Genomic DNA, 56768 nt, shown 5'->3' on the forward strand with positions numbered 1-56768 from the left:
ATAATGTTTTTCGTGATGAATTTTTTGGGGAAAGTCGAGTGTTTAATATTCCGGAAGTTAGTTATGATTTTGATTCACATGAACTGTCGGAGCTGATGAATAAGTTGGAAATCCGGCTGTTGCCGCATTTACAAAAAATGCGGACTCGTATAGATGCGAAATAATAAAACAGGGCCGATGCATATTATGCATCGGCCCTGTCAGGCTAAAGACGAAAGCACCTGCATTTATCCACAGCAGGTGCTTTCATCATATTTATCCACAAAATTTAATCTTAAAATGAATTTTTTCATTAAAAATGTCAAAGAAGAGGAAACTGCTGGTGGTAGTTTCCTCTTCTTTTTCTTCCACATTGCCAGCTTCTTTAAATTCATGCATGCGAAAGTGAGCGTTACCTGTAGTTTAATTTTTTCTAGGCCGCTCATTCTTGTATAACGCATTGCATGTTTTTCTTTTGCATCAGCAAAAACGCGCTCTATTGTTTGGCTTCTTAATTTATAAATATCCCTGTATTTAGGAACATACCGGTATTCTTCTGCAAGCTCCATATATTTTGACCATACATGCGAGGTTATGACTTTTACACAATTTTTACTATTAGTACACTGACTTAAAAGTGAACAGTTTTTACATGTTTTAGCATCACTTTTGTATTCACGGTAGCCTTCTTTATTGGTGGTTGAGTACTTTAAAACTTGGTTTGCTGGACAAATCATACAGTCATAATATTCATCATATACATACTCGTACTTACGAAAAAATCCCTGCTTAGTCATTGGTCGTTTATAAGGAACTGATGGTATTTTTCCATTTTTTATAATCTCTCTCATAATAGCAGGGGTTTTATAGCCGGCATCTAGCGCAACTACTTCATTTGTGTCATTGTATTTATCTAGTTTTTTATATACGCCATGAAACATTTGACTGTCATGGATATTGCCGGCTCCAACAACAAAATCCAATATGAAATTATTTTTATCACAAGCTGTATTAGCTACATAGGCAAAGCAACGTTCATGTTCTCCTTTTACAAATAATCCACTTTCTGGATCTGTCTTACTTTTGCAGATGCTTTTCCCTGATGGTGGCTTAGGCCCTTTTTTTGTAGGTTTTTTACCATGCTTTTTTCGATCAGCATCTATTTCTTTTTCCAATTCTTGCTGGTAATTTTTTATTGTTTGATCAACTTTTACACGTTCTTTTTTATTACGGTTAGCATTGGCCTTTATGTGAGTTCCATCTATAAAAATTGCACTGGTATCTACGAAACCTGCTTTTTGTGCTTCATCTAAAATCCTATAAAACACTCGTTCAAATATATCTGTACCTTCAAATCTTCGTTTGTAATTTTTACCAAACGTTGTAAAATGGGGGACTGACTCCATTAATCCGTAGCCTATAAACCAGCGGTATGCAACATTAACATCTATTTCTCTTATTGTTTGACGCATGCTTCTTATTCCAAACAAATATTGAATAAATACTATTTTAAATAAGGATACAGGATCTACTCCTAAATTGCCTTTTTGTGAAGTTGAGTACATTCCTTCCACTTCATCATAAATAAAACTAAAATCTATTGCTTCATCTATAGCACGAAGTATGTGATCTTTGGGAACTAAATCGTCCAGTGCTACAAATTGTATTTGTTTTTGTGATTGTCTATTTTTCTTTTCATACATAAAAAATTCCTCCCCAATATAATTTTACCATATTGGGGAGGAATTTGGGGTTATTGTCTACACTCTGACAGGGCCGATGCATATTATGCATCGGCCCTGTTTTACATTAGACAGACTATTCAACAGCTTTTAATGCTTTTAGAAGTTTTTGGGCCATTCCCGTAATTTTTTTTAGTGGTACGGAGCATACAGCGATACGTACACCGGCTTTAAGTGGTACGGCAAATATAAGATCTTCATGCAGCTTATTGCACACCGCGGCAGAATCCTTGGCAGGGATAGATAAAAAGAAACCAGCCTTATAAGGAAGAGCATTGAGCTGACAGTCGCGCGCTTCCTGCATAAATTTGCTGCCACGGCGGCGAATCATTTGATAAAGTGCATCCCGTTCAAATTCAAACTGCTGCTGTAAGGTTTTATCCTTATTAATGGCAACAAGCAGAGCCATGGCACCGTGATTGACATTTGACCAGGTGGCACGGCTGGTGTATTTATTTATAGCAGCAAATTCTGTTATTACCTCTTGGGAAGAAGAAAGACCAATCATCGCACCGCAGCGTTGGCCGTATACGGTGTAACCTTTTGACATGCTGAAAGTGAAAATTGTCAGGATGTTGTCAGGCAGATTAGTGAATTGCTCCATAAATTTGCGAGTTTCATCTTTTTCTCCGGCATAATCAATATAGGCAATATCAACCATAATGGTAAGTTTTTTCCCCGGTGTTTTGGCATGTTTCCTGCATATATCAAGTACGTTAGACCAATCGGAGTCGCTGAGACTGTAGCCGGTAGGATTATGTGCAGGAGTATTTATGATAATTAAAAGTGAATCCTGCTTAGCCATGAGTTCATCGACTTTAACGGCGAATGCAGCAGTATTGAAATTCTGTTTGTCGTCAAATAGAGGATAGGTTACAAGTTTTCGGCCTGATTCACGGCATAGCATGTTATATGTACCCCAAAACCAATCGGAAGTCAGAACACTGTCACCCATTTCGGTATAATTCCAGATGGTATGATGAATACCGCCTGTACCACCGGCAGTTGCTACGGCAGCAGTATATCCGTCGGGACGGTGATTACCAAACGTGAGTTCAGTTGCCATGTCGAGATATTCCGGTATACCAGAAATCGGTGCATAAGAAATCAAGTCATTTGTTGGCAAAGTCCTCAGCACTTTTTCTACAATAGGAATGCAGGCTAATTTCCCGGTATCATCCATAATGGCACCAATTGTCGCATTGGTAACTTTTTCACTGCCATGTTTGTTTACAGCTTCTTTGCAGGCAGCGCTTGCACCAAAAATAACGTCTTTTGCTATCTTTCCCACTGAATGGGAAGCAGCCATACTTACCAAAATAAATACCCCCTAATGGTCAATGTAAATTAATATGACTTTATAAACTTCTCTATATAGTAATAATTTCCTGCTGCTGTATGGACTGTATTCATGTATACTTGGAATAATATTGCCATATAAAATTATTTTAGTGGTTGATTTATATGCAGATAAAAAAGGGAATATCGATGTGGAATTTATACTTAATAATGATGTAATATCCTATAATAAAAGGATAAAAGTATAACGTGACACAAGCGGATGATTTTCACTTTATAACTAGAATATGATATAATTAGTAAATTAAACCGGATTGAATTGTTAAGTAAAATTTATAAATAACAGGTGTCTTATTATGGATGAAAAAGAGTTTACTATATATACGGATACTCCCGCTCAAACGAAGCAGCTGGGAGCTTTTTTAGGTAAAACCGGTCGAACAGGGGTTGTGATTTGCCTACAAGGCGGCCTCGGTGCCGGAAAGACTACACTGACACAAGGGCTGGTTGAGTTTTTGCATGCCGGCGGGGCACTAAGTCCGACATTTAATCTGATGAATGTTTATAAAGGCGATGTGACAATATATCATTTTGACTTGTATCGATTGGAATCAGAAGAAGAACTTTATGAAATGGGTTTTTATGAATATGCACAGGAAGATGGCGATGTGATTGTCATTGAATGGCCGGATAAATTTTGGCGGGCAGTTCCAGAAGATAATTTACAGCTGTATTTGCAGCCTGCTGAAAATGGCAGACGGATGATACAGATAAAATTAAATGGTGAGAAGTACAGCAGAATTTATGAGGAGTTGAAAAAAATATGCCAATCCTGGCAATAGATACAGCTACTATGGTTTCAAGCGCAGCGGTAGCAACACATGACAGACTGTTGTCGGAGGTTACTATGCAGTTAAAAAAGCCTCAATCAGAAGTACTTATGGATCATATAATAGATGCTTTGACTATAGCTCAGACGGGGAAAAATGATTTAACAGCAATCGCTGTTAATATTGGGCCTGGTTCATTTACAGGTCTTAGGATCGGGATGGCAGCAGCAAAGATGATGGCGTATGCGTTGAAGATTCCTATAGTTGGAATTGATGCAGGGACGATACTAGCTTATCATTTTCCTGTGGAAAACGTTTATTCGGCAGTATTTATTGATGCTCAGAAAGAAAATGTGTATTTTGCTGTCTATAATTGGCAGAATAGGCAGCTTGTCACAGTGAAGCCGATGACGGTGATGAAATTGGAAGCGGCGCTGGAGATATGCAGAAAAATGGATTATCCTGTTATTGCCTTGGGAGATATAGCACAGAAAAAACAATCGTTATTTGCTGAACGCGCCAATATTCATCTGGCACCGCCTTATCTTATAATGCCGCGGGCAGCTAACGTTGCTTTTGCTGGTTTGGCGAAACTGGACAGAAATTTACCCGATAATATAATGACTATGGAACCACTCTATATCAGACGTTCGGAGGCGGAAGTACTCTGGGAAAAGCGACAGAAGGATTGTAATAAATGAAAGTGGAATATAGAAAGATGCTTCCGTCAGATGCAGCCGCTGTGGAAGTGGTAGAGAAAAGTTGTTTTTCTATGCCATGGTCCAGACAATCATTTTGGGAAGAGGCAGTTAAAAAAGATGCATATTATCTTTTGGCAGTTGACTGCTCGACTGATATAGAAGTGGTCATCGGTTACGTTGGAGTATGGCTTATCTTTGGTGAGGGACATATAACCAATGTTGCCTTGATGCCACATTATCAAGGTCGGGGAATAGCATCGGCGATGATAAAAAAAATAATTATGATTATACGTTCTATGGGAATAAATTCCATGACATTGGAAGTTCGTCCTTCTAATAACAAAGCTTTGAGACTGTATCAGAAATTTGGATTTAAAAGTGTGGGACGGCGGCCGCATTACTATCTCGATAATAATGAGGATGCAGAGATAATGTGGTTGATATTTAAATAAGCAGCTAATATATTTGATAATGGGTGGAGATGAGACAATAAATGCATCAGTATTTGTTTTATATAGGAAGTTTTCCGGTACGTTCCTATGGATTGGTTTTATCATTGAGTATTATTCTGGCAGTTGGGGTTGGTTATTTTCTGGCGAAGCAGGATGGCAGATGGCATAAATATGTTGTTGACATGGGCATTTATTGTGGTATGGCAGGAATCATTGGGGCACGGTTATGGGATGTTTTTTTCTTTGATTGGGATTATTATGGCAATCATATCACAGAAATATTTAATGTTTGGCAAGGTGGAATGGCAATACAAGGTGGTATTTTTTTAGGAACTATTGTCGGTATAATATATGCCAAAAAGCATAATATAGATGTATTAGCAATGGCTGATATTCTCGCTCCGGCAATGATTTTGGGGCAGGCACTGGGAAGGTGTGCCAATTTACTTAATGGTGATGCTTTCGGAGCTCCTACTGGTACCAGCTACGGAATTATTTATCCGGTTACCACTCTGGCTCATCGTGTATATGGCAGTCAGCCTTTGTGGCCGGCAGAAGTTTGGGAAGGACAATTGGATATTGTCATTTTTGCGTTATTATTAATTTTTCGTTCTTTTAAACATGGGCGTGGACAGGCCTTTACACTGTATATAATGCTTTATTCAGCAGCGCGATTTTTCTTGGAATATTTGCGTGGTGACTATAGTCAATTGGTTTTTGGCTTGTGTACATCGGCTCAAATGACCAGCGTGATAGCATTTTTACTGGCCTTTATCGGTTTTATTTATTTCGGCTGGCGTGATAAGACCGTGAACATGAAAAATAGAATATCATCCAGTAAACATGGTAAAAAGACAAAATAAAGATTATTTTGCATAATAATGCAGGTATGATAAAGCAAGGGAGGCGAAAGTATGGGTTGGAAAAAGCATTTGATTATGGGGCTGATACTGATTTTGCTGATGGGAATACAGTCAAGGACATTTGCAGCTCAACCGAATATCCGCGTTGGTTTATGGACTCAGCAAACCAATGTGACAGTCTCAGCAAATGAAGTCTTTGAAATAAGAGACCCGGGAACAAATGATCGATTTGGTAAATTCACAACAGGAACGAGGGTATTAATAACACAGAAAAATAACCGTTTGTATGTGAATGATCTTCCGGTAAAAAGTATTGTATTATCTGTGCAGGCAATTGACGAAAATGGACGTGTCGAAGTGAATAATAAAGCTTATCGCGGCAAGATACTGATAAAAAAAATGGACAATGGGATGACTGTGATAAATGATCTGCCATTAGAGCAATATTTATACAGTGTAGTGCCTGAAGAAATGCCTTCTTCGTGGCCGATAGAGGCATTGAAAGCACAAGCGGTTGCAGCGAGAAGTTATGCCATTTATAGTATGAACCGTCATGAAGCGGAGGGGTACGATGTTTGTGCGTTGACACATTGCCAGGTTTATGGCGGGAGTAATGTGGAAAATGAGATAGCTGCAAAAGCAGTCGATGCGACGAGAGGACAGGTACTGCTTTATGATCATAAACCAATATTTGCAGCATTTCATGCCAGCTCAGGCGGCAGTACGGAAAATAGTGAGGACGTATGGGGAACATTTATACCATATCTGCGGTCAGTTACTGATTATGATCAAAATTCGCCTGATTATCACTGGATGGTACAGTTCACACCAGCTGATTTAAGCCAATTGCTCAGTCAGTATGGTTATAATATCGGAACACTGCAGTCGATTACATTATCGGATTTTAACAGTGGACAGTCAGATCGCAGTGTTGGTGGTGCAGTAAAAGAAGTGGTTTTCAGCGGTTCCCAAAACACAGTGGAATTGACCGGCAGTAAGGTGCGCAGTATTTTAGGATTAAAGAGTACGAAATTTGCTATTGGCGTGTTTGTACCGTTGCCTAAAAAGATCGATGTTGCCATTGCCCGCAATTCAGGATACAATAAGTCTATTGATGTGAATTTGCCGGATTATCAAGTACCGAAAATGATGACTGGTTCAAAAAATATTCATCTTATTACCGATAGTAATGAAGAGATAATTAAAGTAGAGGGATATGGTTCAGGACATCGTGTCGGCATGTCTCAGTGGGGGGCTAAAGCTCTTGCTGAACAAGGCTATGATTATCAAAGCATCTTATATACGTACTATACAGAAGTATCAATAGGAAATTGGTACTGATAAAGGAGACAGATACTGGCTTATGTTATTGACAGATTTTGATTATGATTTACCGGAAGAACTTATAGCGCAGACACCATGTGAAAAGCGCGATCATTCCCGTTTAATGGTACTTGATAGACATGATGGAGCTGTTCAGCATGAGTATTTTTTTGATGTGAAGAAATATCTCAGACCAGGGGATACTCTGGTGTTTAATAATACTCGGGTAATACCGGCACGACTTATTGGGCATCGCGATGAAACTGGTGGTAAGGTAGAAGTTTTCCTATTAAGACGCACTGAAGGCAATAAATGGGAAGTGTTGGTGAAACCCGGTAAAAAGGCTAAAATAGGTGATGTTATTAAATTTGGTGCAGAACTTACCTGCAGAATATTGGAACATACGGATTTTGGCGGACGTGTAGTAGAATTTTTTTATGATGGCATATGGGAGGAAATACTTGACAGATTGGGACAAACACCATTGCCTCCGTATATACATGAAAAACTTGCTGATAAAGAACGTTATCAAACAGTTTATGCTAAGGAAAACGGCTCGGCGGCGGCTCCCACTGCAGGGTTGCATTTTACGAAGAAACTGATGGGGGAAATTAAAGATATGGGTGTTAATCTTGAGTTTATAACACTGCATGTTGGATTAGGAACTTTTCGTCCGGTTAATGAGGAAAATATTGAAGATCATGTGATGCATACGGAATATTTTCATATTGACAAGGATACTGCTGAACGGATAAATGCAGCCAGAAAACTTGGCGGCAGAATAATTGCAGTAGGAACTACTTCTATTAGGACATTGGAGTCAGCGGCTTCGGCGGACGGTATATTACCAGCTAAAAGTGGAGAAACGGGGATATTTATTTATCCAGGTTATAAGTTTAAAATAGTGGATGGAATTATAACGAATTTTCATTTGCCTAAATCCACACTTATAATGCTTATCAGTGCTTTTGCCGGCAGAGAATTTACTTTGAGGGCATATAATGTTGCTGTGCAGAAACGGTATCGTTTTTTTAGCTTTGGTGATGCAATGTTGATTCTATGAAAATTTGAAAAATAAAAATACTAATGGCCGGTAATTTATTGATTACCGGCCATTAGTATATATCAGGTTATGTGTTTAAAATTCTTCATAAACTGTCGGATCTTGGTTGAAATTGCGGCCGTTGGGTTTGGTAAGGCTGGATATACGCGTCATTTCATCATCAGTCAGTTGAAAATCAAATATGGTGAGATTTTCAATTTGGTGAATCTGACTTGTGGCTTTGGGAATAGGCAGGGCCTTTAGCTGAATATGCCAGCGCAAGATAATTTGTGAGGCTGACTTGTTATGGTTTTGTGCAATGTCTGCGATGATATCATTCTTCACTAATGCTATGCCCCGACCAAGCGGACTCCAGGATTGTGTCACAATATTGTGGGTTTCATCCCAGGCACGTTGGGGAGCCTGATTAAAATAAGGGTGTAGTTCGATTTGATTGATGCTGGGGCATACATCTGTTTCGGCTATTAATTGATTAATATGTTCCGGTAAAAAATTGCAGACACCGATGGAGCGGATATAACCTCTTTTTTTTGCTTCAATTAGTGCACGCCAAGAATCAACATATTTATTGACACGGGGATTTGGCCAGTGGATTAAATATAAATCATAGTAATCAACACCGGTGCGGTATAGTGATTCTTCGATGGTTGACAAGGCTTCATGATATTCATGGTGGCGCCCGGGGAGTTTGGAACAAAGAAATAATTGGTCGCGGGGAATAGAACTTTCCCTGACAGCGCGGCCAAGAGTTCCTTCATTTTCATAATTAAAGGCAGAATCAAGCAGACGATAACCAACGTCAATGGCATCTTTTATGGCTGTGACACCTGAGGCTCCTTCTAATTTATAGGTACCAAAACCTATTGCCGGTATCTGCAGGCCATCATTTAAAAGAATGGTGGGAACAGTGTTGGACATAATGCACACCTCTTTCATTTTTTAGTGTTTTTCTGATGTCTAAATAAACCCGCTGTATTTCAAGTTAATAGCCTGAAAGCAGCGGGTATCAAGTGTTGAGTAAGGACGTATGAGATAAAATATTACGCGGTTTTGGGTAATTGATTCCAAAGACGGCGGAAGGCACCTTTTTGTGCTTCCGGCGTGCGTATGATTTTCTTTTCTAATTCTTCAGCAGTTTTTATTGGACGAACGGCAGTATATAAATCATCAAGTGTTTTAAAATCTTCCATTCGCAATGAATTTAGATAAGCGTACTCAGGGATGGCATCCATTTTTTTGTGCAAACGATCACGATAGGCATCAGCGTTAGGATTGTGAACGCCGTTTACTATTGCTGCCGTTTCCTTTAAATCGAGCATTTCACGCATAGAATCACTCATCATAGCTATATCAAACTCCTCTTTATTACTTAATACATTAATTATACTGCGCTATTTTTGCAGGTGCAATAGTTATTAGATTTTGCATCAGATGATAATTATTGCATGACAAAAGTTTAATACAATAAAATAGCAGCTTTGCTGTTAGCAGCAAAACTGCTTTTTTTATTAATTTTTGTTCATTTTATTATAAGCAGTAACTATTTTATTGAACAACGTATCATTAGGTGTAATTTCAGAGTATTTTTGTATGGCTTGTTTAATATCATTGTTTTTAATAAAAGATTGTATTTCGACAGCTTGTTCATCTTCAGCATAATCGAATAAATAAGCGGCAGCAACAGCCTTTACCAAATGGTCGTTTTTCAGGCCGTAGTTTTCAGTCAGCATTGCCGGACCTATTAGACGGTCATTCCTACTGAGTTTTCTTATCGGTGAACGGCCAACACGCGTCACTTCATCGTGTAAGTCTTTAAGAGAAATACGTTTCAGGATTTTTTGGATAAATAATTCTAGTTCATCCATCTTGAAAGGAAACTTTTTAGTCATCATCAAAGCTGATTCACGCATTACTGCTAAGACATCGGTGTGAATTTCTTTATTATTTAACGCATCATATATAGTAGGCAGCTTATGATAATAGCCAAGATATGCTGCAGTGGCATGTCCGCAATTGAACACATAAAGTTTTCTTTCTAAATACATGCCTAGATTATCAGCGTATTCAGCACCCTTTATTGGCTGGCTGGACGGATCCTTGAGTTTGTTTTTTTCGATGACCAGTTCAAAGGATGTTTCTATCTGGGGAATGCGAATGCCATCCTGTTCAGTGCTGAGAGCGATGCGGTCAACAGCTACATTGGGAAAACAACCAATGGAATCCAATGCTTGTTCCGATAAGGGCGTTTTACATTCCATTAGAGCTTTTTTGAGTATATCAGTAGCATAAAAAGCATTTTCACATGATAAAATGTTTACTTTTTCCTTGTGCTGGATAATGCGCTGCTTTAGACCTTTAGCTAAAGTACCGGCGATTTTTGGTAAATTATCTACACAGACAGAAGTAGTGATGATATCTGCATCAACGATGGAGGCGATAGCTTTATCTTCATCGGTTATAGGTGAGATGGCACATACTTTGTCAATAACTTCTTTACGATAATTATCATTTATTATATAAACGTCATAAGTATGGGTCTTATTTATATAATCAACTGTATGCTTGTCCACTTCGATAAAAGTGATGTCAAAGCCGGAATTGTGGAGTAGTTCTCCTATAAATCCGCGGCCAATATTACCAGCACCAAAATGTACTGCTTTCATTGTGAACTCCTCCTGATGGTTATGATTAAATTCAGGCGGTGGTCATACCACCTGAATTTAAGTTTAAACCGGTTTAATTATTTTGTAAATAAATCAAAGATTTCTTGAGCGGTTTTTGCATTTTTTAGCATGTCGGCCGCGTGTTCATTTTCATCAAGCATCGTGGCGATATTGGCAAGGATTGTCAGATGTTCATTACCTATACCGGCAATACCAATGACAATATAGGCTGTTTCGTCATCAAATTTGACACCTTGCGGAAACTGTAGGACAGAAAGGCCGGAAGCTTTTATATCACTTTTAGCGGAGTTTTCACCATGTGGAATGGCAACACCCTTGCCAATGTATGTGCTCACTTGTTCTTCACGGTGCAGCATAGCTTTGATGTATGCTTTATCTACATATCCTCCATCGACAAGAATTTGACCGGCCATTTTTATAGCTTCATCGCGTGACACGCTAGTCAATCCAATTTTGATATTGCTGAGTTTAAGCAAATTTTTATTAAAATTAGAGGGTTTAGGAGTGTCGGCAGATATATTACTTTGGGTTATTCCGGCACTTTTTATTCTGTCGATTAAAATATCAAAAACATTATTCTGTAGAAAATCAGTTACAAAAATATGTTCAGCTTGCGGTGAGGCTTTTTTTGCGCGTTCAGCAAGTTTTTCGTGTGATACTACTATTTGGGCATCAGCCGGTATGTTTTCAATAGCACAGTTAGTAATTGAGATTTGAGGATAGCCGGCCTTTTTAAATTTATTTCTCAAAGCGCTGGCACCCATTGCGGAAGAACCCATTCCGGCGTCACAGGCATAAATAATTTTTTTAATTTGGGCTCCATTGATAACAGTTTCATTTTCGGATATTTTGCCGCGATTTTTCATGGCCTTCATACTGGTTTGGGCAGTTTCCAGTGACCCCTCGCTGTCGGTATCTTTGGATGATTTTAAGATTATTGATGAAATTATAAAAGAAACGACTGTAGCAGCTGTAACAGCCGCTATATTAGCAAAGTAGGCACCTTTAGGTGTCATTGCCAATACGGCAAAGATGCTTCCAGGAGATGCAGGAGCAATAAGGCCGCCATTTAAAAGATGAAGAGTAAATACTCCTGTCATACCAGCAGGAATCAAAGCGATAAGGAGAAGCGGTTTCATTAATACATATGGAAAATATATTTCGTGAATACCACCAAGAAAGTGAATAATTATGGCACCGGGTGCGGAACCTTTAGCTGCACCCTTACCAAATAAACAAAAAGCAAGCAGCATGCCAAAACCTGGACCGGGATTGGCTTCAATCAGGAAGAATAATGATTTGCCAAAAGTCTGCGATTCCTGAACTCCGATAGGAGTGAAAATACCGTGATTGATAGCATTATTTAGAAATAGTATCTTGCCCGGTTCCACAAGGATGGAAACCAGAGGAATGAGATTGACATTGACAAGAAATTCTACTGCAGTCCGCAGAACATTGTTAAGGGCAAGTACTACGGGTCCGATGACCATGTAAGCAATTACTGCTAATATAGCTCCCAGAATACCGGCAGAGAAGTTATTGACAAGCATTTCAAAACCGGCAGGAATACTTTCTTCAAAGGCGTCATCAAATTTTTTGATGCACCAGCCACCAAAGGGACCCATTATCATGGCTCCTAAAAACATTGGGATATCGGCACCGGCTATTACACCGGCTGTGGCTATTGCACCGACAACACCACCACGGTGACCATAAATGGCGCGACCACCGCTATAACCGATCAATAGTGGAATCAGCCATTGTACCATTGGACCACTGGCTTTGGCAAGGTAAGCATTAGGTGTCCAACCAGTAGGAATGAATAATGCAGTTAATAACCCCCAGGCGATGAATGCGCCGATGTTTGGCATTACCATGCCACTTAAAAAACGGCCAAATACCTGAACTTTTTCTTGCAGGGTATTGCTGTTTGTAGTTTCAGACATAGTTTAAACCTCCGTATTAATTATATAACTGATATTTTCAGGAAATGTATAAGTTATATATAGTTTTTATGAACATAAATTGATTATTTCAGTAACGAATTGATTTTTTTTTGCAGGAAATTCTTAAGGATGTTTTCCAAAGCCAGTTTGATTTCTGGTTTGCTATTATTGGTTATAACAGAAGCAAACAGCCAATTTTCAACTAATGCCTCAGTTATTGCGCCCATTGTTTCAGCATTTTCTTTTTTATCATCGTCGGGAATGATCATTATAATAGAAGCAACAAATTGGTCAGAATTCTTGATGAGTTCAGGTTTTATTTTCACGATAGCAAAATGTGGATAACTGACATTAGTACGGCAATGCAGCAATATGATTTTTTGTTCATGCAGATAAGTGCTGCCGTATTTTTCTCGCTCGAAAAGTGCCTGCATAATCGTCTGTGGAGTAGCTTTACTGTCTTTTATAGCAAAACTTATTCGGTTGATAATATGCGCAGTATTGATACTGGTGAAATCATCAAGGAAAACAAATGTATTTAATATATTTAGTATGGCCTGCTGATAATGCATCATGTGATTTATAATTTCGGTGAGTGAAAACTGTCGACTGCAGGAGCCTATATTTCTTTTGGCAGTATATTTGAGCTTTGCCAGAAAAGTGTTTATCAACTGAATGTCTTCTTGCTTTAACAAAGCATTGATCACTAATACCGGTACCGGGGCATTGGTAATAGGAACGGTGGATAGAATGAAATCAATTTGCCGTTTATTTAGTTCTTGTGTGTCAAACCGCAGTGCAGAAATGATATCCATTATTTGAATATTATTAAACTCATGTTTTATTCTCGATGCCAATAATTTTGAAGATCCTAATCCTGTAGGACAGGCGATAGCTGCATGGTATTTTATATTTGAATCGGATTGGATATTTTCGAGAGCGGCACCTAAATGCATGGCAATATAAGCAATTTCTGATTCGGGGATACGTGTGTCGACCACTTTTTGCAATACAGTGCAGCAGATTTGACTGAGCTGCATAAGTGATGCGTAGTTTTCCTTAATGTCTTCCAAAAGAGGGTTACGAATATCCATTCCCATTTTTAAACGACTTATTGAGGGACCAAGGTGGTTTACCAGGCCAATGAGCAGTTTTTCATTATTATCTAATTTTTTACCAGTTTCAGCTTGAGCAATTTTTATGATTTTTTTAGCCAGCTGAACCAGCTGAAAATTAGGAATAAATGGTGTGCTGCCAGTGTAGTACTGATTGCGTGTACCCAGGAGATGCATGGCTATATAGCCTATTTCCTCAACGGGAACTTTAATGGCAAAAATTTGTTCTATTGATTTTGCTATTCGACGGCTTATTACAAATTCGTGTTTATCGGTGATATTTTTTAAAAAAGAGTCATCAAATGTTATTTTTTCCTTTTGGTTCATGCGTTGTATGGCCAAAGCAAGATGAATGAGCAAGCCTGCATAGGCATTATCGGAAAGTTTGAATGCTTCTTGTGATTCCATTTGGTGGATGACTGTTTCCAGTTTGCGAAGAATCTGTGTATCAACAAGATTCAGCAAACGTTGTGATGAACTATTCACCAAGTCTTTTTCATTGGAATCTTTCGCTAAAGTGTTGTGTAGAATTTCGATTAGATCAGTTTCGTCGATATTTTCGTAAATGTAATGCAATATGGCTTTACGAATATCTTTTTCCGAGCCGCTGACATATACACCTAAGCCTGGTTTGCGAATAAGTGTAAGTCGATGGGAAGTAAACCAATTTTCAAGTTTATCAAGATCACTGCTTATAGTGCTTTCGGCAACATTTAAATGCAGGGCCAGTTCAAATAATTTCATCGGTTGTTGATTTTGCAGAAGACGTGCTGTCAGAAAACCAGCGCGTTCCTTCGGTTGATAGACTACTTTTTCCGGAACAGTGGAAAAAGTATCTTTGATATTATCGATTGTTTCTGTGCTGCCGGTTATGCGAATACCGACACCTTGCTTTTTATCCAATTGAACGGTGTATCCGCTTAGCAGTGAATTAATTTTAGGCAGTTCGCGGATGATCGTTTTCGGACTTACCTGTAGTTCAGCAGCAATGTCGCTGATAGTCATAAAATTTTTTTGTTTACATAAGATAAGAATGATATTTTTTGTTCGTGGATTGATTTCTCCTTTATTCAATTTTGGACCTCCTAATGATCATTTAGAAGTGGAATCACGCTACTTAATTAAGTTAATTTTATTATAAAAGATAATAAAGTGATATACAATCAAAAGACCTATTGATAAGTACCAATCAATTGAGGACAAAATCGAATATAACAAAAAGGAGCTGACACACATAAACATTTTTATTCATAAATATATAGCAATTCCGTTCCCTTCACTCGTTTCTAAAAGAGCGGAAATAGGATATGTATCTTTATGAGGTTCAATGTTGTTTGTATGGCAACTCCATAGTTTGCTGCTATATTATAATTTGTCGATATCTATTTGCGTGATGGTATTGACAAGAACATCAGCAATACTTAAATCTTGTTTACCGCTATTGGGATTTTGAAAACCGATGCAGGTCATACCGGCACGCTTGGCGGCTGTAGCACCGTTATGAGAATCCTCCAGAACGAAACAGTCCGACGGTAGGACATCAAGACGTTTTGCTGCTGTAAGATATATATCGGGGGCCGGTTTACCATGTTCTACTTCATCACCACTTAACAAAAATTGAAAATAATTATTGAGGTTTAGATTGTTTATTATCACTTTGATGAACTCCATTGGTGAAGATGAAGCGACTGCTGTTGGGATAGAAGCTTTTTGCAGCTTGAGCAGCAATTCCGGAATACCGGTAATAGCCTCAAGCTGCATGCAGGATGTTCGTTCGATAAGTTGTCGGTCATATTTATTGACAGTATCTTCAACAGATATATTTAAGTTATAGTCTTTTTTTAAGTTATTAAATATATGTGTTATTGTGAGGCCGCACAGTGAATCAAGATATCTTTCATCGGGGATGATATTGAGGTCGTGGATTAAGTCTATGACAATTTTGTTATGCAGTGGTTCACTGTCGATTATCACACCATCCATATCAAAAATAAAGGCCTTCATCAATAATTTAGTCCTCCTAATGGAATATTAAAAAACTAAAGGCTGCCGCATCAGTTACTGCGGCAGCCAGTGAAAAATCTGTTTTTGCAGATAGATTGTGAAACAACATAAAAGTATCCGCCGAAATATAGTAGATTAAAAATAATTATTCAACAGTTACAGATTTTGCCAGATTACGCGGTTTATCGACATCACAGCCACGGGTTATGGCTGTATAATAAGCTAGTAATTGAAGTGGAACGACTGTCAAAAGCGGAATCAGCAGTTCATCAGTAGCCGGAACTTTGATTACGTGATCAACATATTTTATCAGTTCGGAATCATTTTCTGACGTTATGCCAATGACGATTGCGTCACGAGCTTTGATTTCTTTTATATTACTGATGGTTTTTTCATAAACACTTTTTTGTGTGGCTAGGGCAATAACTGGAACCCCTTTGACAATGAGCGCCAGGGTACCATGTTTTAATTCGCCGGCAGCATAGGCTTCAGCGTGAATATATGAGATTTCTTTTAATTTCAATGCGCCTTCGAGAGCAACATTATAATCCAGCGACCGGCCAATAAAAAATACGTCTTCATTAAAACCATATTGTTTGGCGAATGTCTTAATTGGATCAGTATCTTCCAGTGTTCTGCTAATTTGGTCTGGCAGGGCACGTAATTGTGTAAGCAGCTGCTTAGTGCGATCAGCAGAGATACATTTTTTGATACCGGCCATGTACATGGCCAACAGGAACATAGTTACAAGCTGAGTTGTATATGCTTTGGTTGATGCAACGGCAATTTCCGGGCCGGCCCAGGTATAAATCACCTCATCGGCCTCACGGGCAATAGAAGATCCCACTACATTGGTTATAGCAAGTGTCTTGCCACCAAGCCGTTTAGTTTCTTTTAAAGCAGCCAGGGTGTCAATTGTTTCACCGGATTGACTTATTACTATGACCAGGGTATGTTCGTCAATAATTGGGGAGCGGTAACGAAATTCGGAAGCAATGTCAACTTCCACCGGTATACGGACAAGTTTTTCGATATAATACTTACCTACGAGACCAGCATGATATGCCGTACCACAAGCAACAATGAAGATTTTGTGGAAAGAGTCAAGATATTCCCTATTCCATTTTAATTCATCAAGGATTACTGATGAATTATCTTTGGCAATACGAGATGTTATAGTGTCTCGCACAGCTTTAGGCTGTTCATGGATTTCTTTGAGCATAAAATGTTCGTAACCGCCCTTTTCGGCAGCTTCTGCATTCCAATTTACTTCAAAAACTTTTTTTGTTATGGGCAGACCTTCACGGTTGGTTATCCAGATGGAATCTTTTTTTACGACAGCGATTTCACCATCGTTTATTATATAATTACGACGTGTGTAACCAATAATGGCAGGAATATCTGAGGCAATAAAGTTCTCACCCTCACCAAGTCCAATGACCAATGGATTATCTTTTTTTGTGCAGATGAGTTTATCAGGATCTCTTCTGGACATAAATAAGAGAGAGTATGAACCTTCGATGCGTTTCAGGACTTCACGTACCGCGGTTTCGAAATCACCATCATATAATTCTTCCAGCAGATGTACAGCTACTTCTGTATCTGTTTCCGAAAGAAATTTGTGGCCTCTGGCAATCAAATCTTCTTTCAGCTGCATGTAATTTTCGATTATGCCATTATGGACAACGGCAAAATCACCTTTACAATCCATATGAGGATGGGCATTCACATCAGATGGACCACCATGGGTAGCCCAGCGAGTGTGTCCAATACCAATGGTACCTTTAGGTTCATGTCCTCTGATTTTTGCCTTTAAAGCGTCAAGACGGCCAACGCATTTTTCCAGATTTATCTTTTCACCGTCAAATACTGCAATACCAGCGGAATCATAACCACGATATTCAAGCTTGGTAAGCCCGTCAATAAGAAAGGGCTCTGCTTGTTTATTTCCAACATAACCAACAATACCACACATATACGATACCTCCAAAATAAAATAATTATTAAAGATGTATCTGCCAATCCTTAATTTTTGTATTGTCCCACAAGTCACCTCGTGGTTTTGACAAATTTTGCGACCGGATTATAGCCGAGAGGCATCCGCTGAATATTCGACAACCTCTTCCTCGTCTTCTCACTTGATTGTGAGAGCCAGCGCTAAGCTGTATGCTTTTGCAGAACAAAGTCCTCCTTTTTGCTGTCTGATTTACGGCAGATTGTAGCAGACAAACATAGAAGATACAAAAATAATATATTCATTTCTGTATCTTCCATATTCTAATATATACTTGTTGTTTGGTCAAGTGATTTATTATGATTAGCAGGTGCGGTTAATATAAGTTTAATCACAATTACCGGTTTCTTCGCAAAATAATACTTTTTCACCATTGAGGATTTTATTTGTAGTCCTTACGGCGCACATTTTACCGCACATAGAACATGTATGGCGTTCTGCCGGAGGTGTGCTTTCATAATATTGGCGGGCTTTTTGGGGATCAATAGCTTCTTTGAACATACCTTCCCAGTCAAGCTTATGCCTGGCATCAGCCATGCGATTATCCTGATCGCGGGCACTCGGAAGTTTTTTTGCAATGTCAGCGGCATGAGCAGCAATTTTGGCAGCTATAATACCATCACGGACATCGTTTAAGTCGGGCAGGCGCAAATGTTCAGCGGGGGTAACATAGCAAAGAAAATTAGCCCCATTGGCTGCGGCAATGGCACCGCCGATGGCTGAAGTAATGTGGTCATAACCAGGAGCAATATCTGTGACCAGTGGACCTAAGACATAAAATGGTGCGTTATGACAGAGCCTTTTCTGCAATTTCATATTAGCAGCTATTTCATCCATAGCCATGTGGCCTGGACCTTCCACCAGGACTTGGACATCGGCTTTCCAGGCACGTTCTGTAAGATAACCAATTTCAATTAATTCACCAATTTGTCCTGCATCGGTAGCATCATCAAGGCAGCCAGGGCGCAATGAATCACCTATTGATATGGTAACATCGTGGTCACGCAAAATTTCTAATACATCATCATAATGCTCGAAGAAAGGATTTTCATTGCCGGTCATTTCCATCCAGGCAAACAGCAGTGAACCACCACGTGAAACAATATTCATGCGGCGCCCGCTGCGCTTGAATGCTTCCAATGCCCGACGATTGATTCCAGCGTGAATAGTCATGAAATCAACACCTTCTTTAGCATGGGCTTCTATGACGTGTAAAAAATCGTCAGATGTCATTTTCAGTAAGTCTTTTTCTAAATAACCAATGGCGTCATACATAGGAACTGTACCAATCATTGCTGGAGAATAGTCGATTAATTTTTGGCGGAATTCATGTGTTTTGCCATAATTGGATAAATCCATTATGGATTCGGCACCCATGTCGACAGCCATTTTTACTTTGTCCATTTCCAAGTCGTAATTTTTAGCGTCACCGGATACTCCGAGATTAACATTGATCTTTGTTTTTAATCCGTCTCCGATACCTTCGGCTGATAATGATTGATGGTGGATGTTAGCCGGAATGGCGATGACACCATGGGAAACGCGTTCTCTTATCCATTCAGGTGAGCGGTTTTCTTTTTTTGCAACTAGCGAAATTTGTTCTGTTATAATGTTTTTTCTGGCGGCTTCTAACTGCGTTTTGTAATTCATATATGTCCTCTTTTCAAATTGTTATTTAATCCGGATCGGGAAAATGCGCTGAAATATAAAAAAAACTACCTTCCTGTGGAGAAAAGCAGTTTTAAAATCGTGGCATTGAGCTTCCCTACAATGGTATTAACCAACAGGTTCAAAGGGTTGGGCAATTGCCCTCTCAGCTTAAAGCACCCCTGCTCAGGTCAGTCTAACAAAATAAGTAATTTATGTCAAGATTTATACAGCCGGATAAGGTGTTTATCTATAAAAATTTTACAAGGTTTTTAACAAATTATATAGAAATAATACATATATAAGGAATACGTAATAATATTAACAAAGGTAAAGGGTGATGAATATGAGAGAATTTAAATCCATCATGGTCCCTATCGACGGGTCGATGCATTCTGAACATGCTTTGCAGCAGGCGGTATATATTGCAAAACTGAGCAAAGCAACATTGAATGTACTTTATGTAATTGATCTAAACACAGCAGTATCTGCCTTTGAAAGAATGACTTTGGATGCATATATTCCAGGGGATATTGATGCGCAGGGAAAGAAGATATTGGATCATGCAAAAGAAGTAGTTGGTGATTTACCACAAACAGAATATACGCTGAAAATAGGAGATCCGGCTAAAATGATTTTGACTTATTCTAAGGAAAGTGATGCTGATCTTATTGTAATGGGGAGCAGAGGCCTGGGCGCTATAAAGCAGATAATAATGGGAAGTGTAAGCCAATATTTGGTGACACATGCTGAATGTCCTGTGTTAGTAGTTAGATAGGATAAAATAATAAAAAGGGGCTGTGACAAAATGAGAAATCATTTTGTCCACAGCCCCTTTTTATTATTCTGCTGTAAATGGCAGTAAAGCGATATTGCGAGCACGTTTTATAGCTAACGTTACCTGACGTTGATGACGAGCACAATTACCGGAAATACGACGCGGTAAAATTTTACCGCGTTCAGTAATAAAACGACGTAATTTAGCAACATCCTTATAATCAATAGAATCAACTTTATCTGCACAAAAACTACAAACTTTTCTTTTTGGTCTTCTGTTTCTATCACGTTTAACCAACTGGAAACCCTCCTAATTTAAAATGGAATTTCTTCGTCAGGGGGCAGCTCAGAGCCAAATGAAGCGGCTGCCGGAGCAGATGTGCTTGATGAATTGGATTGTTCCGGAGCATTTGAATAATTATTATCCGAATGTGTTGGGCGGGAACCCATAAACTCAATATCGTTGGCGATTACTTCGGTTACATAGCGTTTTGAACCATCTTGGGCATCATAACTGCGTATCTGCAGATAGCCATCTACGAGAATCTGACTGCCCTTAACCAGATTGTTACCACATATTTCAGCTAATTTCTGCCACGCAATTATGGTAAAAAAATCAGCATTATTTTGTTGATCACGAGAAAAACGTTTATTTACAGCCAGACGGAATGAAGCTACAGCTTTACCTGTCTGGGTATAACGCACTTCTGGATCAGTGGCAAGACGCCCTGCTAAAATGACTTTATTCATAATCGTCCCCCCTAGACAAATTATTTTTCGTCTAATCTTATAATCATATGTTTTAAGATTTCATCAGTAATCTTCATTACACGATCAACTTCATTAATACAAGCCGGTTCGGCAGTGATATCGAACAAGCAGTAAAAACCGTCCATGCAGTCTTTTATTTCATAGGCAAGACGTTTTTTACCCCAACGGTCTTCTTTATCAATAGTGCCGCCATTATCGGTAATAATGCCGAAAAACTTTTCGATTACTGCATTGGTCTGTTCTTCTTCCATTGGTTTTACAATAAATATGACTTCGTACTTTCTCACGAAATCACCTCCCTCTTTGGACTATCGGCTCTTTTATAAGAGCAGGGGATTCAAAATTAAATTTTGAAACCAGTCTTAAATTATTATTAACTATAAAATTATAGCATTGTAAATAAAATAATACAAGGAAAATAAAAAAATTAATTAATTTTTGTTCTTGTACCTCGTGCTAAAGAACAGATAATGCCTATAGTACAAGTCAGGGAAAGAATTGTAAAAATGTTTTGTATACCTTCCAGTAAAGCAGGTATATACCCACCGGTTATGATGTTTTTAGTGGCGACTGATAGTAAAAAGGTAACAATAGCCATACTGATTGCCTGACCAAACATACGCATAACAGCCAGGGTAGATGAAGCAACACCATAGAATTTAGGTTGTACCGCACCCATGATGGCGTTATTATTTGGAGAAGAAAAAAGGGCAAAGCCTATTCCTATAATTATGAGGATGCTTCCTATATAATAAGAAGTAGTCGTTGTTGTTAGATGAGAAAGCATATATAGACCAAATGCCGTAATGCCCATACCGCTGGAAGCTACTAAGCGCGGTTCAAATTTATCAGAGAGGGCACCGGCTAAAGGGGACAACAGTGACATCATTATTGGCTGCAGTAATAAAAGCATGCCGGCACTCAAGGCATCAAATCCACGTATCACTTGCAAATATAATGATAATGTGAAGGAAATGCCAAAGGTAGCGCTGTAATGAATGAGGGCAGCCGTATTAGACATGGCAAAGATAGTGTTTTTAAATAATGATAGAGCAAAAAGAGGATATTTAATATGATTCTGTCGATAAATAAAAGCGACAGCTAGGACTAAACCGATGATAATAAGCCATTTCATGAGAGGATGACGAGCATAATCGGACAGCCCGTAAAGTATCGAAGCAGCAGACAATGCATAAAGCAAGGAACTGAACATGTCTAGTTTTTCATTGCGATCACCATACCATTCTTGTTTGACGGAACTCATTATATAAATGCTGGTAAAAATTCCGAGTGCCGTAAAAATGAAAATTGTTCGCCAACCAAGAAATTGTGTAAGCGCACCACCGATTACGGGACCGAGTGAAAGTCCCATATAGACACAAGACGCGGAATAACCGATGATTTGGCCGCGCTTTTGTGGGGGATGGCTGGCAACCAGCATAGCCATGCCAGTGGAAAAGTTCATCGCCATAAAAATGCCCTGCATAAAACGTAATAATAAAAGTATATTTAAAGCAGGTGCAAAAACACAAGCCAGTGTGGTGAACGCAACACCAATGCACCCGGTTTGATAAACTTTGCGTCGGCCATTCATGTCAGCGTATTTGCCGCTGGGCAATAATAAAATGACTGAACCTAGTAGAAATAAAGTCAGTATCCATGTCAAATTTTCGGCATTCACACCATATTCTAAGGCCATTGAAGGAATCGCTACATTGACAGAGCTGCCCATGAAAGGACCGAAGAAAGATGTCAGTAATACGGAAATAAAAACCTTTTTTTCATCCATAATAGTTACCTGATAAAATAATATTTAATATAGTTTTTATTATAGTATAAAATCAATGGTATGGATATATCTGATTAATAAAATAGGATATATTGACTTTATAAATTGCCGATGCTATAATCAAGATGCGAATAATAATTGTGTATTAATTATGATATACTATCAGGCTGATTAGAAAACTAAAGGCTTGGCGGGCAGAAACATTTGTGTAGCTGTCAGTCAGGTCTTTTTTCTGTTTAACAGGAGGCGAAGTTGATTGGTGATTGAATGGGAAAAAAGTGTTTAGGCAATATTTATTGACGGGTAGGTAGAATGGTTAGTATTATTATTACAACATTAGTTTAAATGGAGGAATTAACATGGCGGAAATTTATGATAGCATTACACAGCTTATTGGGAATACCCCGATTTTACGGGCAACAAATTATATAAAAAAACATGATTTGAAGGCGGATATTTTGGGCAAACTGGAATATTTCAACCCAGCGGGAAGTACAAAGGACCGCATCGCCAAATCAATGATCGAGGATGCAGAACAACGTGGTATCTTGAAGAAAAATTCTGTGATAATAGAACCGACCAGTGGCAATACTGGTATAGGACTGGCTGCGATTGCAGCATCGCGTGGTTATAAAATAATAATAACAATGCCGGAAACGATGAGCGTAGAACGGCGTAATTTGTTAAAAGCCTATGGGGCAAAAATTGTGCTTACCGATGGTAAGGCAGGCATGAAGGGCGCTATCGCTAAGGCTGAAGAATTGGCTAAAGAAACACCAAACTCATTTATACCGTCGCAGTTCACTAATCCGGCTAATCCTAAGGCACATTATTTGACGACGGGGCCGGAAATATGGGCTGATACTAAGGGAAAGGTTGATATTTTTATTGCGGGGGTAGGTACAGGGGGTACACTTTCCGGTACTGGGAAATATTTAAAAGAAAAAAATCCTGACATAAAAATTTATGCTGTTGAACCGGAAACATCACCAGTCCTAAGTGAAGGCAAGGCTGGTCCACATAAAATCCAGGGTATCGGAGCGGGGTTTATTCCAGAAACCTTGGATACAAAAATTTATGACGCAGTCATTACTATATCTAATGAGGATGCTTTTAAATACGGCCGGGATTTTTCACAATCGGAAGGCGTATTAGTGGGAATCTCATCTGGGGCTGCATTTGCTGCTGCCGTCAAATTGGCACAGAAACAAGAAAATTTTGGTAAGACAATAGTAGCTATTTTACCGGATACTGGTGAACGTTATTTGTCCACAGCGTTGTTTAATGATTGATAATAATTTAAGAAAACTCTAATGTTAAGTAAGATGCACCTCTGTACAGAATAATTATTTTTTTTAATGTTCTGCACAGAGGTGTTTTATGTAATTTTTATTGCAAATTAAGTTACCTTACATTATAATAAGAACAGATTTATGATATTTTATGTCGAAAGGGCATGTAGCTTATGGATACAATGAGTATCGCTGCTATGTCAGTTGGGATGAATCAGGCCCAGTTGCAACAAAATGTTGGAATAGCAGCTCTTGGTAAAGTCTTCGATGAAATGAAGTCATCTGCTGACATGATCACTGAGTTATCTGTCGGCTCCGATTCTAACCTTGGTACTAGTGTGGACATTAGTGTGTGATTCATACGGCTTAGCCGTAATTTTATATTAAGCTTATTGTTCGAATTTGCACGGTACCACAATGGCAGGAGGAACAACGGGGCTTGAAAAATGTAAGGGGATTTTGTAGATGGATTATCAAGACAAGACATTGACATGTAAGGACTGCGGCAAAGAATTCATATTCACTGCAGGGGAACAGGAATTTTATGCGGAAAAAGGTTTTCAAAATGAGCCCAGTCGCTGCCACGAATGCCGCGATGCGAAACGGCAGCACAGTCGAGATGGCCGTTCATCTTCTCGCAAAATGTACGAGGCTGTTTGCGCAAAATGTGGCGCGACAACACAAGTTCCTTTTGAACCAAAGCCAGATCGTCCTGTATACTGCCGTGATTGTTTCAATATTATTCATAATAAAACAATGTAGTGCTGCTGGATGAACACAGCGGCAGCGAATAGCGCGCCGGCAAAGGAGCATGGGTGGTTTATCCGTGCTCCTTTTTATATAAGAGGACAAGAATTAACCATATTTTGTAATTTGATCATTGGTACTTTGAGATATGGTTTCATGCCTGTCTGTGAATAGGGGCTGGAAGAAATAATATTTAGGAGGATTTTATATGAAAAAAATCTTATTATTGTGTTTGGCTGTTATTATGGGGGCAGCTTTTGTCGTGGCTGGCTGCGGTAGCAATGACACTGCTAAGGAAAGTTCCGCTTCGGGATCCGGCGGAGAAAAAGTATTGAAAGTTGCGACCAGTGCTGATTTTGCACCATTTGAATTCCAAGGTGAAAACGATACTGATTATCAAGGCTTTGACATGGATTTAATAAGAGCTATAGGTAAGGAAATGGGCACTAAAGTTGAAATTAACAATATTAGTTTTGACGGACTTATTCCTGCATTACAGACAGGAAATATCGATGCTGTAATAACAGGCATGTCAATAAATGAAGAACGAGAAAAAGAAGTTGCTTTTTCGGATCCTTATTACGAATCAGGGCTCACTATAATAGTTAAGGCTGACAATAACAGCATTAATTCTTTTAATGACCTTCAGGGCAAAAAAATTGCCGTTCAGATAGGAACGACCGGCGCAGAAGAAGCAAAAAAAATTCCTAATGCACAGGTAAAGGAATTAAATAGCTCAGCGGACACATTCTTGGAACTAAAAGCTGGAAATGTTGATGCTGTAGTAAATGATAAACCGGTCAATGCTTATTATATGACTAAAAACAGTGATAACAGTGTAAAACGTGTCGGAGAACAACTTACCTCCGAAAACTATGGAATTGCTGTGAAGAAAGATAATACAAAACTTGTACAGGAAATTAATGATGCTCTTAAAAAATTAAAAGAAAACGGCGAATACAACAAGATTTATAAAAAGTGGTTTGGCACGGAACCTTCCAATAATTGATTGATGTTGCCGAAAAATATATAGGATGTTGACTAGATGAGTTTTAATTTTGCTTTAATTATAAAATCATTGCCTCTTTTATTAGCTGGTGCAGTAGTTACCGTAAAAATAACATTGATAAGTGTATCAATGGGGATTGTAATCGGTATGTTTGTTGGTATTGCACGTGTTGTAAAGGTAAAACCGGTAAAATGGCTGGCAGCTGTTTATGTCGATTTTATTCGTGGAACGCCGTTACTTGTACAGATTTTTATTATTTATTTTGCTCTGCCGATGGTGCTTGGAATCCATATGGATCCGTTTTTTGCAGCAATAACTGCATGTAGTATAAACAGCGGAGCTTATGTGGCTGAAATATTTAGGGCGGGCATTCAGGCTGTTGATGAGGGACAGATGGAAGCTGGACGTTCACTCGGGCTTACTTGGGCACAAACAATGCAGTATATTATAGTGCCGCAGGCTTTTAAAAGTGTTATTCCTCCGTTGGGAAATGAATTTATCGCACTATTGAAGGATTCTTCGCTTGTTTCGGTGATCGGATTTGAAGAATTAACCCGCAGAGGGCAGCTTATAATAGCGCGTACGTATGGTTCACTGGAAATTTGGGTGACAGTGGCATTCCTTTATTTGATAATGACACTTACTATTTCCCGCTTAGTAGCTTATCTGGAACGGAGGTTTGATATAAAAAATGATAGAAGTTAAGGATTTGCATAAATCATTTGGATCTGCCGAAATTCTTAAGGGCATTAATTTAAATGTTGCCAAAAGGGAAGTTGTAGTGATAATCGGACCATCCGGCTCGGGAAAGTCGACTTTATTGCGTTGCATGAACTACCTGGAAATTCCGACACATGGACAGATACTCATAGATGGAATGGATTTGCAAAAATCAGATATTAATAAAATCCGTTCAGAAATCGGCATGGTTTTTCAACGGTTTAATTTATTTCCGCATATGACGGTGCTGAATAATATTATGCTGGCGCCAATGAAAGTTCGTAATACAAAACGTGGTATCGCAAAAGCTGAGGCAATGGAATTGCTGCAAAGAGTCGGACTGGAAAATAAAGCTGAAGCCTATCCTTCACAGCTCTCAGGAGGACAACAACAACGTGTTGCTATAGCACGGTCGCTGGCAATGAAACCGAAGGTGATGCTATTCGATGAACCGACATCAGCCCTGGATCCGGAAATGGTTGGGGAAGTTTTGGATGTAATGCGTAATTTGGCCAAAGAGGGTATGACCATGGTCGTTGTCACACATGAAATGGGTTTTGCCCGTGAGGTAGGTACTCGACTGTTATTTGTTGATGATGGACGGATCGTAGAAGAAGGTTTGCCACGCAGTGTTTTTGAAGCACCTAAAGAAGAACGGACAAAGCTGTTTTTATCTAAAGTACTGTGATGATTGCATACACATATAAATTTGCTGCTTATAAAAGCAGTAAATTTATATGTTGTGATACGCCAGGATACGTGTTAATAAAAACACTTATTAAATAAGTGTTGACATAGGTTTTTAGGCATGATAATATATATGAGTATCTGAAACTGCGGTAATGTTACAGGAGTGATATTAATGCTGGAAGAACTAAGAAATGCGAAACATGTTATTGGAATAAAGCAGGTCACAAAAGCGGTCAATAATGGTTTAGCAAAGTATGTTTTTTTAGCTGATGACGCAGATGACAGGATCCTTAATCCACTGAAAACTTTATGTGCAGGCAAAGAAATACAAGTGGTAACGGGAGCTACGATGGCAGAACTTGGCAAGGCCTGCTCAATTGAAGTCGGCGCTGCAGCAGCAGCTATAATAAACAAGTAATTGCCGATATACCCGGTTTTGGGTGTTATCTTTTAGGAAGGAGGTGCATGTATGCCTACAATCAATCAGCTGATAAGAAAAAGCAGACAGAGCTTGCAGGAAAAATCTACGGCTCCGGCACTTAAAAACTGTCCGCAGAAACGTGGCGTTTGCACTAGGGTTTATACAACAACCCCGAAAAAGCCTAACTCCGCATTGCGTAAAGTTGCCCGTGTCCGTTTAACTAATAGTATCGAAGTTACGGCATATATACCTGGTATTGGACATAATCTACAAGAACATAGTGTTGTACTAATTCGTGGCGGTCGTGTAAAAGATTTACCGGGTGTTCGTTATCATATTATTCGTGGATCTCTTGATACTGCAGGAGTTCAAGATCGCGCACAGGGAAGAAGTAAATACGGTGCAAAGCGCAGTAAGAAAAAATAACTTAAATGTTTAATAATAAGGAGGGACATAGATGCCGAGAAAAGGTCCTGTACCTAAACGTGATGTGTTACCGGATCCGGTTTATAGATCCAAAAAGGTAACAAAATTTATTAATAAAGTAATGCTTTCAGGCAAGAAAAGTGTTGCTGAGCAAGTGGTATACGATGCATTTGATCGCATTAAAGATAAAACGGGCAAGGATCCGTTGGAAGTTTTTGAAACGGCACTCAGTAATGTAATGCCGGTACTGGAAGTGCGTGCCCGCCGTGTCGGTGGCGCAAACTATCAGGTACCAGTTGAAGTTCGTCCGGATCGCCGTATGACATTAGGTATTCGTTGGCTGGTCAATTATGCGCGCTTACGCGGAGAAAAGACAATGAATGAAAGATTGTCGGGAGAACTTATGGACGCAGCTAATAATACTGGTGCGGCCATCAAAAAAAAGGAAGACACACATAAGATGGCGGAAGCTAATAAGGCATTCGCTCATTATCGTTGGTAATTAATATAACAAGGGGCGATGTAAGTGGCTAGAGAGTTTTCACTTGAAAAAACTCGCAATATCGGTATCATAGCACATATAGATGCCGGCAAAACCACTACGACCGAACGTATATTGTATTATACCGGGATAGTGCATAAAATTGGTGAAGTTCATGATGGCGCAGCTACCATGGACTGGATGGCCCAAGAACAAGAAAGAGGTATAACAATTACCTCGGCTGCAACAACTTGTCATTGGAAGGAACATCGCATCAATATTATTGATACACCCGGACACGTGGACTTCACTGTTGAAGTCGAACGTTCATTGAAAGTGCTTGATGGAGCAGTAACAGTCCTTTCTGGTAAAAGTGGTGTCGAACCGCAGTCAGAAACTGTTTGGCGCCAAGCTGAACGTTACAATGTACCGCGTATGGTTTATGTTAACAAAATGGATATCGTTGGTGCAGATTTTTACAATGTTATCCAAATGATGATAGACAGATTACATGCTAATCCGGTACCTATTCAAATACCTATCGGTGCTGAAGATGATTTTCGCGGCATGATTGATCTTATAAAAATGGAAGCTATTCTTTATGAAGATAAAGAAGGCAAACTGGAAACCTTTGGACCGATTCCGGCTGAACTGCAGGAAAAGGCTGAAGAATACCGGCAGAAGATGCTCGACGTCATAGCAGAAACTGATGATGATCTCATGATGAAATATCTTGAGGGCGAAGAAATTTCTGAAGAAGAAATAAAGAAAGTAATCAGAAAAGCTACGGTAGAATGTAAGATTTGTCCAGTAGTATGTGGTTCATCTTATAAAAATAAAGGCATACAGCCAATGCTGGATGCCGTTATCGATTTTATGCCATCACCGCTTGATATACCACCTATTAAAGGTATCAATCCTGATACGGATGAAGAAGCTCACCGTGAAGCTGATGATGAAGAACCATTTTCTGCGTTGGCATTTAAAATTATGGCTGATCCATTTGTCGGTAAATTGGCTTTCTTCCGTGTATATTCCGGTACATTATCAGCGGGATCTTACGTATATAATTCCACTAAAGATAAGAAAGAACGTATTGGACGTATATTACAGATGCATGCTAATCATCGCAGAGAGCTTGATGTTGTTTACAGTGGTGATATTGCAGCGGCTGTCGGACTTAAAGATACCACTACCGGTGATACGTTATGTGATGAAAAAAATCCGATAGTTCTTGAATCCATGGAATTTCCTGATCCGGTTATTTCTGTGGCTGTTGAACCGAAAACCAAGGCTGACCAGGAAAAAATGGGCATAGCTTTGCAGAAACTGGCGGAAGAAGATCCTACTTTCCGGGTAGCAACTGATCAGGAAACAGGACAGACAATAATTTCCGGCATGGGTGAACTTCATTTGGAAATTATTGTAGACCGTATGCTTCGCGAATTTAAAGTTGAATGTACGGTTGGTAAACCGCAGGTCGCTTATCGCGAAACAATCAAAAAAGATGTTAAAGCCGAAGGTAAATTTATTCGTCAGTCTGGTGGTAAAGGGCAGTATGGTCATTGCTGGCTCGAACTTGTACCTCAAAAACCGGGTGAAGGTTTCTCCTTCGAAAGTAAAATCGTCGGTGGGGCTATCCCCAAGGAATATATTAACCCAATTGAAAATGGGGTTAAGGAAGCAATGGAAAATGGGGTAGTTGCTGGATATCCTATGGTTGACATCAAGGCTGTCGTTTATGACGGTTCTTACCATGAAGTCGATTCATCAGAAATGGCATTTAAGATTGCCGGCTCCATGGCATTTAAAAGCGGGGCACAAAAAGCTGATCCTGTGCTTTTGGAACCATATGTTAAAGTTGAAGTTACGGTACCTGAGGAATATATGGGCGATGTAATCGGTGATTTGAATTCTCGGCGTGGACGTATTGAAGGAATGGAACCGCGCAATGGTGTGCAAGTTATCAATGGCATGGTACCACTTTCTGAAATGTTCGGTTATGCGACTGATTTGCGTTCCAGAACTCAAGGCCGCGGGAACTATTCAATGGAAGTATCTCATTATGAAGAAGTTCCTAAAAATATAGCAGATACTATTGTAGCAAAAAACAAAGGTGAATAAGGGAGGAATTACTCACAATGGCTAAACAAAAGTTTGAAAGAACTAAACCACATGTTAATATTGGTACTATCGGTCATGTTGACCATGGTAAAACAACGCTTACCGCTGCTATCACAAAAGTTCTCTCCAAAAAGGGATTGGCTCAATTTGAAGATTACAGTATGATTGATAAGGCTCCGGAAGAACGTGAACGTGGTATTACAATCAATACGGCTCATGTAGAATACGAAACTGACAAAAGGCATTATGCGCATGTTGACTGCCCGGGCCATGCTGACTATGTTAAAAACATGATCACTGGTGCCGCACAAATGGATGGCGCTATCTTAGTCGTTAGTGCTGCTGACGGTCCTATGCCGCAGACCCGTGAACATATTCTGCTTGCCCGTCAGGTTGGTGTGCCTGCTATGGTTGTATTTTTGAACAAAGCAGATCAGGTAGATGATCCGGAACTTTTGGAACTCGTTGAAATGGAAGTTCGTGAACTTCTTTCTTCTTATGATTTCCCTGGAGATGATATTCCTGTAATTACTGGTTCCGCTTTGAAAGCGCTTGAAGGTGATCCAGAAGCAGAAAAGAAAATTCTTGAACTTATGGATGCTGTAGACGATTATATTCCTACACCTGTACGTGATACAGATAAACCTTTCTTGATGCCGGTTGAAGATGTATTCACCATTACTGGACGTGGTACTGTTGCTACAGGCCGTGTTGAACGTGGTGAATTGAAACTGAATGACGTAGTAGAAATCATTGGTTTGAGTGATGAAAGAAAATCTACTACTGTAACTGGTATCGAAATGTTCCGTAAGAGCATGGACAATGCTGTTGCCGGTGATAATATAGGAGCTCTTCTGCGTGGTATTGACCGTGCAGAAATTGAACGTGGACAGGTTCTTGCTAAACCAGGAACAATTCATCCGCATACCAAGTTCAAAGCTCAGGTTTATGTACTTACAAAAGATGAAGGCGGACGTCATACTCCGTTCTTTACGAATTATCGCCCTCAGTTCTATTTCCGTACAACCGATGTTACTGGTGTTGTTAAATTACCAGAAGGAACTGAAATGGTTATGCCTGGCGATAATATCGAAATGGATATTGAACTTATTACCCCGATTGCCATTGAAAAAGGTTTGCGCTTCGCTATTCGTGAAGGCGGCCATACTGTTGGTGCCGGGCGTGTAATTGAAATTGCTGAGTAAGCTGAACATGTAAAGTTTATATAAGGGCGGCGCTTCGCCGCCCTTATATAAAGCTTTTTTTTGTCTAATGCGATGACGTGTTAGATTGCTCGCCATTTAGTGAGGTAACTAGCACAGAGAAATGTCTGGATCATGGAATCCGGGCGATAAGGAGGAAAATATTTTGTCCAAACAACAAAAAATACGTATTCGTTTGAAGGCCTATGATCATAAATCACTTGATCAAAGCGCTGTTAAAATAGTTGAAACTGCTAAAAGAACGGGTGCCATGGTTTCTGGCCCTATTCCATTGCCTACCGAAAAAAATATTTATACAATTTTAAGATCTCCACACGTAAATAAAGATTCTCGGGAACAGTTTGAAATGAGAACCCATAAACGCCTTATCGATATTTTAGAACCTACATCAAAAACTGTTGATGCTTTAATGCGTTTAGATTTACCAGCTGGCGTGGATATCGAAATTAAATTGTAATAGGAGGTGGCAAAAGTGATAAAAGCAATTTTAGGTAAAAAACTCGGCATGACACAGATTTTTACCGAAGAAGGCGGAGTAATACCTGTTACAGTGGTTGAATCCGGTAAAAATGTCGTGCTTCAAAATAGAACAATGGAAAACGACGGATATAATGCGGTGCAAATTGGCTTTGGTGAAGTTAAGGAAAAGAAAGTAACAAAACCGTTAAAAGGACATTTTGCTAAATCTGGAGCAGATCCGGTTAAATTTATCCGTGAAGTTCGCTTAAATGATGCTTCTGAATATAACGTTGGTGATACAATCGGCGTTGACATATTCGCTGCTGGCGATTTGGTAGATGTAGTTGGGACATCCAAGGGGAAAGGTTTTGCTGGTGCTATAAAACTTCATAACTTTGCTCGTGGACCGATGAAACATGGTTCCAAATCACATCGTGAACCTGGTTCTACTGGTGCTATGATCAGCGGACATGGTGGACGTGTGCTTAAAGGTAAGAAATTACCTGGTCGTATGGGTACAAATCAGGTTACCATACAGCGGTTAAACATTGTACGTGTTGATAAAGAACGTAATCTTTTACTGATAAAGGGTGCTATTCCTGGGCCCAAAGATAGTTTTGTAATGGTAAAAGAAACAGTTAAACCAAATAAAAAATAATTGGAAGGAGGATAAAAAGGGAATATGCCTACAGTAGAAGTATTTAATATGATCGGACAAAAAGTCGGCGATATGGAACTGGCAGAAAATGTGTTCGGTGTTGAAATTAATGAAGGTCTTGTTCACCAGGCTGTTGTTATGCAGCTTGCATCGCAGCGTTTAGGCACACATGCCACTAAAACGAGAGGATTAGTACGTGGCGGCGGACGCAAACCGTGGAAACAAAAAGGCACAGGTCGTGCAAGAAGTGGCAGTACCCGTTCACCAATATGGGTCGGCGGCGGTACTGTTTTCGGACCGCATCCTCGTTCTTATGCTTTTTCTATGCCACGTAAACAGCGTCGCTTAGCTATAAAGTGTGCCCTTACTGACAAAGTTAACAGCAAAGATTTTGTTGTATTAGAAAATCTTGATTTTGCAGCACCGAAAACAAAAGATGTTGTAAAATTGCTCAGTGATTTCAGTGTGGAAGATAAGGCACTTATCATAACCGCTGATTTTGTTGAAAATGTGGAAAAATCTTCCCGTAATATTCCGGGTGTAAAAGCAATAAATTCTAATGGATTGAATGTTTATGATATATTGAATCATAATAAGCTTTTCATCACGAAAGATGCTATTACCCGCATTGAGGAGGTATTGGCATAATGGACGCAAGAGATATCATCATAAAGCCGTTAGTAACTGAAAAATCTACTGACCTCATGGCTGAGGGCAAATATGTATTCAAGGTTGCCAAAAAGGCTAATAAAGTTGAAATCGGTAAAGCTGTTGAAGAAATTTTCAAAGTGAAAGTAACCGATGTAAATACGATCAACGTTACCGGTAAGGTAAAACGTATGGGTCGCACCAGCGGAAAACGTTCCGATTATAAAAAGGCAATTGTGAAACTCGCAGCAGGAGAAACAATTGAATTCTTCGAAGCGTAACTAGCAGAAAAGGAGGTAAATCAAGTGGCAATAAAAAAATTTAAACCGTATTCTCCAGGCAGGAGATTTATGACAGTTTCTTCTTTTGAAGAAATAACAGCAGATAAACCAGAAAAATCATTGGTGGAAAGTATAAAGAAAACAGGCGGCCGCAACATGCATGGCCGTTTAACAGTCAGACATCAAGGCGGCGGGCATAAACGTCTTTATCGTATAATTGATTTTAAACGCAATAAGGATTCTGTCCCGGCACGTGTAGCAACAATTGAATATGATCCTAATCGCAGTGCCCGCATAGCATTGTTAAATTATGCAGATGGTGAAAAACGTTATATTTTAGCTCCTAATGGGTTGAAGGTAGGAGATACCATCGTATCAGGTCCGGATGCAGATATAAAAACAGGAAATGCACTACCAATCGCTAATATTCCAGTAGGCTTAATGATCCATAATATTGAATTAAAGATTGGCAAGGGTGGACAGTTGGTTCGTTCAGCAGGGGCTGCAGCACAGCTGATGGCTAAAGAAGGAAATTATGCTTTGCTCCGTATGCCTTCCGGTGAAATTCGCAAGGTTCATATTAATTGCCGTGCAACAATCGGTCAGATTGGCAATCTTGAACATGAAAATATTTCTATTGGTAAGGCAGGCCGCTCACGTTGGCTTGGTATTCGTCCGGCTAATCGTGGTGTAGCGATGAACCCGAATGACCATCCACATGGCGGTGGAGAAGGCAGAAGTCCTGTCGGACGCAAACATCCTGTTACTAAATGGGGCAAATGTGCCATGGGTGCTAAAACTCGTCGTAAAAAACCATCAGATAAACTTATTGTTAAACGCCGCGTAAGCAAACGTGAAAAATAATAAACTGCAATGATAAGAAATATTATTTGCAGAAAGATGGTTGAAAGGAGGACATACTTTGTCAAGATCAGTAAAAAAGGGACCTTATGTTCACGAAAGTGTTATTAAGAAAATTGATGCCATGAATGAAACTAAAGAAAAAAAAGTTATTAAAACATGGTCAAGAAGTTCAACAATTCTGCCGACATTTGTCGGTCATACAATTGCTGTACATGATGGACGCAAGCATGTACCTGTGTATATAACTGAAGATATGGTTGGACATAAATTAGGTGAATTTGCACCGACACGTACTTTTAAAGGACATTCCGGTGAAGAACGCAAAACCACTTTAAAATAATTGCCGAAAGGAGGAACTTTGGTGGAAGCTAAAGCAGTAGCAAAATATATCCGTATCGCTCCGCGCAAAGCTCGCGTGGTCATTGATCTCATTCGCGGCAAGAATGTGGCGGAAGCTTTTGCAATTTTAAAATTTACGCCTAAAGCAGGCGCTGATGTGGTAAATAAAGTCTTGAAATCGGCAGTAGCAAATGCTGAAAATAATTTTGACATGAATGTTGATGCTCTTTATATAGCAGAAGCATATGTTGATCAAGGTCCTACGTTAAAACGCATTCATCCGCGTTCCCGCGGACAGGCGTTTAAAATTTTGAAACGCACATCACATGTTACAGTAGTAGTTAAAGAAAAGTAAAAAGGAGGCAATTACTTTGGGTCAGAAAGTTAATCCTAATGGAATGCGTATCGGTATCGTAAAAACCTGGGATGCAAAATGGTATGCTGATAAAGATTATGGAGCAAATTTATGTGAAGACATTAAAATTCGTGCTTTCTTAAAACAAAGTCTTTATCAAACAGGCGTATCAAAAATTGAAACTGAACGTTCCAAAAATCGTCTTAAGCTGACAATTCATACGGCAAAACCTGGTATGGTAATCGGCCGTGGTGGTTCAGGAATTGAACAGATAAAAAATAGTTTGAAAAAGTTAACGACAAAGCATATTGATATCAATATTGCTGAAATCAAACAGCCGGATATGGATGCAACACTTGTTGCTGAGAATATCGCGTCACAGCTGGAACGTCGTATCGCTTTTCGCCGTGCAATGAAGCAGTCTGTTGGGCGCACGATTCGCATGGGTGCTAAAGGCATAAAAGTTACAGTCGGCGGACGTTTAGGCGGCGCTGAAATAGCAAGACGCGAATCTTATCGTGAAGGAAGTATCCCACTTCATACGTTGAGAGCAGACATTGATTATGGAACGGCTGAAGCACATACAACATATGGTCGTATCGGCGTAAAAGTATGGATATTTAAAGGCGAAATTCTTCCGGAAAAGAAACAACCTGTACAGGTTGCAGCTGAAGGGAGCGAAGCCTAATGTTAATTCCAAAGAGAACAAAATTCCGTAAACAGTTCCGTGGTAATATGCGTGGGAAAGCTCATCGCGGCAATAAGGTATCGCATGGCGAATATGGCCTTCAGGCATTAGAAGCAGCATGGATTACCAATCGTCAGATAGAAGCAGCTCGTATTGCAATGACACGTTACATTAAACGTGGTGGACAGGTTTGGATAAAGATTTTCCCGGATAAGCCAGTTACAGCAAAACCTGCTGAAACTCGTATGGGTAGTGGTAAGGGCTCACCGGAATACTGGGTAGCAGTAGTAAAACCGGGCCGCATCATGTTTGAAATGGGCGGTGTAACTGAAGAAACGGCAAGAGAAGCTATGCGTCTTGCCGGGCATAAGTTGCCAATAAAGACGAAGTTTATAAAACGTGCAGATCAGCAAGAGGGCGGTGAAGTAAATGAAGGTTAAAGATATACGTGATATGAGTGACGGTGAACTTAACCAGAAACTTGCTTCACTTAAAGAAGAGCTTTTTAATCTGAGATTTCAGTTGGCTACCGGTCAGCTGGAAAATCCGATGCGTATCAAAAGCATCAAAAAGACAATCGCTCGTATTAAAACGATTCAGCGTGAGCAGGAATTAAATGCAAATGCTTAATGATGATGATATGCAGAAGGAAGGAGGCTCTTTTATGAGTGAAAGAAATGAACGCAAGACCAAAATTGGTAAAGTTGTAAGTGATAAAATGGATAAAACCGTTGTGGTAGCTGTTGAAGACCTTGAACAACATGCACTTTATAAAAAACTTATAAAAAAGACGGTTAAATTCAAGGCTCATGATGAAAATAACGATGCTCACATTGGCGATACCGTTTCTCTTATGGAAACACGTCCATTATCTAAAAGTAAATGCTGGAGAGTCGTTAAAATTCTTGAACGGGCGAAATAATTGAATACTAAGGATTTTAATAAGGGAGGTAAAGCAATTGATCCAACAACAGACAATGCTCAATGTTGGTGATAACACTGGAGCTAAAGAAATCATGTGTATCCGTGTTATGGGAGGATCCTATCGTAAGTATGCCAACATCGGTGATATAATTGTCGCCGCAGTGAAATCTGCGTCTCCTGGTGGTATGGTGAAAAAAGGGGAGGTCGTTAGAGCTGTAATCGTGCGTTCTAAAAAGGGACTGAGAAGGCAAGACGGCTCTTATATCCGCTTTGATGAAAACGCAGCAGTTCTTATAAAAGATGATAAAACCCCGAAAGGAACTCGTATTTTTGGGCCTGTAGCCAGAGAATTGCGTGACAAAGACTTCATGAAAATCATCTCATTGGCTCCAGAAGTACTTTAATAATGAGGAGGTGCAGAATTGTCACAGTATAAATTAAAGATAAAAAAAGGTGATACGGCAATCGTATTATCCGGTAAAGATAAGGGCAAGCAAGGTAAGGTTTTACAAGCACTGCCTAAAAAGAATAAGGTTGTAGTTGAAGGTATTAATAAAGTAAAACGTCATACAAAACCTAATCAAAATACTCCTAAAGGCGGAATTATTACCAAGGAAGCGCCGCTGTGTGCAGCTAAGGTTATGGTTGTATGTCCGGCATGCTCCAAACCGACCCGTGTTGCAAAAAAAGACGTAGATGGAAAGATGGTTCGTGTATGCAAAAAATGCGGCGAACTTTTAGACCAGGCAAAATAATAAGGGAAGGAGGCAATATTGGTGGATAGATTGCAGGAAAAATATTTAAAAGAAGTAGTTCCGGCTCTGACTGAAAAATTTGGTTACAAAAATCCAATGCAGCTGCCTAAAGTAGAAAAAATAATCATTAATATGAGTGTTGGTGAAGCTGTAGGAAATTCAAAAGCACTTGACTCTGCTGTTGAAGATTTAACCGTAATTGCAGGGCAGAAACCGATTCTTACCAGAGCTAAAAAGTCATTGGCTGCATGGAAATTGCGCGCTGGAATGCCAATAGGATGTAAAGTAACCATGCGCGGTACCCGTATGTATCAGTTTTTAGATAAATTTGTCAATATCGCATTGCCACGTGTACGCGATTTTCGTGGAGTAAGTGGTAAGGCTTTTGATGGTCGTGGTAATTATTCTGTAGGATTGAAAGAACAATTGATTTTCCCGGAAATCGAATATGATAAAATCGATAAAGTCCGTGGTATGAATATTATTGTTGTAACAACGGCTAAAACTGACGAAGAGGCTAAAGAACTTCTCCGCCTTTTGGGAATGCCGTTCAGTGCATAAAAAGAGGGGGTAAGTTTTTAATGGCCAAAAAGGCACTCATTGAAAAATGGAGTAAAGAACCAAAATATAAAGTTCGTCAATATAATAGATGTAAAATTTGTGGCCGTCCGCACGGTTATATGCGTAAATTTGATATGTGCCGTATTTGTTTCAGAGAACAAAGCTATAAGGGTGCAATACCTGGCGTAACAAAAGCCAGCTGGTAAAGTTAGAAAGAAAGGAGGATATCGATTTTATGGGAATGACTGATCCGATTGCAGATATGCTTACACGTTTGCGCAATGCAAACTCTGTTTTACATGAAAAAGTTGAAATTCCTGGTTCTAATATCAAAAGAGCTATTGCTGACGTATTAAAAGAAGAAGGATTTATAAAAGATTACACTTTTACTAAGGATAATAAACAAGGTGTAATTACAATTAAATTAAAATACGGACCTGACAGTGAACAGGTAATCACTGGAATAAAACGTATTTCCCGTCCCGGGCTTCGCGCTTATGTCAACAAAGATCAACTGCCGCGTGTTTTAGGCGGTCTTGGTATCGCAATAATATCCACTTCAAAGGGGATAATGAGTGATAAAAAGGCTCGCAGTACAGGTGTCGGCGGTGAAGTATTAGCTTATGTATGGTGATTTTTAGAACTAGGAGGTGTACAAATGTCAAGAATAGGAAGAGCACCTATTGAGATTCCCGCTGGTGTTACAGTTACAGTAGATGATAATAATCATGTAGTTGTAAAAGGTCCGAAAGGCGAATTATCTCGTACGTGCCATAAAGATATAAAGGTAGTCATTGAGGGAAATGTTGTAACAGTGCAGCGTCCTTCAGATGACAAAAATCATAGAGCATTACATGGTCTCACACGCAGTCTTATACATAATATGGTTGTGGGTGTTACTGAAGAATTTTCCAAAAATCTCGAAATTAATGGCGTGGGTTATAGAGCTACACAACAGGGGAAAAATCTTAATCTTTCATTAGGATTTTCACATCCTGTAGTAGTTGAACCACCGGCAGGAATTACTCTTACTGCTCCGGCATCTAATAAAATCGTTGTATCCGGTATTGATAAAGAACTGGTTGGCGATGTAGCTGCTAAAATCCGCAGCTATAGAGAACCTGAACCTTATAAGGGCAAGGGTATTAAATATGAAAATGAACATATTCGTCGTAAGGTTGGTAAAGCCGGCGGCAAGGGTGCTAAATGATTTTTTTAAGGGAAAGGAGCAATTGACGTGTTTAAAAGACAGGATAAGAATAAAGCTCGTCAAAAACGTCATCTGCGTGTACGCAATCGTGTATCCGGTACACCGGAAAGACCTCGCTTAAACGTATTTCGCAGTCTCAGCAATGTTTATGCACAGGTAATCGATGATGTGAATGGGGTTACATTGGCGGCAGCCAGTTCGAAGGATAAGGGATTTGAAAACTACGGCGGTAACGTTGAGGCAGCTAAGGCTGTTGGTACTGCAGTAGCAAAGGCTGCAACAGCTAAGGGTATTACAGAAGTTGTATTTGATCGCAGTGGATATATATATCATGGCCGTGTCGCTGCTTTAGCAGATGCAGCCCGTGAAGCAGGACTTAAATTCTAATTACAGAACAGGAGGTTAATTAATGGCCAAAATAGATGCTAATGCGCTTGAATTGCAGGAAAAAGTTGTATATATAAATCGCGTTGCCAAAGTTGTAAAAGGCGGTCGTCGTTTTTCTTTTAGTGCTTTGGTTGTCGTCGGCGATAAAAATGGACATGTTGGTGCGGGTCTTGGTAAAGCCAGTGAAGTACCGGAAGCAATCAGAAAAGGCATTGAAGATGCGAAAAAGAATCTTATTGAAGTTTCATTAGTTGAAAAAACTATACCGCATCAGATTACGGGTATTTTTGGTGCCGGTAAAGTTCTTTTAAAGCCGGCGGCAAAAGGTACTGGTGTTATTGCCGGTGGCCCTGCCCGTGCTGTATTGGAATTGTGTGGAATTGGCGATATCTTGACAAAATCACTGGGTTCATCAAATCCTAATAATATGGTACGTGCTACTATTGGTGGGTTGGGTCAATTAAAAAAAGCAGAAACAGTTGCCCAATTGCGCGGCAAGACTGTTCAGGAACTTTTGGGTTAAGGAGGTTATTTCAATGGCAAAACTGAAAGTTACTCTTACCCGCAGCCTTATCGGTCATCCGCAGGATCAGCGCGCGACCGTTAAAGCATTAGGTTTAAGGAAAATTAATTCCGTGGTAGAAAAAGATGATAATCCGGCTATTCGCGGTATGATTCATAAAGTAGAACATCTCGTAAAAGTCGAAGAAATTAATTTATAATAAAAGGGGGTGCCATGTGGCTATGAATTTACATGAATTGGCTCCGGCTCCAGGTTCAAAGAAAACACGTATTCGCGTTGGACGCGGTCTTGGTTCCGGTTGGGGAAAAACCTCAGGACGCGGTCATAAAGGCCAGAACTCCCGTGCTGGTGGTGGTGTCCGTACTGGTTTTGAAGGTGGACAGATGCCGCTATATCGCAGGCTGCCAAAACGTGGCTTCAAAAATATTTTTGGTAAAGAATATGCAGAAGTCAACGTTTGTATGTTAGAACGTTTTGAAGACGGCAGTGTAGTTGATGCTGTTACTTTAGTTGAATCCGGCATACTGAAAAATGTATGTGAAGGTGTCCGTATCCTTGGTAATGGTGAAATAACAAAAAAACTTACTGTAAGAGCACAGGGGTTTACAAAATCTGCTGAAGAAAAGATCAAAGCAGCAGGCGGCCAAATTGAGGTGATCTGAGTTGATTTCAGCCCTTGGGAACATTTTTAAAATTCCTGAATTAAGGCAAAAAATCATCTTCACCTTAATAATGTTTGCAGTGTTCAGGTTGGGGACGCATATTCCTGTTCCGGGGGTTAACCCGGATGCACTCGAACATCTTTTTAACAGTGGTAATTTATTTGGATTGTTGGATTTATTTTCCGGTGGTGCACTTAGTAAATTTTCCGTATTTGCTATGAGTATAACACCATATATCAATGCTTCCATTATAATGCAGCTTTTAGCTGTGGTTATTCCTACTTTAGAAGAATGGTCTAAAGAAGGAGAGGAAGGCTATAAAAAAACGAATAAGGTCACCCGTTATTTAACGGTTGCCCTTGCGTTTTTACAGGCAATTGGTATGTCTATAGGATTAAAAGCTGCTATAATAAATCCTAATCCGATGTCCATATTAATTATCGCAATCACATTAACAGCAGGAACTGTCTTTTTAATGTGGGTTGGTGAACAGATAACGGCCAATGGTATAGGAAATGGGATTTCATTGATTATTTTTGCCGGTATAGTGGCAGCACTGCCACGGTCATTGGGAACAATGTATAAATATTTACAGGCAGGTACGATAAATTATTTCAATTTATTTTTATTTTTAATTATAGCTTTGGCGATGGTCGTGTTTGTTATAGCCATTCAACAGGGACAACGCCGGGTACCGATATCTTATACCAAACGGGTTGTTGGAAATAAGACTTATGGCGGACGTTCTTCGCACATACCTCTTAAGGTTAATCAGGCAGGGGTTATTCCTATTATCTTTGCATCATCATTATTGATGTTTCCGGCAACTATCGGACAATTTGTAAATATTGGGTGGGTAAAAACCATTGCATCTTATTTTCAATGGGGAACAGTTACCCATACAATAACATATACCTTGCTAATAATTTTCTTTACTTATTTTTATACAGCTGTTACACTAAAAATACCCGATTTAGCTGATAATCTTAAGAAATACGGTGGATTTGTTCCAGGAATAAGACCTGGTACGGATACGGCAGATTATCTGGATAAAATAATGACGAGAATCACGCTTGCAGGCGCATTCTTTTTGGCATTGATAGCAATATTTCCTATGCTTATTGCTAATTTCACACATATTCAGGGCGTATATTTTGGTGGCACGGCATTGCTTATCGTAGTGGGGGTTGCTTTAGATACAATGAAACAGATTGAATCTATGGTGGTTATGCGCCATTATGAAGGCTTTATGAAATAAGGAGGAAAATATGCATATTTTATTAATGGGGCCTCCTGGTGCGGGTAAAGGCACGCAGGCAGCAAAATTAGTTGAACAATTTCATATACCGCATATTTCTACTGGGGACATGTTCAGAGCAGCAGTCAAAAATCAGACAGAGCTTGGTAAAAGGGCAAAAGTCTGCATGGACCAGGGGAAATTGGTACCAGATGATGTTACTATTGGTATTGTTCGGGAAAGACTTGCTGAAGCAGATTGTAAAAAAGGTTTTATCCTTGATGGATTTCCTCGTACAGTTGAGCAGGCAGAGGCGCTGGAAAACATCGTCGCTGAATTGGGTTTAAAACTTACTTGTGCACTTAATATAAATGTCCCGGCACAAGAACTCATTGAAAGAGCTGTGGGACGTCGCATTTGTAAAAAGTGTGGGGCAACATACCATGTAAAATTTAAAGCACCTGGTAAAGCAGGTGTTTGCGATATTTGTGGTGGAGAGCTTTATCAGCGTGCTGATGATAGTGAAGCAACCATGAAAAATCGTCTGGCTGTTTATGATGGACAAACAAAACCGCTTATTGAATATTATAAAAAAGCCGGTTTATATAAAGAAATCAATGGCAGCCAGCCAATGGACAAGGTGTATAGTGATGTCGTGACTGTACTCCATGGATGATAATAAGTTTATGTCGGATAGTAGTTTAATAAGGACGCTATTGAGACAATTCATTACAATAATGTTGGGCAGATATGGTTCCCTGGGAAAAGGTTGCCTGAAAACTCAGTTGGCCCAATCTTTATTCGAAAAGGAGCAGTTTCATGTCTAAACAAGATGTAATTGAAGTTGAAGGTAGAGTGCTTGAAGCATTACCAAATGCAATGTTTCAGGTAGAACTGGAAAACGGCCATGTCGTTTTAGCTCACGTATCCGGCAAGATTCGTATGAATTTTATCCGAATACTGCCGGGGGATAAGGTTACGATTGAGCTTACGCCATATGATCTTACCCGAGGCCGTATCACTTATCGATTTAAGTAATACTCATTGGGGAAGATTAGAGGAATATTGCTGAAAGGAGTAATTGCAATGAAAGTACGTCCATCAGTAAAACGTATTTGCGAAAAATGTAAAATAATTAAACGTAAAGGCCGGGTAATGGTCATTTGCGAAAACCCTAAACATAAACAAAAACAAGGATAATAGGAGGTGTGTTAACATATGGCACGTATTGCCGGTGTAGATTTACCACGTGATAAACGGATGGAAGTCGCTTTAACATATATTTTTGGTATTGGTCCAAAATCTTCACGTGACATCTTGGCGATGACAGGTATTAATCCTGATACTCGGTCTCGTGATTTAACAGAAGATGAAGTTGCTAAGCTGCGTGAGGCAATTGAAAAAAATTATAGTGTTGAAGGGGATCTTCGTCGTGAAGTATCACTTAACATTAAACGCTTGGTAGAAATTGGCTGTTATCGCGGCAGACGGCATCGTTTTGGACTTCCTGTCCGTGGACAGAATACAAAAAACAATGCACGTACAAGAAAAGGTCCGAAAAAGACTATTATGGGCAAGAAGAAAGAAGTATTATAAGGAGGGGTAGAATTTGCCAGTAAGTAAATCTCGTCCCAAAAAAAGAGAACGTAAAAATATTGAATTTGGCGTAGCACATATTCGTTCAACATTCAATAATACAATTGTTACGATTACTGATAAAAACGGTAATGCACTTTCTTGGGCAAGTGCCGGTGGACTTGGCTTCAGAGGTTCCCGTAAAAGCACACCGTTTGCGGCTCAGATGGCGGCAGAAGTAGCAGCTAAGGCTGCTATGGAACATGGACTAAAACAAGTAGAAGTTTATGTAAAAGGACCGGGAGCAGGTCGTGAAGCGGCTATTCGGTCACTTCAGGCTACGGGACTTGAAGTTAATATGATTAAGGACGTTACGCCAATTCCACATAACGGCTGTCGTCCACCAAAACGCAGAAGAGTATAATAGGAGGGAAGAATAGATAAATGGCAATTGATAGAGCACCGTCATTGAAAAGATGCCGTTCATTGGGAATTGAAGCTGCTGTAGTTGGTCTGGGTAAGAAATCTAAACGCCAGCCGCGTCGCACTGGTCGTAAAATAAGTGAATACGGTACGCAGCTGAGAGAAAAACAAAAAGCAAAATTTATATATGGCGTATTGGAAAAGCAATTTCGTCTTTATTATGATAAAGCTAAAAAAATGCAGGGTGTTACCGGTGAAAACCTTTTGCTTTTACTGGAAAGAAGACTTGACAACGTGGTGTTTCGGTTAGGTATTGCGAATACCCGGCGTCAGGCTCGGCAAATGGTAACGCATGGTCATATTGTTGTTAATGGCAAGTGTGTTGATATTCCGTCAGCACTTGTTAAAGCAAATGATGTCGTGGGTATCAGGGAAAAGAGCCGTTCCAGTGAATTGTTCAAGGCAATTGCTGAATCCGGCAATAAACTGAGTGTTCCGGCTTGGCTTAGTGCCGGTGAATTAGGTGGTACTGTTACCAGATTCCCAAATCGTGATGAAATCGATGTTCCAGTAGACGAACAGGCTATCGTCGAATTATACTCCAGATAATATGTCGTAGTGGTCATAGTGTGGCAATTTATAGGCATAGAACAAAGGAGGGGAACCTTAGATGATCGAGATCGAAAAGCCTAAAATAGAAATTGTGGAATTAAGTGAAGATCAAAAATATGGCAAATTCATTTGTGAACCGCTTGAACGTGGTTATGGTACAACACTAGGAAATTCGCTGCGGCGGATTTTGTTGTCATCGTTGATGGGAGCGGCTATTACATCGATAAAGATTGATGGTGTGCTTCATGAATTTTCCACAATACCGGGTGTGCGGGATGATGTTACTAATATTATCTTAAATCTAAAATCATTATGCTTTAAAATGCATAACGATGATCCACACACAATAAGTATAGATGTTACTGGCGAAAAAGAAGTAACTGGTGCTGATATCAAGGCTGACGCTGATATTGAAGTATTAAATCCCGATCTGCATATAGCAACTATTGATGAAAGTGGCTCACTTAAGATGGAAATGACTGTTGAACGCGGCCGTGGATATGTTCCGGCAGATAAGAATAAAAAGCCTGATCAGCCTATCGGTGTTATTCCTATCGATTCAATTTTTTCTCCTATTCAGCGGGTGAACTACACTGTGTCAGATACTCGTGTGGGTAATGTTACAGATTATGATAAGCTGACTTTGGAAGTGTGGACTAATGGTTCATTACGCCCAGAAGAAGCAATCAGCAAATCTGCTAGTATACTAATTGCCCATTTCAAACTGTTCCAAAGCATGGCGGGCTGTTCAGAGGAAGAAAATGAATCAGAAAGCACCTTCATGGAAAATGAAGAAGATGATGCAAACAAGGTAATGGAAATGACTATAGAGGATCTTGATTTATCAGTCAGATCGTTTAATTGTTTGAAGCGGGCGGAAATCAATACGGTTGCTGATCTTGTGCAAAAGTCAGATGATGATATGATGAAAGTCAGAAATTTGGGTCGCAAATCACTTGATGAAGTGAGAAATAAGCTGAAAGAATTAGGCCTTTCACTTGCACATAATGAAGAATAGGAGGGAAAAAATTGAGAAAGTTAGGTCGTGACAGCAGTGCACGTCGTGCGCTTTTTCGCACCGTACTGACGTCATTATTTAAACACGAACGCATAGAAACAACAGAAGCTAAAGCAAAAGAAATAAGCGGGTTAGCTGAGAAAATGATTACTTTGGCAAAACAGGGCGACTTGCATGCACGCCGTCAGATTGCTGCTGATTTATTAGATGAATCAGTAATCAAAAAATTATTTGATGAAATAGCACCTTCGTATAATGAACGTCAGGGTGGCTATACTCGTATTCTTAAACTTGGGCCTCGTCGCGGTGATGCCGCTCCGATGGTAATCCTTGAATTAGTAAAATAATAAAATTCTCATTACTTGGGTGATGCCTGGTGATAATGAGAAGTGTCTTTATAAGAACTGTCTTTGGGCGGTTCTTATTTTTTTGCAAAAATAATGATATATGTTGATTTTAATAAAAATAAAGTTTATCGTTTATATAAGAAACTTAAGGGGAAGTGTGCATGATGAAGCAATATAAAATTGCTGTTATACCAGGTGACGGAATTGGGACTGAAGTAGTGGCTGAAGGTGTAAAAATTTTAGAGCAGGCAGCTGAATTATCTGGAACGTTTAGATTTTCATTCGAGTATTTTCCTTGGGGATGTGAATACTATTGTAAAACAGGAAAAGTAATGGATGATGACGGGTTGGATAAACTAAAAAAATTTGATGCTATTTATTTGGGGGCGGTTGGTGCACCTAATGTTCCGGATAATATATCGTTGCGCGGACTGCTTATAAAAATACGGCAGGGATTTGATCAATATGTTAATTTACGACCGGTAAAATTACTGAATGGTGCACCGTGTCCGTTAAAAAATATTAAACGACGTGAAGACATTAATATGACGGTAATCAGAGAAAATTCAGAAGGTGAGTATGCAGGAGCCGGTGATTGGCTTTACAAAGGAAAACCGCAGGAAGTCGTTTTACAGACAAGTGTATTTTCGCGCAGGGGAACAGAGCGGATTATCCGATATGCTTACGAGTCAGCAAGGAAAGAACATAAGTCGATAACTAGTATAAGCAAGGGTAATGCACTTAACTATTCAATGGTGTTTTGGGATGAGATTTTTCGTGAAGTGGGAAGGGAATATCCTGATGTTAAGCAATATACATATTTGGTTGATGCGGCGGCCATGTTTTTTGTAAAAGATCCAGCTCGCTTCCAGATTGTGGTCACATCAAATTTATTTGGTGATATATTGACTGATTTAGGCGCGGCTATTGCTGGTGGAATGGGATTAGCAGCTGGTGCTAATATAAATCCTGAAAAATTGTATCCATCTATGTTTGAACCGATACATGGTTCAGCTCCTGATATTGCCGGTAAAAAAATTGCTAATCCCATGGCAGCAATTTGGTCGGTTTCTCAAATGCTGGATTTTTTTGGTGAAAAAGACTGGGGTACGAGAATACTCATGGCATTAGAAAAAGTTTTGATGGAAAGAAAAGTATTGAGCGCTGATTTTGGTGGCACGGCCTCCACTGAAATGGTTGGAACAGAAATAAGAAAGCAGCTTGCATCAATATAAATTTTATTTTGCCCATAATAAAAAAACATTTATCATGGTATATTGAAACTGCCATGATAAATGTTTTAAAAATATGGAATAAATAACTATTGTACATAGTAAAATAAATTATTTTTGTTTTTTTTCTTTTAACATTTCATTTAACGTGTGCCATGCTAAAACAGCACATTTAACACGAGCCGGCATATGGGAAACATCTTTTAAAGCCATTGCTTCGTCTAATTCTTCAAGTTTTTTCGGATCAGTTTCCTCACCGCGAATCATATCAATAAATAAGTCGGTAAGTTTTATTGCCTCATCGATGCTCTTACCAATGATGAGATCAGCCATTATGTCGGTTGAAGCCTGTGATATAGCACAACCCTGTCCATTGAAAGCGGCATCTTTGATGATATCGTTTACCACATTTATTTCTAAAACAATTTCATCACCACAACTGGGATTTAAGCCTTTTTTTACCAGAATTTCATCAGCTTCACATTTAGGGTTTATTGCTGTTTTGTGATCGCTGGCTTGTAATAATTTGTGTTTATGATCCGGATGCATATTATGTTCCATGAGAATATCATTATAAATATTATTTAACGCCATGAAAATAACTCCTTATGTATTTTACTTGCTCGATAAGTTGTTTTATATCGGCCTTGTCATTATAAAAGGCAATGCTGGCCCGACAGCAGAAGTTGCACTTTAAAAAACGCATAAGCGGTTGGGCACAATGATGTCCGCCACGAATTGCAACATTCCCGGAATCCATTAGGGAAGCAACGTCGTGTGGGTGGATATTTTCAATGTTAAAAGCTATTACGCCATGATGGGCTGAAAAATTGTTGCTGCCATATATTGTTATATAAGGCAGTTTACTGAGCTCTTCACCGGCAAGATGACTAAGCTCAGTTTCTCGCTCGATGATTTTATTGTAACCAATAGATTCAATAAAATCAATAGCTGCAGCCAGCCCCACGGCACCACCAACATTTTGGGTTCCAGCTTCGAATTTATAGGGCAACTCGGCGAAAGTGGCCGTTTGTTCATCGACATAGTCGATCATTTCACCACCAGTCAGAAAAGGCGGCATCGCTTCCAGATATTTTTCCTTACCATATAATATGCCGATCCCCATAGGGGCATACATTTTATGGCCGGAAAAAGAGTAGAAATCACAGTCAAGAGAAGAAACGTCAATTTTTTCATGGGGAATGGCCTGGGCACCGTCGATGGATACAACGATATTGTGTGCATGGGCAATCGGTATCAATTCTTTTAAATTTTGTTCACTGCCTAAGACGTTTGATATCTGAGTCAGGGAAAGGATTTTGGTTTTGTCAGATATTTTATTTTTTAGTTCAGCTGTTGTTATAATTCCATCCTCGTTAGGGTATAAATAAATCAATTTGGCTTTATGGCGTTTGGCAGCTTGTTGCCAGGGAATCATGTTGCTATGGTGTTCCATTATTGATATGAGAATTTCATCATCTGGCTGTAATAAAAGTTCGGATAGGCTAAATGCGATAAGATTAAGTGATTCAGAAGCATTTCGTGTATAAATAATTTCCTGCACCTTAGCTGCACCGATGAATTCGGCAATTTTTTTGCGGGCATTTTCATAGGCGTCAGTGGCTTTTTGTGATAATTCATAGAGACCGCGCAGGGGATTGGCATTTTCGCGGCGATAATAATCGGCTACAGCATCTATTACCATATCAGGTTTTTGTGTGGTGGCAGCATTGTCAAGATATGCTAAAGTGCTATTACGGCGCATTATTGGAAAGTAGTTTTTATAACGATTCATTGCAGAGCACTTCCTTATCATAAGTATCTATTTTTGCGGCTAAATTTTGCGGCAGCAGATTTTTCAAACGGGCAATAGCTGAATCAAGAAAGATTTGCCGAGCAGATGTTTCATCAATACCGCGTGACTGTAAATAAAAGAGGTGTTCTTCATTAAGGGCGCCGATAGCTGCACCGTGGTTGCCAACAACATCGTCTTCATCGCAGAGCATCAAGGGAACACTTTTGTTTTTGGCAGTTTTACTTAAAAGAAGTACATTTTCACTTTCATTACCTGAAGAACCTTTACAACCATGGTGAAAATCAAGTGTACCCCGAGCTGTCTTCTTACTGTCGTTGAGTAAAAGGCCAGTCATTTTTATTTCGGATAAGCCTTTTTTGCCATAATGACGAGTGACATAGTTAAGATCAATATCCTGCCGGTTATGTCCAATATAATCAGCATATATTTCGGAAGCAGCCTTGTAGCCGTGTAAATCAGTTAAAGCAGAAGCTAAAGCAGTTTTACCGCCTAAGGGCATATGATGAATAGTTACCTTGGCGTCGTTTTCCACATAAGCAATGGCATTGTTGAAGGCAAGAAAATTTTCGCCTAATAATTGCAGACATGTGAAGGTTAGAGAAGAATTCTTTTTAGCATGTATTCTGATGAGATCAGTGTATTGACCGGCTGCGTTAGCTGATGATGATATAGAGACTATTATATTGGCATGAGAATTTTCTTCAAGGATGATATCAAAAAGAGCAGTTAACTTATCATTGTCTTTTAGTGTCATATCAAAGATAAGTGGTGTCTCTACGGAATTATTCTTATTTACAGTAATGGTTTTAGTTATAGAGGCATTGGCGATAATATATGAAGCAGCTTTTGCATCATTACCGGAAATAAGAAAATTGTCAAGACTGGTTTTGTTCTCAATATGCATACCGGTTGAATCACCGGTGATGACGGGATTATTTTTGTCATCAGGTCTATTATAAAGTTGAATTTGTTTATAATTTACATTAAAATGATTCCATGTGAGCACGGGAATATTATTGCCATTTAGTATTGTGTCCATCAGCCAATACCTCCTTCCATTTCAAGACGTATAAGATTATTCATTTCAACAGCATACTCAAGTGGCAGTTCTTTGGATATGGGATTGGCAAAACCGTTGACAATTAGTGTTTTTGCTTCGTTTTCATTGATACCGCGGCTCATCAGATAAAATACAGCTTCATCATCAATACGGCCAATAGATGCTTCGTGGCCGACGTTGACATCATCGCAGCGCACATCCATCAATGGAATGGTATCAGAACGTGATTTATCATCAAGCATCAGTGATTGACAGGATACGCTGGATTTACTTTTATGGGCTTTTTCCGTCATAGTGACAGCACTTCTGAAGGTACCAATACCACCGGATTTGGAAAGTGATTTGGTATTGACGACAGACGAGGTATGCGGAGCATTGTGCAGAATTTTTGTACCGGTGTCAAGATTTTGTCCTTCACCGGCAAAAGTAATACCGGTAAACTCTGATTTGGAATATTCACCATTTAAAATCGTCATCGGATATAGATAGGAAACGTGTGAGCCAAAAGAACCGGAAATCCATTCCATACTACCGTTCCTTTCGACTTTAGCGCGTTTAGTGTTAAGATTATACATATTTTTAGACCAGTTTTCAATCGTTGAATAACGCAGATGGGCATTCTCACCGACAAATAATTCGACACAACCGGCGTGGAGGTTAGCCACATTATATTTGGGAGCTGAACAGCCTTCAATAAAATGTAGATAAGCACCTTTGTCAACGATTATTAGGGTATGTTCAAATTGACCGGCTCCCGGTGAGTTAAGACGGAAATATGACTGCAAGGGTATATCAACGGTGGTATAGGGCGGAACATAGACAAAGGATCCACCAGACCACACCGCACCATGCAGAGCGGCAAATTTGTGATCGGAAGGAGGTACTAGTTTCATAAAATGTTGTTTTATCATTTCAGCATATGGGCCGGCTAGCGCTTCTTCAATACCGCTGTAAATAACACCTTTTTTAGCAACAGAATCTTGAATGTTGTGATAAACAAGTTCAGAATCGTATTGCGCTCCTACACCGGCAAGCGACGTGCGCTCAGCTTCTGGTATGCCGAGACGTTCGAAAGTGTCTTTGATGTCTGCCGGGACTTCATCCCACTTGGCAGCCATTTTTGTTTTTGATCGTACATAAGTAACAATGTTGTCTATATCAAGATCTGTTATATCGGGTCCCCAATTGGGAACTTTTAGTTCATTATAAATTTTTAATGACTTTAGGCGGTGTTCAAGCATCCAATTCGGTTCGTGTTTTTTAGCACTTATTTGGCGAACAATATCTTCAGTCAGTCCGCTGGCAAGCTTTTCAACATTTTTTTCGGCTTTTTTAAAATCATATAGATTGCGGTCGACGTCTGCAACCATGGTTTTTTTCTTTGTTGTATCAGACATTGTTACCACCTTCCTGAGTTTCAAAACGAACAAATCCGGTTTTATTTATTTCATCGATGAGTTCACTGCCACCTTCAGCGACAATATGACCTTTTACCAATATGTGGACCTTATCTATTTTCAATTTGTCCAGTATATGCATATTATGGGAAATTATTAATAACCCTTTTTCGTTATCTTGTTGAAATTCAGTAATTCCCCTGAGCATGATATTAACAGCATCAACGTCGAGACCGGAATCAGTTTCATCCATAATGGCAAGTTTGGGTGAAAGCATCAGTAGTTGGAGCATCTCAACTTTTTTACGTTCACCGCCAGAAAAACCGACGTTGAGATCACGTTCAAGATATTCATGTTTTAGGTCGAGATTTTTCATGGTATCATTAAGCTTTTGCCGAAATATTTTACCTTTGAGAGGGTTCATTGTGTTCTTGGAAGCGGCACGCAAAAAACTATATAAAGAAATTCCAGGGACTTCAACAGGTGATTGGAAAGATAAGAAAATCCCCTTTTTTGCTCTTTTATCAGTTGATAAGTCGGTGATATCCTCATTTTCGAAAAGTATACTGCCACTGGTCGTTTTATAAACCGGATTGGCGAGCAAAGAGGATCCGAAAGTCGATTTACCGGCACCATTAGGTCCCATTAATATGTGAGTCTCTCCTTTATTTATAGTGAGATTCAAGTTATGCAATATAGAAATATCATCTGTTGATGCAACAGAATAATTTTTAACCTCAAGTAATTTATCGCTCATAATAAAGAACACTCCTTGTTTTTGATAGGATCATGAGATATGCATGTTAATATAGAATTTACGAGTCCGATATGACTTAGTAATTTATACTTCATTAAGCATATTATACTACTACACTAAGATATAAACAATACTTATTTTTTTCTTGCTTTTTAATGGCAGAAAATTATTATTGGGCAAAAATATATGCCCATTCCCCCCTTATGAAAGTATAAGAAGAAAATGGGCATATATAAAAAATTTAATTATTTTATGATTAAATATTGGAGAGTGCGTTTCTTACACTTTCAGCTGATTCCAATAATTGATTTGTTTCTTTGGAAGAAAGCTTAACTTCGAAAGATTTTACAATACCCTCGGCACAAACCATGCGAGGTATGCTTAAGGCCACACCGCGTATACCATATTCACCTTCAAGAACAGCGGACATTGGCAGGATAGTATGTTCATCATATAAAATTGATTTTATGAATCGACAGGCAACCATAGCAATACCTGTATTGGTCCAGCCTTTTAAATTTATTATATCGTAAGCTACCTGAACGACAGCATCTTCAATAGCCTGACGATTTATTTTTTGTGAGAAATTGAAACAATCATCAAGGTGTTCAAGGGGCATGCCGGCGATATTGACAGTACTCCAGGCCGTAAAAGCGCTATTACCATGCTCTCCTAAGATATATCCATGGATGTTTTTTGGATCAACATGATAGTGATCAGCTAAAATGCGGCGAAAGCGAAAGGTTTCAAGCATTGTACCAGTGCCTACGATTTTTTCCCGCGGATAATCAAAATGGGTAGAAATATAGTATGTTGCCACATCAAGTGGATTAGTTATTGCAATTATCATTGCATCCTTGGTATACTTGATTATTTCAGTCATAATGCTGTTCATTATTTTGGTGTTGGTTTTTGCCAATATTAAACGATCCGGTTTTTCACCCGGTCTGATGCTGGGACCGGCAGTAATAATTATTATACCGGCATTTTGGCAATCCTTATATGTACCTGTATGTACATTTATGTTCGTACTGTATATGCACGAAGTGGCATGACTGGCATCAAGAGCTTCACCCTTTGCTTTGTCGGCGTTTATGTCTATTAAGACTATTTCAGACGCCAGCTGAAAATCGGTTATTTTGCCTAATATTGCCGAACCGACATTACTGGCACCGATAATCACAATTTTACCTTTGTTTATCATGGAAAATTCTCCTCCCTATCACTCGTAGGTTTGTCGTATGAATAAATTTGCGGCATGGTGATGTCAACAGGCAGTTCTTCTGGCTAAGCTTCATCGTTTATTGCGCCTTCTCAAGATTATTATCTCAATGACATATTGCAATTTACTCTGCATGACAGCTGCGGGACAGCTCCGGATTTTACCGGATTCTCTATTAAGTCACTGACACCTGTTCCTTGAATTCGTATGGGCATTATATTCATTTATGCTGCTGGACTAAATATAATATACTACATGCCAATATTGTGGCACATAACACGATAAATGTCAATAATGATGTAAAATTATGAAAATGATAAAAATATAAGAATAAATGATATTTTTCATCAATATGTACTTATTATTATAGTATAAATTATAAACATAAGAATAAAAACTATTGACAATGATATGAAAACATTTATGATAAAGAAAGATATTTTGAAAAATGATTGGAAGATATAAATTGGGTAAAATTGAAATAAAAAATCTTATATATAAATACAAACAATTTGATAATGAAAAAAATGCCTTGGAAAATATTAATCTCACAATAGATAAGGGTGAGTTTATTGCTGTAGTAGGGCTTAATGGTTCAGGAAAATCTACATTGGCACGTCAACTGAATGGGCTATTGCTGCCAACGAAAGGCGTATGCATTGTTGATGGCATGGATACCAGAAATGAAGCGACTATTTGGCAGGTGCGGCAAAAAGTAGGAATGGTATTTCAAAATCCCGATAATCAGATAATCGCGGCAATCGTTGAAGATGATGTAGCTTTTGGTCCGGAAAATCTGGGAATAGTGCCACAAGAGATAAAAAAACGTGTCACAGAAAGTTTACGAGCGGTGGGAATGGAAAAAAAGCGCAAATTCGCTCCTCATCTTTTATCAGGTGGACAAAAACAACTGATTGCAATAGCAGGAGTATTAGCGATGCGTACAGATTATCTGGTACTGGACGAGCCAACGGCAATGCTTGATCCGTCTGGAAGAGAAGCTGTGTTAAAAGCGGTGCGGGAAATTCATGAAAAATATGGGATAACAATAATACTTATTACTCATTTTATGAATGAAGCGATAATGGCTGACCGAATAATTGTAATGCATATGGGGAAAATTGCTGTTGACGGTAGTCCCAGGCAGGTGTTTAGTGATGCTGCAAAAGTGAAAAGATTGGGACTGGAAATGCCATTGGCAGCGCAGATAGCTCATAGGCTGCGTCTAAAAGGGATGGATATAGCAAATGATATTTATAGTACAGATGAGTTGATAGAAAATTTGAAAGTTAATTAGGTCGATCGATAGATGCATCTGGCAACTTTAAAGATTTTAATAAAAAAGCGTTCCATATTATGGATAGGGTTTTGTCATAATCAAATTTGGGGTGGCATATTACACGCACCAGATAACCATCTAACATACATAAATAGGCATGCGCTAACTCTAAAGCAGTCTCATCAATAAAAATTTTATTATTGATGCCTTGTTGGAAAATGGTAGCAATTGTTTCAGCTAATTGCTTATTGGTTTCCTGTATTGATAGCAATACATCATGTGTGCAATCAACCGGAGGAAACAGCCAGACTCTCATCCAAAAATATAATTCGTTGCGATGCTGCAGGAAATAGCCGCTGATAGAAAAAAAGATATGTCGCAATCTGTCATCGGGTGGGATAGCAGACGTTTGGTCAAGATTTTCCCTGAAAAATGTCAGGTAATTGTTTTTGACTGTTTGCAGTACGGTAAGTAAAATTTCCATCTTACTGGAATAATGGGCATAAATTGATGGTTTTTTTATACCGGCTTTTTTCGCAATATCCGCTATGGTTGTAGCATCATAACCTTTTTCGGCAAATAATAGCAATGCCGCTGTACTAATATCTTGTGCTGACATGTTGTCCTCCGTTTTGTAGGGATGTTTTTAAACAAAAATTTATTGAAGTTATTTTATTGCTGAAGATTTTTATTGGCAGAAAAATGTTTCAGCTTTTTATAGTAACTGTGTTGTGAGATTGCCAGATAGCAATAAGCAATAATAATGCCAAATCTACTTATTAACCATAAACCCAGGCGTCTAAGGCCGGAATTGATACCAAAAATTTTCATGATTTTAAATGATGAAGTGAAATCATAGAACTTCCGCACAGCACGGAGAAATTCTTTTTGTAATTTCCAAGCGGACATATTATGTGGTTCAAATGTAACATTCATCATGTCGAAATAGCGCCAGTTATTTGTTATAAGACGATTTTCTTGGTCAAATTGCCGATAAACAGGAGTTCCCGGAAATGGCGTTAAAATGGCTGGTTGTAATTGATAGGCGTGGATATGACGGCAAAAATCGACACCACGGCGTATGTCACTGATATTGTCATTGTCCAGACCTAAAACTAAGCTGGCAATTAATCTGATTTTATATTTTGCTAGTTTATTAGCACATTTTTCAATATCGACAATTTTTTGTTTTTTATGTATAGAATTCAGGGATTTTTGGTTTAATGATTCAATTCCTACTAATACACGATTCAGGTGGGCTTGCTGTAATAACTGTAAAAGCTCATCATCTTCTGCCAGATCTGTGCGGCCAAAGAAAAAAGTTTCTTTGAAAATGAGGTTTTCTTT

General features: G+C 39.2%; 73 protein-coding genes and 2 riboswitches (2 of these 75 only partly in view). Of the genes, 51 read left to right on the plus strand and 22 right to left on the minus strand.

Going from position 1 to position 56768, the window contains the following annotated elements; translation table 11 throughout:
* Positions 1 to 164, plus strand: the end of a protein-coding gene (locus tag F8M42_RS01380) for a hypothetical protein (RefSeq protein WP_182187636.1). The gene continues 520 nt to the left of window position 1, outside the view; the window shows 164 of its 684 coding nt (coding positions 521-684); its start codon lies beyond the left edge, outside the window; it ends in the stop codon at positions 162 to 164.
* Between the two features lie 63 nt (positions 165 to 227).
* Here the strand turns inward: F8M42_RS01380 and F8M42_RS01385 are convergent, their stop codons facing one another.
* Positions 228 to 1682: an IS1182 family transposase gene (locus F8M42_RS01385; RefSeq protein WP_182187276.1), complete on the minus strand. Its 1455-nt coding sequence runs from the start codon at positions 1680 to 1682 to the stop codon at positions 228 to 230.
* 115 nt (positions 1683 to 1797) lie between these two features.
* Positions 1798 to 3042, minus strand: coding sequence for a pyridoxal phosphate-dependent aminotransferase (locus F8M42_RS01390; RefSeq protein WP_182188582.1), 1245 nt, complete (start codon positions 3040 to 3042; stop codon positions 1798 to 1800).
* A gap of 334 nt (positions 3043 to 3376) precedes the next feature.
* Between F8M42_RS01390 and tsaE the strand changes: the two genes are divergently transcribed.
* From tsaE to queA, 6 genes are read left to right on the plus strand one after another with little or no spacing between them, the layout of a single operon-like run.
* Entirely contained in the window at positions 3377 to 3862 is a 486-nt protein-coding gene (gene tsaE, locus F8M42_RS01395; RefSeq protein WP_182187637.1) for a tRNA (adenosine(37)-N6)-threonylcarbamoyltransferase complex ATPase subunit type 1 TsaE, read from the plus strand.
* Positions 3844 to 4551, plus strand: a complete 708-nt coding sequence (gene tsaB, locus F8M42_RS01400; RefSeq protein ID WP_182187638.1) for a tRNA (adenosine(37)-N6)-threonylcarbamoyltransferase complex dimerization subunit type 1 TsaB — start codon at positions 3844 to 3846, stop codon at positions 4549 to 4551. Before tsaE ends, tsaB begins: the two co-directional genes overlap by 19 nt.
* Positions 4548 to 5003 carry a ribosomal protein S18-alanine N-acetyltransferase gene (rimI, locus tag F8M42_RS01405; protein WP_182187639.1) on the plus strand — a complete coding sequence of 152 codons (456 nt, stop codon included), beginning with the start codon at positions 4548 to 4550 and terminating at the stop codon, positions 5001 to 5003. The genes tsaB and rimI overlap by 4 nt, the downstream gene beginning before the upstream one ends.
* Before the next feature lie 41 nt (positions 5004 to 5044).
* Entirely contained in the window at positions 5045 to 5866 is an 822-nt protein-coding gene (gene lgt, locus F8M42_RS01410) for a prolipoprotein diacylglyceryl transferase (protein ID WP_182187640.1), read from the plus strand.
* 51 nt (positions 5867 to 5917) lie between these two features.
* Positions 5918 to 7207, plus strand: coding sequence for a SpoIID/LytB domain-containing protein (locus F8M42_RS01415; protein ID WP_182187641.1), 1290 nt, complete (start codon positions 5918 to 5920; stop codon positions 7205 to 7207).
* A gap of 22 nt (positions 7208 to 7229) precedes the next feature.
* Entirely contained in the window at positions 7230 to 8252 is a 1023-nt protein-coding gene (gene queA, locus F8M42_RS01420; RefSeq protein WP_182187642.1) for a tRNA preQ1(34) S-adenosylmethionine ribosyltransferase-isomerase QueA, read from the plus strand.
* Between the two features lie 75 nt (positions 8253 to 8327).
* Here the strand turns inward: queA and F8M42_RS01425 are convergent, their stop codons facing one another.
* From F8M42_RS01425 to thiC, 8 genes are all read right to left on the minus strand, one after another.
* Positions 8328 to 9170, minus strand: coding sequence for an aldo/keto reductase (locus F8M42_RS01425; RefSeq protein WP_182187643.1), 843 nt, complete (start codon positions 9168 to 9170; stop codon positions 8328 to 8330).
* 122 nt (positions 9171 to 9292) lie between these two features.
* Positions 9293 to 9595: a hypothetical protein gene (locus F8M42_RS01430; protein WP_182187644.1), complete on the minus strand. Its 303-nt coding sequence runs from the start codon at positions 9593 to 9595 to the stop codon at positions 9293 to 9295.
* Positions 9596 to 9760: 165 nt separating this feature from the next.
* The gene (locus F8M42_RS01435) at positions 9761 to 10915 is read right to left on the minus strand and encodes a mannitol-1-phosphate 5-dehydrogenase (protein ID WP_182187645.1); all 1155 of its coding nucleotides are present in this window, start codon (positions 10913 to 10915) and stop codon (positions 9761 to 9763) included.
* A gap of 77 nt (positions 10916 to 10992) precedes the next feature.
* Positions 10993 to 12882 (minus strand): PTS mannitol transporter subunit IICBA, encoded by a 1890-nt coding sequence (locus tag F8M42_RS01440; RefSeq protein WP_182187646.1) that lies wholly within the window; start codon positions 12880 to 12882, stop codon positions 10993 to 10995.
* Between the two features lie 83 nt (positions 12883 to 12965).
* Positions 12966 to 15071 carry a BglG family transcription antiterminator gene (locus F8M42_RS01445; protein ID WP_182187647.1) on the minus strand — a complete coding sequence of 702 codons (2106 nt, stop codon included), beginning with the start codon at positions 15069 to 15071 and terminating at the stop codon, positions 12966 to 12968.
* A 291-nt stretch (positions 15072 to 15362) separates the two neighbouring features.
* Positions 15363 to 16001 carry an HAD family hydrolase gene (locus F8M42_RS01450; RefSeq protein ID WP_196595362.1) on the minus strand — a complete coding sequence of 213 codons (639 nt, stop codon included), beginning with the start codon at positions 15999 to 16001 and terminating at the stop codon, positions 15363 to 15365.
* Between the two features lie 145 nt (positions 16002 to 16146).
* Positions 16147 to 17976 carry a glutamine--fructose-6-phosphate transaminase (isomerizing) gene (glmS, locus tag F8M42_RS01455; protein WP_182187649.1) on the minus strand — a complete coding sequence of 610 codons (1830 nt, stop codon included), beginning with the start codon at positions 17974 to 17976 and terminating at the stop codon, positions 16147 to 16149.
* Between the two features lie 366 nt (positions 17977 to 18342).
* Positions 18343 to 19665, minus strand: coding sequence for a phosphomethylpyrimidine synthase ThiC (thiC, locus tag F8M42_RS01460; RefSeq protein ID WP_182187650.1), 1323 nt, complete (start codon positions 19663 to 19665; stop codon positions 18343 to 18345).
* A 94-nt stretch (positions 19666 to 19759) separates the two neighbouring features.
* Positions 19760 to 19856, minus strand: a riboswitch (TPP riboswitch).
* A 152-nt stretch (positions 19857 to 20008) separates the two neighbouring features.
* On the opposite strand from thiC, the gene F8M42_RS01465 reads away from it, so the two are divergent.
* Positions 20009 to 20440, plus strand: coding sequence for a universal stress protein (locus tag F8M42_RS01465; RefSeq protein WP_182187651.1), 432 nt, complete (start codon positions 20009 to 20011; stop codon positions 20438 to 20440).
* 63 nt (positions 20441 to 20503) lie between these two features.
* Here F8M42_RS01465 and rpsR read toward each other — a convergent pair whose 3' ends face one another.
* The 4 genes from rpsR to F8M42_RS01485 all read right to left on the minus strand — a co-directional run bounded on the left by rpsR (position 20504) and on the right by F8M42_RS01485 (position 22999).
* A complete protein-coding gene (gene rpsR / locus F8M42_RS01470) occupies positions 20504 to 20737 on the minus strand; it encodes a 30S ribosomal protein S18 (RefSeq protein ID WP_182187652.1) in 234 nt (77 codons plus the stop codon).
* Positions 20738 to 20754: 17 nt separating this feature from the next.
* Entirely contained in the window at positions 20755 to 21189 is a 435-nt protein-coding gene (locus tag F8M42_RS01475) for a single-stranded DNA-binding protein (protein ID WP_182187653.1), read from the minus strand.
* A gap of 20 nt (positions 21190 to 21209) precedes the next feature.
* The gene (gene rpsF, locus F8M42_RS01480; protein ID WP_182187654.1) at positions 21210 to 21497 is read right to left on the minus strand and encodes a 30S ribosomal protein S6; all 288 of its coding nucleotides are present in this window, start codon (positions 21495 to 21497) and stop codon (positions 21210 to 21212) included.
* Positions 21498 to 21637: 140 nt separating this feature from the next.
* Positions 21638 to 22999 carry an MFS transporter gene (locus F8M42_RS01485; RefSeq protein ID WP_182187655.1) on the minus strand — a complete coding sequence of 454 codons (1362 nt, stop codon included), beginning with the start codon at positions 22997 to 22999 and terminating at the stop codon, positions 21638 to 21640.
* 359 nt (positions 23000 to 23358) lie between these two features.
* On the opposite strand from F8M42_RS01485, the gene cysK reads away from it, so the two are divergent.
* The 42 genes from cysK to F8M42_RS01695 all read left to right on the plus strand — a co-directional run bounded on the left by cysK (position 23359) and on the right by F8M42_RS01695 (position 47893).
* Complete coding sequence (cysK, locus tag F8M42_RS01490; RefSeq protein WP_182187656.1) at positions 23359 to 24291, plus strand: cysteine synthase A; 933 nt, start codon at positions 23359 to 23361, stop codon at positions 24289 to 24291.
* Between the two features lie 209 nt (positions 24292 to 24500).
* The gene (locus F8M42_RS01495; RefSeq protein WP_229711392.1) at positions 24501 to 24647 is read left to right on the plus strand and encodes a YjfB family protein; all 147 of its coding nucleotides are present in this window, start codon (positions 24501 to 24503) and stop codon (positions 24645 to 24647) included.
* 109 nt (positions 24648 to 24756) lie between these two features.
* Positions 24757 to 25053: a zinc-ribbon domain containing protein gene (locus F8M42_RS01500; RefSeq protein WP_182187658.1), complete on the plus strand. Its 297-nt coding sequence runs from the start codon at positions 24757 to 24759 to the stop codon at positions 25051 to 25053.
* A 193-nt stretch (positions 25054 to 25246) separates the two neighbouring features.
* On the plus strand, positions 25247 to 26047 hold the full coding sequence (locus tag F8M42_RS01505) for a basic amino acid ABC transporter substrate-binding protein (RefSeq protein WP_182187659.1): 801 nt from the start codon (positions 25247 to 25249) through the stop codon (positions 26045 to 26047).
* A gap of 36 nt (positions 26048 to 26083) precedes the next feature.
* A complete protein-coding gene (locus tag F8M42_RS01510; RefSeq protein ID WP_182187660.1) occupies positions 26084 to 26752 on the plus strand; it encodes an amino acid ABC transporter permease in 669 nt (222 codons plus the stop codon).
* A complete protein-coding gene (locus tag F8M42_RS01515) occupies positions 26739 to 27455 on the plus strand; it encodes an amino acid ABC transporter ATP-binding protein (RefSeq protein WP_182187661.1) in 717 nt (238 codons plus the stop codon). The genes F8M42_RS01510 and F8M42_RS01515 overlap by 14 nt, the downstream gene beginning before the upstream one ends.
* Positions 27456 to 27629: 174 nt before the next feature.
* A complete protein-coding gene (locus F8M42_RS01520) occupies positions 27630 to 27875 on the plus strand; it encodes a L7Ae/L30e/S12e/Gadd45 family ribosomal protein (protein WP_182187662.1) in 246 nt (81 codons plus the stop codon).
* A gap of 51 nt (positions 27876 to 27926) precedes the next feature.
* The gene (rpsL, locus tag F8M42_RS01525; protein WP_182187663.1) at positions 27927 to 28304 is read left to right on the plus strand and encodes a 30S ribosomal protein S12; all 378 of its coding nucleotides are present in this window, start codon (positions 27927 to 27929) and stop codon (positions 28302 to 28304) included.
* A gap of 31 nt (positions 28305 to 28335) precedes the next feature.
* Positions 28336 to 28806, plus strand: a complete 471-nt coding sequence (gene rpsG / locus F8M42_RS01530; protein ID WP_182187664.1) for a 30S ribosomal protein S7 — start codon at positions 28336 to 28338, stop codon at positions 28804 to 28806.
* A gap of 24 nt (positions 28807 to 28830) precedes the next feature.
* Complete coding sequence (gene fusA, locus F8M42_RS01535; RefSeq protein WP_182187665.1) at positions 28831 to 30909, plus strand: elongation factor G; 2079 nt, start codon at positions 28831 to 28833, stop codon at positions 30907 to 30909.
* 17 nt (positions 30910 to 30926) lie between these two features.
* Entirely contained in the window at positions 30927 to 32114 is a 1188-nt protein-coding gene (gene tuf, locus F8M42_RS01540) for an elongation factor Tu (protein WP_182187666.1), read from the plus strand.
* Between the two features lie 163 nt (positions 32115 to 32277).
* Complete coding sequence (gene rpsJ, locus F8M42_RS01545) at positions 32278 to 32589, plus strand: 30S ribosomal protein S10 (protein ID WP_231037621.1); 312 nt, start codon at positions 32278 to 32280, stop codon at positions 32587 to 32589.
* A gap of 15 nt (positions 32590 to 32604) precedes the next feature.
* Complete coding sequence (gene rplC, locus F8M42_RS01550; protein WP_182187668.1) at positions 32605 to 33249, plus strand: 50S ribosomal protein L3; 645 nt, start codon at positions 32605 to 32607, stop codon at positions 33247 to 33249.
* Positions 33250 to 33273: 24 nt separating this feature from the next.
* A complete protein-coding gene (gene rplD, locus F8M42_RS01555; RefSeq protein WP_182187669.1) occupies positions 33274 to 33897 on the plus strand; it encodes a 50S ribosomal protein L4 in 624 nt (207 codons plus the stop codon).
* Positions 33897 to 34178 (plus strand): 50S ribosomal protein L23, encoded by a 282-nt coding sequence (rplW, locus tag F8M42_RS01560; protein ID WP_182187670.1) that lies wholly within the window; start codon positions 33897 to 33899, stop codon positions 34176 to 34178. Before rplD ends, rplW begins: the two co-directional genes overlap by 1 nt.
* 24 nt (positions 34179 to 34202) lie before the next feature.
* Positions 34203 to 35042, plus strand: coding sequence for a 50S ribosomal protein L2 (rplB, locus tag F8M42_RS01565; protein WP_182187671.1), 840 nt, complete (start codon positions 34203 to 34205; stop codon positions 35040 to 35042).
* 58 nt (positions 35043 to 35100) lie between these two features.
* Positions 35101 to 35382 carry a 30S ribosomal protein S19 gene (gene rpsS, locus F8M42_RS01570; RefSeq protein ID WP_182187672.1) on the plus strand — a complete coding sequence of 94 codons (282 nt, stop codon included), beginning with the start codon at positions 35101 to 35103 and terminating at the stop codon, positions 35380 to 35382.
* A 21-nt stretch (positions 35383 to 35403) separates the two neighbouring features.
* Complete coding sequence (gene rplV / locus F8M42_RS01575) at positions 35404 to 35736, plus strand: 50S ribosomal protein L22 (RefSeq protein WP_182187673.1); 333 nt, start codon at positions 35404 to 35406, stop codon at positions 35734 to 35736.
* Positions 35737 to 35752: 16 nt separating this feature from the next.
* On the plus strand, positions 35753 to 36424 hold the full coding sequence (rpsC, locus tag F8M42_RS01580) for a 30S ribosomal protein S3 (protein ID WP_182187674.1): 672 nt from the start codon (positions 35753 to 35755) through the stop codon (positions 36422 to 36424).
* Positions 36424 to 36864, plus strand: a complete 441-nt coding sequence (gene rplP, locus F8M42_RS01585; RefSeq protein WP_182187675.1) for a 50S ribosomal protein L16 — start codon at positions 36424 to 36426, stop codon at positions 36862 to 36864. Before rpsC ends, rplP begins: the two co-directional genes overlap by 1 nt.
* Complete coding sequence (rpmC, locus tag F8M42_RS01590) at positions 36854 to 37054, plus strand: 50S ribosomal protein L29 (RefSeq protein WP_182187676.1); 201 nt, start codon at positions 36854 to 36856, stop codon at positions 37052 to 37054. Before rplP ends, rpmC begins: the two co-directional genes overlap by 11 nt.
* 34 nt (positions 37055 to 37088) lie before the next feature.
* Entirely contained in the window at positions 37089 to 37346 is a 258-nt protein-coding gene (rpsQ, locus tag F8M42_RS01595) for a 30S ribosomal protein S17 (RefSeq protein ID WP_182187677.1), read from the plus strand.
* Between the two features lie 37 nt (positions 37347 to 37383).
* Positions 37384 to 37752, plus strand: a complete 369-nt coding sequence (rplN, locus tag F8M42_RS01600; RefSeq protein ID WP_182187678.1) for a 50S ribosomal protein L14 — start codon at positions 37384 to 37386, stop codon at positions 37750 to 37752.
* 18 nt (positions 37753 to 37770) lie between these two features.
* The gene (gene rplX, locus F8M42_RS01605; protein WP_182187679.1) at positions 37771 to 38103 is read left to right on the plus strand and encodes a 50S ribosomal protein L24; all 333 of its coding nucleotides are present in this window, start codon (positions 37771 to 37773) and stop codon (positions 38101 to 38103) included.
* Positions 38104 to 38124: 21 nt separating this feature from the next.
* Positions 38125 to 38664 carry a 50S ribosomal protein L5 gene (gene rplE / locus F8M42_RS01610; protein ID WP_182187680.1) on the plus strand — a complete coding sequence of 180 codons (540 nt, stop codon included), beginning with the start codon at positions 38125 to 38127 and terminating at the stop codon, positions 38662 to 38664.
* A 20-nt stretch (positions 38665 to 38684) separates the two neighbouring features.
* Positions 38685 to 38870, plus strand: a complete 186-nt coding sequence (locus F8M42_RS01615; protein ID WP_132548308.1) for a type Z 30S ribosomal protein S14 — start codon at positions 38685 to 38687, stop codon at positions 38868 to 38870.
* A 29-nt stretch (positions 38871 to 38899) separates the two neighbouring features.
* Entirely contained in the window at positions 38900 to 39298 is a 399-nt protein-coding gene (gene rpsH, locus F8M42_RS01620) for a 30S ribosomal protein S8 (protein WP_182187681.1), read from the plus strand.
* 24 nt (positions 39299 to 39322) lie between these two features.
* Entirely contained in the window at positions 39323 to 39874 is a 552-nt protein-coding gene (rplF, locus tag F8M42_RS01625) for a 50S ribosomal protein L6 (RefSeq protein WP_182187682.1), read from the plus strand.
* 27 nt (positions 39875 to 39901) lie between these two features.
* Positions 39902 to 40261 (plus strand): 50S ribosomal protein L18, encoded by a 360-nt coding sequence (gene rplR, locus F8M42_RS01630; RefSeq protein ID WP_182187683.1) that lies wholly within the window; start codon positions 39902 to 39904, stop codon positions 40259 to 40261.
* 22 nt (positions 40262 to 40283) lie between these two features.
* On the plus strand, positions 40284 to 40784 hold the full coding sequence (gene rpsE, locus F8M42_RS01635) for a 30S ribosomal protein S5 (protein WP_182187684.1): 501 nt from the start codon (positions 40284 to 40286) through the stop codon (positions 40782 to 40784).
* A gap of 13 nt (positions 40785 to 40797) precedes the next feature.
* Positions 40798 to 40983, plus strand: coding sequence for a 50S ribosomal protein L30 (rpmD, locus tag F8M42_RS01640; protein ID WP_182187685.1), 186 nt, complete (start codon positions 40798 to 40800; stop codon positions 40981 to 40983).
* Positions 40984 to 41005: 22 nt separating this feature from the next.
* Positions 41006 to 41446: a 50S ribosomal protein L15 gene (gene rplO / locus F8M42_RS01645; RefSeq protein WP_182188583.1), complete on the plus strand. Its 441-nt coding sequence runs from the start codon at positions 41006 to 41008 to the stop codon at positions 41444 to 41446.
* 1 nt (position 41447) lies between these two features.
* Complete coding sequence (gene secY, locus F8M42_RS01650; RefSeq protein WP_182187686.1) at positions 41448 to 42704, plus strand: preprotein translocase subunit SecY; 1257 nt, start codon at positions 41448 to 41450, stop codon at positions 42702 to 42704.
* A gap of 10 nt (positions 42705 to 42714) precedes the next feature.
* Positions 42715 to 43359 (plus strand): adenylate kinase, encoded by a 645-nt coding sequence (locus F8M42_RS01655; RefSeq protein WP_182187687.1) that lies wholly within the window; start codon positions 42715 to 42717, stop codon positions 43357 to 43359.
* A gap of 143 nt (positions 43360 to 43502) precedes the next feature.
* Complete coding sequence (gene infA, locus F8M42_RS01660) at positions 43503 to 43721, plus strand: translation initiation factor IF-1 (protein WP_132548291.1); 219 nt, start codon at positions 43503 to 43505, stop codon at positions 43719 to 43721.
* Positions 43722 to 43769: 48 nt separating this feature from the next.
* Complete coding sequence (gene rpmJ / locus F8M42_RS01665; protein WP_132548289.1) at positions 43770 to 43883, plus strand: 50S ribosomal protein L36; 114 nt, start codon at positions 43770 to 43772, stop codon at positions 43881 to 43883.
* Positions 43884 to 43901: 18 nt separating this feature from the next.
* Positions 43902 to 44279, plus strand: a complete 378-nt coding sequence (rpsM, locus tag F8M42_RS01670) for a 30S ribosomal protein S13 (protein ID WP_182187688.1) — start codon at positions 43902 to 43904, stop codon at positions 44277 to 44279.
* 13 nt (positions 44280 to 44292) lie between these two features.
* A complete protein-coding gene (gene rpsK / locus F8M42_RS01675; protein ID WP_182187689.1) occupies positions 44293 to 44682 on the plus strand; it encodes a 30S ribosomal protein S11 in 390 nt (129 codons plus the stop codon).
* 20 nt (positions 44683 to 44702) lie between these two features.
* Positions 44703 to 45290: a 30S ribosomal protein S4 gene (gene rpsD, locus F8M42_RS01680; protein WP_182187690.1), complete on the plus strand. Its 588-nt coding sequence runs from the start codon at positions 44703 to 44705 to the stop codon at positions 45288 to 45290.
* A gap of 61 nt (positions 45291 to 45351) precedes the next feature.
* A complete protein-coding gene (locus tag F8M42_RS01685; protein WP_182187691.1) occupies positions 45352 to 46311 on the plus strand; it encodes a DNA-directed RNA polymerase subunit alpha in 960 nt (319 codons plus the stop codon).
* A gap of 11 nt (positions 46312 to 46322) precedes the next feature.
* Positions 46323 to 46658, plus strand: a complete 336-nt coding sequence (gene rplQ, locus F8M42_RS01690; RefSeq protein ID WP_182187692.1) for a 50S ribosomal protein L17 — start codon at positions 46323 to 46325, stop codon at positions 46656 to 46658.
* Between the two features lie 164 nt (positions 46659 to 46822).
* The gene (locus tag F8M42_RS01695) at positions 46823 to 47893 is read left to right on the plus strand and encodes a tartrate dehydrogenase (RefSeq protein ID WP_182188584.1); all 1071 of its coding nucleotides are present in this window, start codon (positions 46823 to 46825) and stop codon (positions 47891 to 47893) included.
* Between the two features lie 108 nt (positions 47894 to 48001).
* On the opposite strand, the gene sufU is transcribed toward F8M42_RS01695, so the two are convergent.
* The 6 genes from sufU to F8M42_RS01725 all read right to left on the minus strand — a co-directional run bounded on the left by sufU (position 48002) and on the right by F8M42_RS01725 (position 54124).
* Complete coding sequence (sufU, locus tag F8M42_RS01700) at positions 48002 to 48484, minus strand: Fe-S cluster assembly sulfur transfer protein SufU (RefSeq protein WP_182187693.1); 483 nt, start codon at positions 48482 to 48484, stop codon at positions 48002 to 48004.
* A complete protein-coding gene (locus tag F8M42_RS01705) occupies positions 48471 to 49685 on the minus strand; it encodes a SufS family cysteine desulfurase (RefSeq protein ID WP_229711393.1) in 1215 nt (404 codons plus the stop codon). The genes sufU and F8M42_RS01705 overlap by 14 nt, the downstream gene beginning before the upstream one ends.
* A complete protein-coding gene (locus tag F8M42_RS01710; RefSeq protein ID WP_182187695.1) occupies positions 49672 to 50745 on the minus strand; it encodes a SufD family Fe-S cluster assembly protein in 1074 nt (357 codons plus the stop codon). The genes F8M42_RS01705 and F8M42_RS01710 overlap by 14 nt, the downstream gene beginning before the upstream one ends.
* Positions 50745 to 52163: a Fe-S cluster assembly protein SufB gene (sufB, locus tag F8M42_RS01715; protein ID WP_182187696.1), complete on the minus strand. Its 1419-nt coding sequence runs from the start codon at positions 52161 to 52163 to the stop codon at positions 50745 to 50747. Before sufB ends, F8M42_RS01710 begins: the two co-directional genes overlap by 1 nt.
* Positions 52156 to 52920, minus strand: coding sequence for a Fe-S cluster assembly ATPase SufC (sufC, locus tag F8M42_RS01720; RefSeq protein WP_182187697.1), 765 nt, complete (start codon positions 52918 to 52920; stop codon positions 52156 to 52158). The genes sufB and sufC overlap by 8 nt, the downstream gene beginning before the upstream one ends.
* Positions 52921 to 53176: 256 nt before the next feature.
* Positions 53177 to 54124 carry an L-lactate dehydrogenase gene (locus F8M42_RS01725; RefSeq protein ID WP_182187698.1) on the minus strand — a complete coding sequence of 316 codons (948 nt, stop codon included), beginning with the start codon at positions 54122 to 54124 and terminating at the stop codon, positions 53177 to 53179.
* 52 nt (positions 54125 to 54176) lie between these two features.
* A riboswitch (cobalamin riboswitch) is annotated at positions 54177 to 54351 on the minus strand.
* A 257-nt stretch (positions 54352 to 54608) separates the two neighbouring features.
* Between F8M42_RS01725 and F8M42_RS01730 the strand changes: the two genes are divergently transcribed.
* The gene (locus F8M42_RS01730; protein ID WP_229711394.1) at positions 54609 to 55439 is read left to right on the plus strand and encodes an energy-coupling factor transporter ATPase; all 831 of its coding nucleotides are present in this window, start codon (positions 54609 to 54611) and stop codon (positions 55437 to 55439) included.
* Here F8M42_RS01730 and F8M42_RS01735 read toward each other — a convergent pair.
* Both F8M42_RS01735 and F8M42_RS01740 read right to left on the minus strand, forming a co-directional pair.
* Positions 55432 to 56040 carry a TetR/AcrR family transcriptional regulator gene (locus F8M42_RS01735; protein ID WP_182187700.1) on the minus strand — a complete coding sequence of 203 codons (609 nt, stop codon included), beginning with the start codon at positions 56038 to 56040 and terminating at the stop codon, positions 55432 to 55434. The two genes, F8M42_RS01730 and F8M42_RS01735, sit on opposite strands and share 8 nt — an antisense overlap.
* Positions 56041 to 56093: 53 nt before the next feature.
* Positions 56094 to 56768: the final stretch of a B12-binding domain-containing radical SAM protein gene (locus F8M42_RS01740; RefSeq protein WP_182187701.1), read on the minus strand. 702 nt of this gene lie beyond the right edge of the window; the window shows 675 of its 1377 coding nt (coding positions 703-1377); its start codon lies beyond the right edge, outside the window; its stop codon occupies positions 56094 to 56096.

Origin of the sequence: Pectinatus frisingensis, from assembly GCF_014076555.1 — a bacterium.
Taxonomy (GTDB): Bacteria; Bacillota; Negativicutes; order Selenomonadales; family Selenomonadaceae; genus Pectinatus; species Pectinatus frisingensis.

Coding starts and splice junctions, on each gene's coding strand:
- F8M42_RS01385 (WP_182187276.1), bottom strand. CDS start 1,682: ATGTATGAAAAGAAAAATAGACAATCACAAAAACAAATACAATTTGTA.
- tsaE (WP_182187637.1), top strand. CDS start 3,377: ATGGATGAAAAAGAGTTTACTATATATACGGATACTCCCGCTCAAACG.
- tsaB (WP_182187638.1), top strand. CDS start 3,844: ATGCCAATCCTGGCAATAGATACAGCTACTATGGTTTCAAGCGCAGCG.
- rimI (WP_182187639.1), top strand. CDS start 4,548: ATGAAAGTGGAATATAGAAAGATGCTTCCGTCAGATGCAGCCGCTGTG.
- lgt (WP_182187640.1), top strand. CDS start 5,045: ATGCATCAGTATTTGTTTTATATAGGAAGTTTTCCGGTACGTTCCTAT.
- F8M42_RS01415 (WP_182187641.1), top strand. CDS start 5,918: ATGGGTTGGAAAAAGCATTTGATTATGGGGCTGATACTGATTTTGCTG.
- queA (WP_182187642.1), top strand. CDS start 7,230: ATGTTATTGACAGATTTTGATTATGATTTACCGGAAGAACTTATAGCG.
- F8M42_RS01425 (WP_182187643.1), bottom strand. CDS start 9,170: ATGTCCAACACTGTTCCCACCATTCTTTTAAATGATGGCCTGCAGATA.
- F8M42_RS01430 (WP_182187644.1), bottom strand. CDS start 9,595: ATGATGAGTGATTCTATGCGTGAAATGCTCGATTTAAAGGAAACGGCA.
- F8M42_RS01435 (WP_182187645.1), bottom strand. CDS start 10,915: ATGAAAGCAGTACATTTTGGTGCTGGTAATATTGGCCGCGGATTTATA.
- F8M42_RS01440 (WP_182187646.1), bottom strand. CDS start 12,882: ATGTCTGAAACTACAAACAGCAATACCCTGCAAGAAAAAGTTCAGGTA.
- F8M42_RS01450 (WP_196595362.1), bottom strand. CDS start 16,001: ATGAAGGCCTTTATTTTTGATATGGATGGTGTGATAATCGACAGTGAA.
- glmS (WP_182187649.1), bottom strand. CDS start 17,976: ATGTGTGGTATTGTTGGTTATGTTGGAAATAAACAAGCAGAGCCCTTT.
- thiC (WP_182187650.1), bottom strand. CDS start 19,665: ATGAATTACAAAACGCAGTTAGAAGCCGCCAGAAAAAACATTATAACA.
- F8M42_RS01465 (WP_182187651.1), top strand. CDS start 20,009: ATGAGAGAATTTAAATCCATCATGGTCCCTATCGACGGGTCGATGCAT.
- F8M42_RS01475 (WP_182187653.1), bottom strand. CDS start 21,189: ATGAATAAAGTCATTTTAGCAGGGCGTCTTGCCACTGATCCAGAAGTG.
- F8M42_RS01485 (WP_182187655.1), bottom strand. CDS start 22,999: ATGGATGAAAAAAAGGTTTTTATTTCCGTATTACTGACATCTTTCTTC.
- cysK (WP_182187656.1), top strand. CDS start 23,359: ATGGCGGAAATTTATGATAGCATTACACAGCTTATTGGGAATACCCCG.
- F8M42_RS01495 (WP_229711392.1), top strand. CDS start 24,501: ATGAATCAGGCCCAGTTGCAACAAAATGTTGGAATAGCAGCTCTTGGT.
- F8M42_RS01500 (WP_182187658.1), top strand. CDS start 24,757: ATGGATTATCAAGACAAGACATTGACATGTAAGGACTGCGGCAAAGAA.
- F8M42_RS01505 (WP_182187659.1), top strand. CDS start 25,247: ATGAAAAAAATCTTATTATTGTGTTTGGCTGTTATTATGGGGGCAGCT.
- F8M42_RS01510 (WP_182187660.1), top strand. CDS start 26,084: ATGAGTTTTAATTTTGCTTTAATTATAAAATCATTGCCTCTTTTATTA.
- F8M42_RS01515 (WP_182187661.1), top strand. CDS start 26,739: ATGATAGAAGTTAAGGATTTGCATAAATCATTTGGATCTGCCGAAATT.
- F8M42_RS01520 (WP_182187662.1), top strand. CDS start 27,630: ATGCTGGAAGAACTAAGAAATGCGAAACATGTTATTGGAATAAAGCAG.
- rpsL (WP_182187663.1), top strand. CDS start 27,927: ATGCCTACAATCAATCAGCTGATAAGAAAAAGCAGACAGAGCTTGCAG.
- rpsG (WP_182187664.1), top strand. CDS start 28,336: ATGCCGAGAAAAGGTCCTGTACCTAAACGTGATGTGTTACCGGATCCG.
- tuf (WP_182187666.1), top strand. CDS start 30,927: ATGGCTAAACAAAAGTTTGAAAGAACTAAACCACATGTTAATATTGGT.
- rplD (WP_182187669.1), top strand. CDS start 33,274: ATGCCTACAGTAGAAGTATTTAATATGATCGGACAAAAAGTCGGCGAT.
- rplW (WP_182187670.1), top strand. CDS start 33,897: ATGGACGCAAGAGATATCATCATAAAGCCGTTAGTAACTGAAAAATCT.
- rplP (WP_182187675.1), top strand. CDS start 36,424: ATGTTAATTCCAAAGAGAACAAAATTCCGTAAACAGTTCCGTGGTAAT.
- rpmC (WP_182187676.1), top strand. CDS start 36,854: ATGAAGGTTAAAGATATACGTGATATGAGTGACGGTGAACTTAACCAG.
- rpsQ (WP_182187677.1), top strand. CDS start 37,089: ATGAGTGAAAGAAATGAACGCAAGACCAAAATTGGTAAAGTTGTAAGT.
- F8M42_RS01615 (WP_132548308.1), top strand. CDS start 38,685: ATGGCCAAAAAGGCACTCATTGAAAAATGGAGTAAAGAACCAAAATAT.
- rpsH (WP_182187681.1), top strand. CDS start 38,900: ATGGGAATGACTGATCCGATTGCAGATATGCTTACACGTTTGCGCAAT.
- rplF (WP_182187682.1), top strand. CDS start 39,323: ATGTCAAGAATAGGAAGAGCACCTATTGAGATTCCCGCTGGTGTTACA.
- rpsE (WP_182187684.1), top strand. CDS start 40,284: ATGGCCAAAATAGATGCTAATGCGCTTGAATTGCAGGAAAAAGTTGTA.
- rpmD (WP_182187685.1), top strand. CDS start 40,798: ATGGCAAAACTGAAAGTTACTCTTACCCGCAGCCTTATCGGTCATCCG.
- rplO (WP_182188583.1), top strand. CDS start 41,006: ATGAATTTACATGAATTGGCTCCGGCTCCAGGTTCAAAGAAAACACGT.
- F8M42_RS01655 (WP_182187687.1), top strand. CDS start 42,715: ATGCATATTTTATTAATGGGGCCTCCTGGTGCGGGTAAAGGCACGCAG.
- infA (WP_132548291.1), top strand. CDS start 43,503: ATGTCTAAACAAGATGTAATTGAAGTTGAAGGTAGAGTGCTTGAAGCA.
- rpmJ (WP_132548289.1), top strand. CDS start 43,770: ATGAAAGTACGTCCATCAGTAAAACGTATTTGCGAAAAATGTAAAATA.
- rpsM (WP_182187688.1), top strand. CDS start 43,902: ATGGCACGTATTGCCGGTGTAGATTTACCACGTGATAAACGGATGGAA.
- rpsD (WP_182187690.1), top strand. CDS start 44,703: ATGGCAATTGATAGAGCACCGTCATTGAAAAGATGCCGTTCATTGGGA.
- F8M42_RS01685 (WP_182187691.1), top strand. CDS start 45,352: ATGATCGAGATCGAAAAGCCTAAAATAGAAATTGTGGAATTAAGTGAA.
- F8M42_RS01695 (WP_182188584.1), top strand. CDS start 46,823: ATGAAGCAATATAAAATTGCTGTTATACCAGGTGACGGAATTGGGACT.
- sufU (WP_182187693.1), bottom strand. CDS start 48,484: ATGGCGTTAAATAATATTTATAATGATATTCTCATGGAACATAATATG.
- F8M42_RS01705 (WP_229711393.1), bottom strand. CDS start 49,685: ATGAATCGTTATAAAAACTACTTTCCAATAATGCGCCGTAATAGCACT.
- F8M42_RS01710 (WP_182187695.1), bottom strand. CDS start 50,745: ATGGACACAATACTAAATGGCAATAATATTCCCGTGCTCACATGGAAT.
- sufB (WP_182187696.1), bottom strand. CDS start 52,163: ATGTCTGATACAACAAAGAAAAAAACCATGGTTGCAGACGTCGACCGC.
- sufC (WP_182187697.1), bottom strand. CDS start 52,920: ATGAGCGATAAATTACTTGAGGTTAAAAATTATTCTGTTGCATCAACA.
- F8M42_RS01725 (WP_182187698.1), bottom strand. CDS start 54,124: ATGATAAACAAAGGTAAAATTGTGATTATCGGTGCCAGTAATGTCGGT.
- F8M42_RS01735 (WP_182187700.1), bottom strand. CDS start 56,040: ATGTCAGCACAAGATATTAGTACAGCGGCATTGCTATTATTTGCCGAA.